Below are 56079 nucleotides of genomic sequence, written 5' to 3'. Positions count from 1 at the left end.
AAGCCCTCCGGCAGGATGGCGAGGCCGCTCATCCCCGGCACCTTGGCGCCGTCGGACAGCGAGACCGCCAGCAGGTTCAGGATCGGCTGGACCGTCACCACCACCATCAGCAGCAGGGTCGAGCAGATGATGGCGTATTCGATGCGCTCGAACGGGGTGCGGCGGATGCGGGAGGCCATCACCACACCCCCTTGCCGGTCAGGCGCTTGGAGACGAGATGGGCGCCCAGGATCATGGCCATGCCGATCACGCCCTTGAACAGCCCGGCGGCGGTGGCATAGGCGTATTCGCCGCCGATGATCCCCATGCGGTAGACATAGGTGTCGAGGATGTCGATGCGGTCGCGGATCGCGTCGTTGGAGAAGTTGAACACCTGGTCGAATCCGGCGCTCATGAAGCCGCCGAGGTTGAGGATGAACACCGTCGCCATGGTCGGCACCAGCGCCGGCAGGGTGACGTGGCGGATCTTCTGCCAGCGCCCGGCGCCGTCGATCGTCGCCGCGTCGTACAGCCCGGGGTCGATGGTCATGATCGCGGCCAGGAACAGCAGCGAATCCCACCCGGCGCTGCGCCACATCTCGGAGACCACCAGGACCCAGAGGATGCTGCCGCTCGAGGTCATGAACGGGATCGGCGCCATGCCGACCAGGCCGAGCAGGTCGTTGACCGTGCCGTCGATCGGCGACAGCACGGCGATGAAGACGCCGGCGATGACGATCCAGGACAGGAAGTGCGGCAGGTAGATCGCCGACTGGACGAAGCGGCGGTAGCGGTGGCCCTGCACCTCGTTCACCAGCAGCGCCACGATCACCGGCACCGGGAACAGCAGCACCAGCTTCATGGCGCTGATCAGCACGGTGTTCCACAGCACCTGGGTGAACACCGGGCTGTCGAACAGCAGGCGGAAATGCTTCAGCCCGACCCAGAGGCTGGGGCCGATGATGCGGTAGTCCTGGAACGCCAGCTTGGTCTGCCAGATCGGCAGGTAGTGGAAGACGACGAAGTACAGGATGCCCGGCAGCAGCATCAGGTAGTAGCCGCGCCAGCGCCAGGCGCGCCGCAGGGCCGACGGCCTGGTCACTTTGGGAACGTTCCCATGGGCGGTAGCCAAGGTCGGGGTGGTGTCGCCGATGCCGGTCATGTCAGGCGCTCTTCTTCCGCGCCGGGCTGACGCTGCGGCGCGGTGCGGCGACCGAGGCGCGCTCGACCACCCGGCAGGGCAGCACGGTGCGCACGATGTCGCCGGCGCCGTCGATCTCGGCCAGCAGCAGGCGGGTCGCCTCCACCCCCATGTCGTAGCGCGGCTTGTCGACCGTCGTCAGGCCGGGATCGGTGAAGCTGCCGGCCTCGACCCCGTCCATGCCCATGATCGAGATGTCGCGCGGGCAGGCCAGGCCGGCGGCCCGGGCGGCCAGGATGGCGCCGACCGCCATCATGTCGTTGGCGGCGAAGACCGCGGTCATGCGGCCGCCCTCGCGCTCGACCAGCCGCGTCATCGCCGCCTGGCCGGATTCGACGGTGTAGTCGCCCTCGTCCATCGGCAGCGCCGAGGCGTCGAAGCCGTGGCGCTGCCAATGGGCCTGTGCCTCGGTGACGAAACGGGTGCGCGCCACCCGCCGGTCGCGGCCGTTGACCAGCCCGATATGGCGGTGCCCGGCGGCGATCAGGTGGTCGAGGGCCAGGCGCACGCCCTGGGCGACGTCGCTGCGCACGCTGCTGTATTCGGGAAAGCGCTCGCCGCTGGAGCCGATGACGACGACCGGCGCCTCGGTCTGGCGCAGCAGCCCGCTGTCGTCGGTGGCGGGGTTGAGGATGATGCCGTCGACCCGGGCCTGGCGCAGCACCTGCAGGTGCCGGCGCTCACGCTCCGCATCCCAGTCGGAGCTGAAGATCAGCAGCGACCGCTTCTCGGCCTCAGCCTTGTCCTGGGCGCCGCGGGCGAGATCGGCCCAGAACGGGTTGGAGATGTCGGGGATGACCAGGCCCAGGGTGCGGCTGCGGCCGGTGCGCAGGCCGAAGGCCAGGTGGTTGCGCTCGTAGCCGGATTGCTGGACCGCCTCTTCCACCCGCCGGCGGGTCTCGGCATGCACCGCGCCGATGCCGGACAACACCCGCGCCACCGTCGTCTTCGACACGCCGGACAGGCGGGCGACGTCGATGATGGTGGGTTGGCGGTCGCGCTTGCCGTTCAAGGAGGTCTCCCATTGGATCGGCTTTTTGTCTGCAGCCGGCCTTTGCCCCATGGAATGGGGTGTGGGAACGTTACCAATCTCTTGCTCCGCCCGTCAAGCGGGCATCGCCTGCGGGGATTATGGGCAGTCCATTCCGGTCCTGGAAGGACTATTTTCCCACATCCGGATTGGCACCGAATTTTCCCATCGGCCGGCGGAACCCGATCTTGCCGTCGCTATTGTCCTGGTGAGGCCATGCGTGCGGGCGCACCGCGCCGTTCGGATGACCTCCCGAGATCCCGAAACTTGGATGGCGCAGCCTCTGGTGCGCCCGCCCCGGGGACGGACCGGCAAAATTCGCGGAGCTTCCGGGCGGCGCGGACTATTTGCCGGACAATATTCGATGTGAGTCCGGATGTAAGTTTGGCACAATTTATCAGCGGACATACGATCTACATTTTACAAAACGTTAACACTTTCCAGCGGGAATAGAGAACACCTAGCAACCATATCATTGGACATCGGTCCAATACTCGGATGGGAGACGCAGATGAGCGACGATCGAGAGAGCCGGATCCGGCAGAAAGCCTACGAAATCTGGGAGCAGCTGGGCCGGCCGGAAGGCCAGGAGCAGGACCACTGGATCCGGGCCGAGGCGGAGATCCAGGTGGACGAGACCGAGAGCACGGCCGGCGTGCCCGAGGGCGCCGAGGACCTTGGCCCGAAGATTGCGTCGAACCGTGGCTGAGGACAGCCCGAAGCTGCCCGGTGCGACCGGGGAGAGCCCGCAGTGACCCCTTCGGCGGCCGCCCAAAGGCCCGACATCGCCGAGGCGGTGGGCTCGACACATGACCTGCCGTTCGGCGCCCAGCTTCGGGCCGACGGCAGCGTGCGCTTCCGCCTGTGGGCACCGGGGGTGGACGGCATCACGCTGGTGCTGGGCGAGGAGCTCCCGGACTTGCCGCTCGACCGCCAGGGTGACGGCTGGTTCGGCCTGACCGTGCCGGCGGTGCCGGCCGGCACGCCCTATCGCTACCGGCTGCCGGATGGAACCGAAGTGCCCGACCCGGCCTCGCGCCACCAGCGGGGCGGGCCGCTGGGCCCGTCGATCGTGTGGGATCCGCAGGGCTATGCCTGGCGCGCACAAGGCTGGCGCGGCCGGCCGTGGCACGAGGCGGTGATCTACGAGCTGCATTGCGGCGCCATCGGCCGGCCCGGCGGCTTCGCCGGCGTCATCCGGCGCCTGGACGACCTCGCCCGGCTGGGCGTCACCGCGATCGAGCTGATGCCGGTCGCCGATTTCGTCGGGTCGCGCGGCTGGGGCTATGACGGGGTGCTGCCCTTCGCCCCGGCGTCGGTCTACGGCACGCCGGACGAGCTGAAGCAGCTGGTCGATGCCGCGCATGAGCGCGGGCTGATGGTGCTGCTCGACGTCGTCTACAACCATTTCGGCCCGGCCGGGAACTTCCTCGGCCACTACGCCGGCGCCTTCTTCGACGGGTCGAGGGTCACGCCCTGGGGGCCGGCGATCGACTTCGCCAGGCCCCAGGTGCGCGCCTTCTTCCGGCACAACGCCCTGTACTGGCTGGAGGAGTTCCGCTTCGACGGGCTGCGCTTCGACGCCGTGCATGCGATCGAGGATGCGGCCCAGCCCGACATCCTGACCGAGATCGCCGCGGCGGCGCGCGCCGCCCTGCCCGACCGGCACATCCACCTGATCCTGGAGAACGACCGCAACGAGGCCCGCCGCCTGATCGGCACGCCCGGCCCGGCGGCGCGGTTCGAGGCGCAGTGGAACGATGACTTCCACCACGCCGCCCATGTCGTGCTGACCGGCGAGACCGACGGTTACTACGCCGACTATGCCCACGACCCGGTGGTGCGGCTGGGTCGGGCGCTGGCCGAAGGCTTCGTCTACCAGGGCGACTGGTCGGAGCGCCGGGGCGAATCCCGGGGCGAGCCGAGCGCGCATCTGCCGCCGGCCGCCTTCGTCGACTTCCTGCAGAACCACGACCAGATCGGCAACCGCGCTTTGGGCGACCGGCTGACCGCCCTGGCAGCGCCGGAGGCGGTCGAGGCCATGACCGCGCTGCTGCTGCTGTCGCCGCACATCCCGCTGCTGTTCATGGGCGAGGAATGGGGCAGCCGCCAGCCCTTCCCGTTCTTCTGCGACTTCGAGGGCGAGCTGGCGGATGTGGTGCGGCAGGGCCGCCGCGAGGAGTTCGCGCAGTTCGCCGGCTTCGACGATGCGGCGGCGCTGCCGGATGCGCTGGACCCCGACACCTTCGACAGCGCGGTGCTGGCCCCGGCCGAGGACGACGCCGCGGCCGCCCTGCGGCTGGAACTGGTCGGCACCCTGCTGGCGCTGCGCCACCGGGTGATCGTGCCGCTGCTGGCGGATCGCCGGATCGGCCCCGGCATCAACCGCAGCCGGGACCGGATGCTGGATGTGGCCTGGATGCTGTCCGGCGGCGGCTGGCTGCGCATCGTCGCGCATCTGGCTCCCGGGCCTGGTCCGGCCTGGGAGAAGCCGGCCGGCGAGATCGTCTATGAAAGCGTGGCCGGCCTCGCCGGGTCCCTGCCAGGCGGGATCGCCGGCTGGGGCCTGGTCGCGGCCCTGGAGCAGCCGGCATGACCGCCCTTCCGCCCGGCCCGCCGCGCGCCACCGCGCGGCTGCAGATCCATGCCGGCTTCACCCTGGACGATGCCCGCGCCGCCCTGCCCTATCTGGCGCGGCTGGGGATCAGCCATGTGTACGCCTCGCCGCTGCTCGCCGCCCGTCCCGGCTCGGCCCATGGCTACGACACCATCGACCCGTCCCGGATCGACCCGGAGCGCGGCGGCGAGGACGGTTTCGAGCGCTTCACGGCGGCGTTGCGCAACCACAGCCTGGGCCTGATCCTCGACATCGTGCCGAACCACATGGCGACCGGGCCGGACAATGCCTGGTGGATGGACGTGCTGGAATGGGGCCGGTCCAGCCCGCATGCCGCAGTGTTCGACATCGATTGGGACGCCCCGGCGCAGCCCGGCCGGGTGCTGCTGCCGATCCTGGGCCAGCCTTATGGCACGGCCTTGAAAGAGGGCGACGTCGCCCTGCGCTTCGATGCCGCCCTCGGCCGGTTCAGCATCGAGGTGCCGGGCCTGTCGCTGCCGCTGGCCGGCGCCAGCACCGCCCTGCCCCTGGCGCAGGCGGCGACCCAGGCCACGGGGCCATCGGCGGACCAGCTGACCGCCCTGGCCGACCTGTTCCAGGCGTTGCCGCCGGACGGCCGGGGCCAGGCCGAGATGCTGCGCGGGGGCCTGGCGGCCCTGGTCGCGCGTGATCCCGGCGCCGCCGCGGCGATCGCGGAGGCCGTCGCGCGACAAACCCCGGATGACCTGCACCGGCTGCTCGAGCGCCAGCATTACCGCTTGGCCCATTGGCGGGTGGCGGCGGCGGAGATCAACTACCGCCGCTTCTTCGACATCGACGACCTGATTGCGGTGCGGATCGAGGATCCCGACGTCTTCGCCGCCACCCACCGGCGAATCCTCGATGCGGTGGCCGCCGGCCAGGTCCAGGGCCTGCGCATCGACCACATCGACGGGCTGGCCGATCCCGCCGGCTACCTCGCGCGGCTGCGCCAGGCGATCGACGCGGCCAAGCCCGACGGCGCCCCGCTGTATCTCGTGGTCGAGAAGATCCTGGCCGACGGCGAGGACCTGCCCGCGGTGTGGCCGGTCGACGGCACCACCGGCTACGAGATCGCCAACGCGATCCATGCGGTGCAGGTCGACGGCAATGCGCGCGGCGCCCTGACCGCCGCCTATGCCCGCTTCACCGGCGACACCGCGACCATGGACGACACCATCCGGCGCTGCCGCCAGGCGGTGATCGCCGGCACCCTCGCCGCGCCGTTCGAGGCGCTGGTCGGCGCCGTCGACCGGCTGGCGCGGGCCGACTGGCCCTGGCGCGACCTGACCCGCGGCGCGATCCGCGAGGCCCTGGCGGCGGTGATCGAGCGGCTGACCGCCTATCGCAGCTATCTCGGCGGCGCCGGCGACGGCACCGCCTTCGGGCTGGAATCCGCGATCGCCGGCGCCCGCGAGGCCCTGCCGCCGGACGCCGCCCGGGCGCTGGGGCTGGTCGCCGAGCTGGTGACCGGGCGCAGCCGGGCAGACGGCGCCAGCGCCATCCTGTGCCGGTTCCAGCAGCTGACCGGCGCCGTCGCCGCCAAGGCGGTCGAGGACACCGCCTTCTACCGCCACTTTCCCCTGGTCTCGCTGAACGAGGTCGGCGGCACGCCCGAGCGCTTCGGCCTGCCGGTCGACGAATTCCATGCCGCCTTCGCCCGGCGCCAGCAGGATTGGCCGGACGCGCTGTCCTCGCTGTCGACCCATGACCACAAGCGCGGCGCCGATGTCCGCGCCCGGCTGGCGGCGCTGAGCGAGCTGGCACCGGACTGGGAGGCCGGGCTGGCGGCCTGGTCGGCGGCGCTGGCGCCGCATCGCGGCGGCGGCAACGACCGGCCGGTGCCGAGCCGGCGGCACGAGCACCTGTTCTACCAGACCGTGATCGGCACCTGGCCGCTGGGCGGCATGGCCGCCGACTATCCCGACCGGATCGTCGCCTACCTCTTGAAGGCCGCGCGCGAAGGCAAGGACGAGACCGGCTGGACCGACCCGGATGCCGCCTATGAGGCCGGGCTGGATCGGTTCGTCCGCGCCGCCCTGGACCCGGCGCGCGGCGGTGCCTTCCTGGCCGCCATCGCCCCCTTCGCCGAACGCGTCGCGCGGGTCGGCGCGGTCAACGGCCTGGCCCAGCTGGCGATGCAGCTGACCCTGCCCGGCGTGCCCGACCTGTACCAGGGCACCGAGGATTGGGACCTGTCGCTGGTGGACCCCGACAACCGCCGCCCGGTCGATTTTATGGGCCTGGCCGAAAGGCTGGAGCAGGTGGCCGAGGCCGACCCGCACGCGCTCGCCGCCGATTGGCCGGACGGCCGGATCAAGCACTGGCTGGCGGCGCGGCTGCTGCGGCACCGCCGCGACGACCCCGCCCTGTTCGCCCGCGGCGCCTATGCGCCGGTGGCGGCGTCGGGCCCGGCCGCGGCACATGTCGTGGCCTGGCGCCGGTCGCTGGGCGACCGCCACATCGTCGTGGCCGTGCCGCGGCTGGTGGCCGGCCGGCTGAATGGCGGGCTGGGCCTGACCGGATTCGCCGGCACCACGCTGCAGCTGCCGCGCGTGGGCAATGAGGGGGATGGCAGAGAGCAAGTCCCGGGGGGTGTGCCGCTCGATCTGGGCCGTCCGTTCGAGCGGTTGCCGATCTTCGTGCGACACCTTGGAGAGAGCCATGGTCAATAGAGTGCTGCGCCTGATCTCGAGCCCCGACACCGCACGCGAGGTCCATCCCGGCGTGCCGCTGGTCCGCACCCCGGCGGCGGCCGAGCCGCAGCGCGAGCATTTCGAGCGGCTGGGGTTGGCCGTCGCCATCGTCGGCGCCGACCGGGTCGAGCTGACCGGATGCTTCGCCGAGCGGGTGGACATCCGGGTGGTCGCCCGCCCGCCCGAGGAGGAGGACGACCCGAACCCGGTGGTTTGGGATGTGCTGGGCCATTGGCGCAGGCGCCGGCGGCTGTGCCTGCAGCCCACCGATGTCGACGAATGGCTGGGGCTGCGCGGCATCGATGCCTTCGCCCTGCTGCGCGGCCTGCGGAACGATGCGCTGGCCGAGGCGTTGGGTGTTGCGGTGGTGACCGATGCCTTCGAGCATCGGGGCCGCCGGGTGATCAACCCGTTCCGCGACCGCTTCGGCAACGAGACCAGCCCGGCGAGCGAATACGGCGTGGATTACCGGATGTGGCGGTCGCGCTGGCGCGACGGGCTATAGGGCCCGCGCTGGCGCGACGGCCTGTGAGACGCCCGCTTCGGGCGACGGAACTCCGGAAGGGTATCGAATGAAGAAGCCTGCGCAGCCTTCGGTCCGCGTGCTGGAGGGGCAACCCTTTCCGCTGGGGGCCACCTGGGATGGGCTGGGGGTGAACTTCGCCCTGTTCTCGGCCAACGCCACCAAGGTCGAGCTGTGCCTGTTCGACGACGAGGGCAAGCGCGAGACCGCGCGGGTCGAGCTGCCGGAATACACCGATGAGGTCTGGCACGGCTATCTGCCCGACGCCCGCCCCGGCACGATCTACGGCTATCGCGTCCACGGCGCCTACGAGCCCGCCGCCGGCCACCGCTTCAACCCGAACAAGCTGCTGCTCGACCCCTATGCCAAGCGGCTGCTGGGCGAGCTGGCCTGGAACGACGCCTTGTTCGGCTACACCATCGGCGACCCGCAGGACGACCTGTCCTTCGACACCCGCGACAGCGCCCCCTTCATGCCGAAGTGCCGGGTGGTCGACCCCGCCTTCACCTGGGGCCGGTCGCGGCCGCCGGCGGTGGCCTGGGACCGCACCGTCGCCTATGAGCTGAACGTCCGCGGCTACACCATGCAGCACCCCAGCGTGCCGAAGCGGCAACGCGGCACCTTCGCCGGGCTCGGCCACCCCGAGGTGATCGGCCACATCCGCAGCCTGGGCGCCACCACGGTCGAGCTGATGCCGGTGCACGCCTTCATCGCCGACCGGCACCTGCTGGACCGCGGGCTGACCAATTTCTGGGGCTACAACAGCATCGGCTTCTTCGCGCCGCATCCGCGCTATTCCGCCACCGGCGAGACCGCCGAGTTCAAGGAGATGGTGGCGCGGCTGCACGACGCCGGGCTCGAGGTCATCCTCGACGTGGTCTACAACCACACCGCCGAGGGCAACGAGCGCGGGCCGACCCTGTCGTTCAAGGGCATCGACAATGCCTCCTACTACCGGCTGATGCCGGAGGAGCGCTACTACATCAACGACACCGGCACCGGGAACACGCTGAACCTCAGCCATCCCCGGGTGCTGCAGATGGTGACCGACAGCCTGCGCTACTGGGTGACCGAGATGGGGGTCGACGGCTTCCGCTTCGACCTCGCCACCATCCTCGGCCGCGAGCCCTATGGCTTCGACGAGGGCGGCGGCTTCCTCGACAGCTGCCGCCAGGACCCAGTGCTGGAGAGCGTCAAGCTGATCGCCGAGCCCTGGGATTTGGGCCCCGGCGGCTATCAGGTCGGCGGCTTCCCGCCGGGCTGGGCCGAGTGGAACGACCGTTTCCGCGACACCACTCGCGGCTTCTGGAAGGGCGATGACGGCCAGGTCGCCGACCTCGCCTCGCGCCTCAGCGCCTCCGGCGACGTGTTCAACCGGCGCGGCCGCAAGGCCTGGGCCAGCGTCAACTTCGTCACCGCCCATGACGGCTTCACCCTGGACGACCTGGTCTCCTACAACGATCGCCACAACGATGCGAATGGCGAGGACAACAAGGACGGCCATTCCGACAACCTGTCCTGGAACCACGGCGCCGAGGGCCCGACCGACGACCCCGCCATCCGCGCCCTGCGCGAACAGCAGAAGCGCAACCTGCTGGCGACGCTGCTGCTGTCGCAGGGCACCCCGATGATCCTGGGCGGCGACGAGTTCGGCCGCAGCCAGCAGGGCAACAACAACGCCTATTGCCAGGACAATGCGGTCAGCTGGGTGGATTGGGGCGCGATCGACGAGGACGGCCGCAAGCTGCTGCAGTTCACCCGCCGGCTGATCGCCCTGCGCCAGCGCTTCCCGGTGCTGCGCCGCAGCCGTTTCCTGACCGGCGTCTACAACGAGGAGCTGGACGTCAAGGACGTCGCCTGGCTGCGCCCCGACGGGCAGGAGATGGAAAACGGCGACTGGACCAACTCGCAGACCCGCTGCCTGGGCATGCTGATCGACGGCCGGGCGCAGCCGACCGGCATCCGCCGCCGCGGGTCGGAGGCGACGCTGCTGATCCTCTTGAACGCGCATCACGAGGAGGTGCCGTTCCTGCTGCCCGAGGTGCCGGACGGCCCCTCCTGGACCGCGCTGGTCGACACCGCCGAGCCGGAAGCGCCGCAGCGCGCCCGCCTGCCGGCCGGCGAGACCTTCGCCCTGCAGGGCCGGACCCTGGCCCTGTTGTCGGCCCAGACCGGGGCATAGCATCATGGACCGATCGGCATTCGGCTGAGCATAGTCGCAGACGATCCCACCGTGAACCGAGCAGGGGAATTCGGCGATGGTTGCATTGCGGCCCATGCGCAGCGCCGAATTCCCGGCCTATCTGGACTATTTCATTCCTGAATACGCTGCGGAGATTTCAGCGAATTACGGCGTTTCCGATACGGCGGCCCTCGCCCAGGCAAGGCGCGAAATCGCGGACGACCTGCCGGACGGCCCGGACACGCACGGCCAGGTCTTGCTTTGCATCACCGCCGATGGCGATGACGATGCCATCGGTTACCTCTGGTACCACCCGGACAAGGATCTGCGCCTGGCCTTCATCAGCGACTTCCACATCCTGGCCGCACACCAAGGCAAGGGCTTCGGCACAAGGGCGCTGAGCGCTCTGGAAGCCGCTCTCTCCGATGCAGGCTTCGAACAGATCCGGCTGCGCGTGGCCGCTGACAATCAGCGGGCGCAGCATATCTACCGGACCGGCGGATTTCGCGTCACGGGCGTGAACATGAGCAAACAGATCGGCAAGGCCTGATTTCCGGCGATCCTGCGATCCCTCGTTGACGAGAATCGGGCCCGGAATGGTGTTTGGGCACAACCGGCCTGCGCCGCCCTTATCCGTGCTATGGCTCCTAGACGAGGAGCCCTCCAGACGAAGGTCCGCCCATGACCGCCCTGCTTCCCGCCGAGCTTGCCTGGTACGTCACCGGCCGCTTCTACCAGGCCGGGAAGGACGGCCCGGTGGCCGATTACGGCTACTTCCTGCACCTGCCCTTCCCCGACCTGCCACTGTTCGACGGCAAGCGCGGCGAGACCACCGCGCACTTCACCTTCGCCGCCCGGCCATTCCAGGCGCAGGGGGTCACCAATGGCGGCCTGTCGCTCGGGGTCGATCCGGTCGGCGAATTCTCGCTGTACCTGCAGCGCCGGCCGGCCGGGACCTTCGACGACCCCGCCTCCTTCGCGCAGGGCGAATGCATCGCCACCTTCCGCCGCACCAGCCTGGTGGTGGGAACGACGGTCGACGCGACCATCGGCGCGAAGACCGAGGCGCTGGTCGGCACCAACGTGTTCTCGGCGCGTCTGGTCGCGAGCACCCCGTTCGAGTTCGGCGGCGGCCGCCACGATCTTGCCGACCAGATCGGCCGGGGCGTCACCCAGTTCGGCACCGCCACCGGCGCTCCGATCCTGCCGCCGCCGAAGGGCTACACGCTGGTGCTGCCGTTCACCGGCTCGGCCATCGCGCTGGGACGGTAGATCAGGCCAGCGCGCTCCAGACCCGCTCGCCGCCGTCCCGGCCGGCGATCTCGACCGCGAAGGGTCTGTTGGTACGGGCGGAAGCAGACCGCAGCCCAACGGCCGCATAGCAGCCCTTCGTTACGAGAACGGAACTATATTTCCCCGCAAGGTGTCTGCATGACGAACCTCATGGAGGCTGCAGTGATGCTCAAGCATCTGACCAGGGTCGCCCTTGTTGCCGCGGCCCTCACCATCGTGCCGGTCCTTACGCTCCCCGCCCAGGCGGGAGGGTGGGAGAGCACCAACCAGCCACGTCTCTACAACCCGCATGATGGCCATCGGCACAGCGACAATCGCTACCGGCGCCACGACGACGATCGGCGCGATCGCCACTGGGATCGCCACGGCCGGCGCTATGACCATGACCGGCATCGCGACCGGGATCGTGATCGGAACGATAGCCCGTCGGATTTCCTGCAGGACCTGTTCAACTGACCGCCGCGAGGATCAGCTCGTCGAACGCCGGGCGGCGGCTCGGCGCTGCCGATCACCTCTTGTAGACGCCGTCGAACGAGGCGCCGTTGCCGCAGGACTCCCGGCAATCGGTCGGCACGACCCGGATCTCGGAGCCGCTCACCGTCAGATCGACCGTGCATTTGCTGTCGGGGATGTCGGGATCCGGCGGGGCGACGTAGTGCACCTTGCCACCGTCCAGCGGCGCCCGGAAGGTGACGGAGCATTGGTCATAGGCCGGTGAGGGCCCGGTCGAGGAGATGCTGACCGACAGGCTACCGTCGGGAAAGAGCACGCCGTCGAGAAACCCGCCGACCCGATCGTTCGAGTATCCGCCCGTCAGGTGATGCTGGTCGTAGGGGGCCGAGAGTTCCACATACCGGGCCCGGTAGCTGTCGAGCAGGCAGTTCATCACCTTCTCGTCGGAGCCGGAGCAGTGGTTCCGCTGCACCAGCCAGGCGCGCTGGCTGGCCTGAAGCGCGGCGGCGTCCGCCCCCGGGGCCTGGTGGACCGCCTGGTACAGGTCGGCCATCGTCTGGTCGATCCACCCCATCCCCGAATTGCCGCCGGAACACAGCACCTTCTCGACATGGGTTCGTGCCTTGGCGCAGTCAAAACTCGGGTCCTCCTGCGCCTGCCCGAGGGACGATGCGGCCGATAAGATCAAAAGCGCATAACCGAAAATGCGACAAATGCTCATCTGATCCATTTCCCCTTCAGCAACGAGTCCGCTTGGGATCACGAGCATAGCAGCTTGCGGCTGCCGGCAAGCAGGCACGGAGCGAGGCATCTCGCCGCCGCTAAGCCTCGCTCGCGGCAACGCGGCGCTCGCTCGTCCTCTCCCGGATGCGGGCGTCCCGCCGGCCTTGGCGCAATTCGCCGCGGGTCGGCCGCCACCAGCCCCGCGCCCGCTCAGCGTCCCCGGCCTCCGCGCGGGCCGGCCAGACCCCGATCAGCTCGTCGAGTGAAGGGCGGCGCCAGGCCGCCCACACATGGTCGATCGGGGCCATCCCCAGATGCGGGTAGAACGGCGCCGCCTCGGCCGGCTCCACGACCTCGCCCGCGATCTCGACGAACACCAGCATTCCGAAGCGTTCGGTCATCACCGGCCGGTCCAGCGGCGGCAGGTCGTCGGCGGCGACGGGATAGCGATGGCGGCGGCGCTCGGCGGCCAGGGCGGCGGCGCGGCGCTGGCGTTCGGGATCCCATTCGGCCTCCCGGCGCCGTCGGCGCTCCTCCGGTTCGTTGCGGCGCGCCGCCTCCTCGATCTCCGGCCAGCGGCGCCACAGCTCGTCATAGGACCGGAACGGCACCCGCCAGGCCCGGGCCTCCGCATCCCACCAGGACCAGGGGATGGCGCGCATCTGGTCGATGACGGTCCTGGAATAGGGCGTCCGGACGCGCAGATCGTCCGCCACCTCGAGATACGGGCTGGCGATGGGATCGAAAGCATAGGCGTCCCGCCCCTTGGCATCCCCATGGTCGCCGCCCGGCGGCATCTCCCGGGCCAGCCAGCGCGTCAGCCGGCGCTCGGCGGTGGTGCCCGGGATGAACCAGGCCGCCTCGGCTTCGCGCCAGCGGGCCCGGGGGAAGGCCTTCATGAAGCGCTCCACCATCGCCCGGTCGTAGGGAAACCTCGCCTGGATGCCGGGCTTGTCCCCGTCGACCGGCCGAAGCTCGATGGCGCGGTCCTGGGCCGCAGGCTGCTGGATGGCGGAGCGCATGGCGATTCAGATGGTGGCGCCCCGCCCGTTCGTCGATGCGGAGGCCTCCCTGCCTCTCAATCGTCGTTGCGAGCGCAGCGAAGCAATCCATATCAGGCGGCGCCATGGATTGCTTCGTCGGCTGCGCCTCCTCGCAATGACGAAGAGGAGCGGGAAACCTGCCTCGTCAGGCCAGGAACACCCGCAGCGTCGCGCCGGCGGCCTGGGCGGGCAGCGCATCGACGGTGACGCCGTCTGCGGCCCGCCAGGTGGCCGGTGCGTCGCCGAGGCGCAGGTCCAGCACCCGGTCCGGCGCCAGCGACGGGAAGCGCAGCCAGACGCCGTCGGGCAGGTCCGGCGGCAGGGTGACGGCGATGTCGCCCGCGTCGAAGCGCAGCTGCGACAGCCGGCCGACGAAATTGGTCTCCAGCAGGGTGCGGTTGCCCTGCTGCAGCGCCAGCACGCCATCGGCGATGCGCAAAGTCACCGCGCCGGCCGGGCTGGCGATCGGCCCCAGCGTGGCATCGGCGCCGTCATTCACCAGCTCCCACCCGCCCCAGGGGTTGATGTCCATCACCCTGGCAACGCCGAGCGCCGGCATCAGCGCGCCCCAGCTGTAGAAGCCCTCGGTGTCCGGCTGGTCCATCGGCTCGCCGGTCTCGGCGTTGTAGTTCTCCGGGCACAGCCGGCGCTCGTCCCACACCTGCCGGAACAGGCGGAGGCTGTCGTCGGCCAGGCGCACGGCCTCGCGGTCGAAGCCGTTGCGGCGCAGCCCGTGCCAGACCAGCCAGTTCAGCGGCGGCCAGATCCGGCCGCGCCAGTAGGAATTGTCCTTGGCCGCCGGGTCGTCCCGCGTCGTGCCGGGGATGACGAATTCGCCGCCGAAGGTGGCGGGGTCGCGCAGATGCTGCAGCAGGCGCTGTGCCTGTTGCGGCGAGGCGGCGCCGCAGACCAGGGGGTAGAAGCTGGTCGGCCCCAGGCTGCGCACGAAGTCGCCGGACCACAGCCGGTTGGCGAAGATGCCGCGGCTGTCGTCCCACAGCTCGGTCCGGATCCGCGACCGGGTGCGGTTGGCGATCTCGGCATGCGACGCGGCCGCCGCGTCGTCGCCCAACTCGGCGGCGATCCAGGACAGCACCTCGGCGTCGAAGGCCAGCAGGCTGTTCAGCCCGACATCTTCCGATCGCAGGGTCCGGGTTTCCGGGTCGTAGGCCGCCTCGTCATGGATCGGCGAGTTGTCCATGCTGGATTCGTTGCGGGCGCCGAAGGAGGTGCCCTTGTACAGCCCCTCCCCCACATCGGAGGTGCCGTAGGACACCAGGAAGCGGCCGCGCGGGTCGCGCTCCCGCCACCACCAGGCGTGGTTGCGGGCCAGCGTCCCGTAGGCCAGCTCCAGGATTGGGCGGGAGCGGGAGCGGAGATAGAGCAGCCACAGCAGGAACGACCCGATCGGCAACTGGGTGCGGTCGACCCAGGCGTCGTTGGCGGTCAGCAGGCAGGCGAGGTTGCCCTGCGGCGTGGCGCTGGCCAGCGACGCGGCCAGGTTCTCGCGCGCCATCTCCTGGTCGAAAAAGCCAGTCAGCAGGGCGTTGTACAGCTGGTCGTTCAGCCAGACGCCGAAGCCGCCGAATTTCGACAGGTTCCAGTTGCGGCTGATCGAGGTGTAAGGCCGGCCGTTGACCTCGTCCCACACGCTGTTCCAGGCCATGACGTCGCGCAGCGCGTCGAGCGACCCGGCCTGCGCTCCGGTCTGGCCGGGCAGCGCGGGCTCGTCGCCCGGCGCGGCCGCCAGCGCCTTGGCCCGCGCGATCGCCAGATCGGCACGGTCGGCCACGGCGACGCCGACGCCGCCATTCTTCATCATCTCCAGGTTGAAGCGCAGCACCAGCACCGGCGCCGCCTCCGACCGCGACCCCAGGTGGAAATAGCCGTTGGTCTCGTAATCCTCGGCCGCGGCCTCGACCGTGGCATGGCCGGTCACCTGCACCGGCGGCTCGGCGCTGGCCAGGGCGACGAAGCGGTGCCCGACCTTGACCACCGCGGCGCCGGCGGGGTCCCAGCGCGCGACCTCTCCGCCCTCGGCCGAAAGGCAGAGATTGATCCAGAAGCGCAGGCCCCACTCGCCGCTCCGCTGCGTCCGCCAAGTGCCGGCGATTTCGAACGGCCCGGGCTTGGTCCAGCGCCAGGCCAGGCTGGTGCCGGCATGGTCGAGGTCGAGCTCGACCAGCGACGCATCCAGGGCATGGCGGCCGTATTTGACGGTGCCGGCCGGGAACAGCGTGGCGGTGCGGGTGCTGCCGGCGAAGGCCAGCGGCGTCACCCGCACGCCGAGCGGCAGGAACACCATCTCGGCCGGGCGGCTGGACCAGGTGTTCCAGGCCCGGGCGAGCGGGACGGTGGTATCGCGCAGCATCAGGCTAGCTCCAGGCCCGCAGGGCCGCTTCGGTCGTGACGATCTCCACCTGCTGGTCGAAGCGCGGCAGGATCAGGTCGAGCGTGGCGCAATGGCCCGGCAGCGACGAGCTGGTGGTCGCATCGGACACGGCGACGATGCGGAAGCCGCGGTCGATGCCGTCGAGGATGGTGCCGAGGACGCAGACATCGGTCTCCACCCCGGTCACCAGCAGTGTGTCGGCCCCCAGCGCCGCCAGCCGGTCGGCGAATTCCGGCACCGCGAAGGCGGAATGGGTCGGCTTGTCGATGATGCTGCCGGGCGGGGCGATCGCCGCCAGCGGCGCCACTAGATCCAGCATCCCCGACGCCAGCATCGGCCGGGTGACGTCGTGCCAGCGGGTGTAGTAGCGGCGCCAGGTGCCGGGCGCGTCGGCCGCCGCCTGCGGCGTGACGAAGCGCGGGAACAGGGTGCGGCCCGGCTGGGCGTTGGTCAGGGCGACGACGTTGGGGACGATGTCCATCAGCGTCGGGGTCGACCACACCGTGTCCTCGGCGAACAGCCGCTGCAGGTCGATGGCGACATGGATGGTGTTCGGCCCGAGCGGCCCGAAGCGCAGCATGGCTCAGTCTTCCATCGGAATGGTGTGGGCGGCCGACCAGCCTAGGGTGACGGACGCGCCCGGCTGGAACCCGGCGCCGTCCTGGGCGCGGTTCTGGGCGAACACCTTCAGTTCGCGGCCATCGGCCCCGGTCAGCAGGTAGGTCGAGACCGCACCGGCATAGATCACCTCGCGCAGCGTCGCCGGCAGGGCGTTCTCGAACGAACTGGCGGTGTTGGGCGCCAGGATCGTCATCTTCTCCGGCCGCACCGCCAGCGTCACCTTGGACCCGGCCGCCGGCAACTTCCCCGCGACCCGGACCAGCGCGCCCGCGACCTCGACGCCGCTTGCCGTGACCGTGCCCTCGAGGAAGTTGGCGTCGCCGAGGAACCCGGCGGCGAAGCGGGTGCGCGGCCGCTCATAGATCTCGCCCGGCACCCCGTCCTGCACGATCCGGCCGCGGTCGAGGATGGCGATGCGGTCGGACAGGGTCAGCGCCTCCTCCTGGTCATGGGTGACGAAGATGGTGGTCAGGCCGCTCTCGCGCTGGATGCGCTTCAGCTCGACCTGCATCTCCTGCCGCAGCCGGCGGTCGAGCGCCGACAGCGGCTCGTCCAGCAGCAGCACCTCGGGCTTGGTGACGATGGCGCGGGCCAGGGCGACGCGCTGCTGCTGCCCGCCGGACAGCTGCTTCGGGCTGCGCGCCTCGAAGCCGGTCAGCCGCACCATCTCCAGCGCCTCGCGTGCTTCCTTGGCGGCGGAGGGGCCGCGCACGCCGCGCCGGTTCAGCCCGAACATCACGTTCTCCAGCACCGTCATGTGCGGGAACAGGGCGTAGGACTGGAACACCATGCCGATGCGCCGCTTCCACACCGGCACCCGCGTCACCTCGGCCGCGCCGATGCGCAGCTCGCCCTCATCCGGGATGACGAAGCCGGCGACGATGCGCAGGAGCGTGGTCTTGCCCGAGCCGGAGGGGCCGAGCAGGCTGGTGAACCGCCCGGCCTCGAAGCTGGCGGTGATCCGGTCGAGGACCGTGGCGGCGCCGTAGCGTTTGCTGACGGCGGTGACTTCAACGCCGCTCACGGGCGCCTCCCATATTCGACAAGAGGGCGAAGGCCAGGACCAGGATCATCGAGGCGCCCAGCAGGATGGTGGAGATGGCGTTGATCTCCGGCGTGAAGCCCTTGCGGATGGCGGAGTAGATCTCCACCGGCAGGGTGGTGACGCCGGGGGTGGCCAGGAAGTAGGAGACCACGAACTGGTCCAGCGACACGGCGAAGGCGAACAGCGCCGCGGCGATGATGCTGGGCAGCAGCAACGGCAGGGTGACGCGGAAGAAGGCGTGCAGCGGCGTCGACCCCAGGCTCATCGCCGCCTCCTCCAGATCGGCGCGCTGCGACTGCAGCCCGGTGCCGATCACCAGCACGACATAGGGGATGGCCAGCGCGACATGGCCGACGGTCATGGCGAACAGGCCGCGGCCGATGCCGGTGGAGAAGAAGAACACCAGCATGGCGGTGCCGGTGATCAGCCAGGGAATGGCGATCGGCGGCAGGAGGAGCAGCTGCAGCAGGGTGCGGCCGCGGAACTTGCGGCGCGACAGGGCCAGCGAGGCCGGCACGCCGATCCCGGTCGCCAGCACCGCCGTGGTCACCGCCAGCATCAGGCTGTTGCCGCTGGCGGTCAGCAGCCGGTCGTTGTCCGGCAGCCTGGCGAACCAGTCGAGCGAGAAGCTGAACGGCAGCTCGTACAGCGGCGAGGCGTTGAACGCCATCACCACCATCACCGTGATCGGCAGGTACAGGAAGGCGATGACCAGCAGGAGATGGACCAGGCCCAGGCGCTTCATCAGACGGCCCCTCCCCCGCTCTGCCGCTTCAGCACCGGCGAGGCCAGGGCGAAGATGGCGAGCACGATCAGCAGCATGATGAAGGACAAAGCGGCGCCCAGCGGCCAGTTGAAGGCCTGGGTGAACTGGTCCTCGATCACCGTGCCCATGGTGACGCCGACCCGGCCGCCCAGGATCCGCGGCTCCATGAAGCTGCCGATCACCGGCACGAAGATCAGGACCGAGCCGGAGATCAGCCCCGGCGTCGCCAGCGGCAGGATCACCTTCCAGAACACCACCGGGGCGCGGGCGCCCAGGCTGCGCGCCGCCTCCAGGATCTGGTCGTCGATGGCGACGACGCTGAGATAGCAGGTCAGGATCATGTAGGGCAGGTAGGCGTGCACCAGCCCGACCACGATGGCGGGATAGGTGTAGAGCAGGCCGAGCGGTGCTGCGTCCGGCACGATCCAATGGTAGAGGCCGTCGATGATGCCGCCGTCGCGCAGCACCATGGTCCAGGAGAAGACGCGGACCAGCCCGTTGGTCCAGAACGGCAGGATGATCAGCAGGAACAGCACCTGCCGGGTGCGGCCGAAGGTGGCGCGGGCGAGCGCCATCGCCGCCGGCAGGCCGATCAGCGCCGACAGGCCGGTGGTCCAGAACCCGATCGACAGCGAGGTCCAGGCGACGTCGAGCAGATAGGGCCGGCGGAAGAAGGCAAGGTAGTTGTCGAAGGTGCCGACGATCGCCCGCCCGCCGAACGGCGCGACCTTGAGGAAGCTGAAGCCGAGCATCATCAGGAGCGGCAGGAAGATCGCCAGCGTCAGCCAGCCATAGGCAGGCAGCAGCAGCGCCGCCGTGCCCAGCCAGCCGCGGCGTTCCGCCCCCATCGCCGCGGCCGGCGCGGTGATGGCGGATGCGGTGGTGGGGACCGCCGTCTCGGTCATCGCCTCATCCCTTGCGCCGTCATTGCGGACAATTCCAACACGCCGCCTGTCTCCCAACACTCTAGGCGTCATCCCCGCGAAAGCGGGGATCTCTCAACGGTCGCAACGGAAAGAGATTCCCGCTTTCGCGGGAATGACGATGCCGAAAAAGCGGAAACGCCCTAGCCCGCGTAGAACGCCTTGGTCTCCTGCCACAGATCCGAGAACGCGGTCCGCTGCTCGTCGCTGAGCGGCGACATGAACTGCAGCTTGGACAGGTACTCGGCCTTGTGGATCTGCTTGTTCAGGTCGTCGGCGGGCAGCTTGTCCATGGCCACGGCGTTGGCCGAGGCCGGGGCGCCGACATTGGTGGCCCAGTAGTCGTAGAAGCCGGGGTCGATCATGTAGTTGATGAAGGCCAGGCCGGCCTCCTTCTTGGTGCTGGTGGCCGGCACCGACAGCCCGTCGATCCAGCCGATGCCGCCTTCCTTGGGCACCACGAAATCGACCGCCAGCTTGAAGTTGCGCTGCGACCGCACCGCCGCGCCCGACCAGTAGATCGAGACGTCGAACTCGCCGGCGGCGAAAGCCTTGTTCCACTGGTCCTCGCTGGACCACAAGAGCTTCACGCCGGGCTTCAGCTCCTTCAGCTTGGCGCCGACCGCGGCCATGTCCTTGGGCGCGTTGATGTCCTGCCCGGTCATCAGCGCGCCGATGCCGATCGCGGTGACGGCGTCGTCGAACAGGGCGACGCGGCCGGCATAGGCGGGGTCGGCCAGCACCGCAAGGGTGTCGGACTTGACCTTGTCGCGGCGCAGGCCCAGCGCGTTGATGCCCCACAGCCAGGAGACGCCGTAGGCCTTGCCGTCCTTGTGGAAATTGGCGTGGTCGCGCAGCTGCGGCGCCAGGTCCTTGGCGTTGGGCACCTTGGACAGGTCGATCGGCTCCAGCAGGTCCTCGGCCTGGGCCTGCAGGGTGCGGGCGCTGTTGATCAGCACCACGTCATAGGTGCCGGGGTTGGTGCGCAGCTTGGTCAGCATCTCCTCTTCGGAGTTGAAGTAGTCGTGCTTGACCTCGATGCCGGTCTTTTCGGTGAAGGCCTTCAGCGCCCAGGCCTCGTCGGTGCCGTAGCCCTGCCAGTTGAGGACGTAGATGGTGTCGGCCGCCCGCGCCCGGCGCAGCGGCAGCCCGACGGTTCCGGCCACCACGCCGGCCCCCAGCAATGCGCCGAACCGGCGCCGATCCAGTGTGAAGGACATGAAACGCTCCCCGGCGGTTATTGTTTGTACACAAACGATGCTAGCGCGGGGCGGCGGGGGTTGTCAAATTGCGTTGGGGGGTGGCTCCGAGGCAGCGATCCCCGGCCGGCGCCGGCCGGGGATCGCTGCGCCAGGGTCGTTGATGGTGTTGTCCTGGGAGCGCCGGAAAGGGGGCTCCGGCATCCGGTCCCCGTGTTGGCCGGCCATGGTCCGGTACGGGTCCGGGGTGTGAAAAATCCGGTCGAAGCATGCTGCAGCAGGCAATAGCTCGGATCTGATCGCGCGCGGCTATCGCTGTCTTGGGCGTTTCCTGCTGGATCACACTCCGTCGAAATCGACGGCTGCCCTCGCGAGCGGCCGGTTCATGAAGATCCGGTCCTCAGCAGGGCACGGGCCAGCACACTTCGTGGCCGGTGTTGCTGTCCCTCGCGCATTTGTAGCAGGTGACGATGCCGGCGCCGCCAGCCTCTTCGGTCTCCCGAATTCGCATCTGGTAGCTCGAGATCGCGCCCGAATTCTGGGCCGGCGACGGCACCACGTCGACCAGCACGCCATCCTTCCACTTGAGCACGACCTCCTGCCCGCTCTCCGTGAACGGCACGGTGATGTCGCCGGTGCCGCCGCTGGGGCGGGGCGGGTTGTGGTTCAGGCTGAGGTTGGTCGCGGTCCTGTTGGCCATGCTCTCTCTCCGTGATCGGGGGTTGGTGAGACCCATCGGCCCCACCCCTCGGAGGTTGGCAGACCCGCAGCGCCCGCGCGTCATCCATTTGGATGATGCCGGGTGGGTGCGACGGCCGCGGAGAAACCGGCCAGCCTACCACCCCGCCCCGGCCGCGGCATCCGCCGAACGGCGGATGCGGGGCATCGCCGAAATCCCTAGGCTCCCTCACGGAAACCCCGCCAGGAAGGCTGCGCCATGGTCGACATTCCGAACACCACCGCCACCACCGCCGTGATCGAGGGCGACGCCACCGGCGGCAGCTTCTCGGGCGAGATCGAGACCATCGGCGACAGGGACTGGATCCGGGTCACGCTGGCGGCGGGCACCACCTACCGGTTCTATGCCCATGGTGTCGGCCCCACCGACGACAGCACGATCGCCCTGCTGCAGGCGAACGGAACCGTTCTGGCGCAGGATGACGACAGCGGCGCCAATCTGAACTCGTACCTGCAGTACACGGCGACCGCCGGCGGCGTCTACTACATCGAGGCGCGCCTGTACCAGGGCGAGCCCGGCCAGTACAGCGTGTTCGTGACCACCCTGGCCGACCCCAACACTGAGCTGAGCGCCAACCCGGACACCTATACCGGCGTGGCCGGCGAGACCATCCTCGGCGGGCTGGGCGCCGATCTCATCACGCTCGGTGCCGCCAGGACGGCCCAGGGCGACCAGGGCGACGACCAGATCACCGGCAGTGCCGCGGACGACCTGATCTCCGGCGGCCTGGGCAACGACCAGCTCTACGGCGGCGGCGGGGCCGACCGCGTCTTCGGCGATGCCGGGGTGGACAAGCTCGACGGCGGCGACGGCAACGACCAGCTCTTTGGCGGGGCCGACGCGGACCGCCTGTCCGGACGCGACGGCGACGACCGGCTCGACGGCGGCGACGGCGGCGACTACCTCTACGGGGAGCTCGGCAACGACGTGCTGCGGGGTGGCGCCGGGACCGACCGGCTCGACGGCGTCGACGGCGTCGACACCGCGCTCTACAGCGAGAACGCCGTCGGGGTGGTGGTCAAACTGGACACCGGCGACGGCAGCGGCAGGGGCAGCGGCGTCGGCGGCACCGCCCAGGGCGACGTGCTGATCTCGATCGAGAACGTCTATGGCGGCTCCGGCGGCGACGCGCTGCAGGGCTCGGGCGTCGCCAACGGGCTGGTCGGCAACGCCGGCAACGACGTGCTGATCGGGATGGGCGGCGCCGACACGCTGGTCGGCGGCGCCGGGGCCGACCGCTTCGTCTACGGCAGCGTCGGCCACAGCCTGCCCGGCGCGGGCGCCGACCGGATCACCGATTTCAGCCACGCCCAGGGCGACCGCATCGACCTGGTGTCGATCGACGCCAGCACCACCCTGGCCGGCAACCAGGCCTTCAGCTTCATCGGCGCCGCCGCCTTCACCGGCGTGGCCGGGCAGCTGCGGGCCGTGGTCTCCGGCGCCACCACAGTGGTCCAAGGCGACGTGAACGGCGACCATGTCGCTGATTTTCAGATCAACCTGACCGGGGTGGTGGGCTTGGTGGCGGGGGATTTCGTGCTGTAGGGGTTGGGGGCTGGGCCAATCGGGGACGGCGCCCGCCCATGCTACGCCCTCGCGCGATGTGCGGCTGTTATTCAACAGCCTTGTTTCGGGTCAGAACAGAAGCTACGCTTCTTTCCTCTCGAAATTTCTCATCCGCCATCAGAACGTGAGAATCGCAGAGATCAACAGTAATAACTATTCCTTTTCAATTGCAAGCATCGAGTATTTAACCCGATAGGTAAACAACATGAGGCCCGACAAACTCTCGATCCATGATCTTTTTCAAAGAGAACGTCGTTACACAGTTCCACTATATCAACGCGCTTATGTTTGGAATGAAGGGGAACAATGGGAACCACTGTGGGACGATATTCAGCGCCAGGCGGAAGAATGCCTCGCGACGGACGCAGGGGTACCTCGACGTACGCATTTTCTCGGGGCCGTCGTGCTCAATGTGCAGAAGATCGTTGGCGGTTCCGTCGCCCGCTCGGAAGTGATCGATGGACAGCAACGGTTGACTACTTTGCAGCTCTTCATTGGCGCGCTTCGTGATTTTTTAGCCACTATACAATCAACATACACAAACAAAGTTAGGCGCCTGACTATAAATCAAGACGAACCTTTCGGCTCTGAAAGCAGCTTCAAAGTCTGGCCTACGAACGCCGACCGTGACCTCTTCCGATCAGTTATGATGTCTGGAAGTCCAGATTCACTACTAAAGCAGCATGGCCTTATCCAGAAGAGCGAACTGCCACGATTGATTGGCGCATATTGTTATTTTTACCATCAGATTGATGCTTTCGTTGCGAAATCTGGTGCAGATCAAGCCGCACAGGATCGCCAGATTCTCGGATTATTCCAAGCGTTGAGATCGGGCCTCCAACTCGTTGTAATCGAGCTTGAGGACAACGACGATCCACAAATTATCTTTGAGACCCTCAACGCTCGTGGACAGCCTCTTCTACCCTCAGATCTGATTCGCAATACGATATTCCACCAAGCGTCAGTTGACCCAACGCACGCTTCCGACGAGAAATATGCTGATGGGCTATACGATCGCTTTTGGCATCCATTCGACAACGACCGCTTAGACACTCCGATCAACGGCGAAGATCGCTATTGGCACGTACAGGAACGGCAAGGTCGCCTGAGCCGCCCACGGATTGACCTTTTTATATTTCACTTCCTTGTTATGCAAACCGGTCGCGAACTCGCCATAGGCCACATTTTCCAAGAGTTTCGCGATTGGCGCGATATATCTGCACAACCACTTGAGTCCCTTCTCCATGAATTAAGACGTTATTCTGCGATTTTTCGGCAACTGATGTCACCAACCAGCGATGATCGCCCATCGATGTTTGCGCGACGACTCAGGGCTCTTGATACAAGTACCGTATATCCATTTTTACTTTATATACTTGGACTTCCTGTCGATCTCTTAACAAAATCTGACCGTGATCAAATTATTTGTGATTTGGAGAGTTGGTTTATCAGGCGTCTTGTTTGTCAACTTACTAACAAGAATTATAATAGATTTTTTGTTTCTCTGCTATCGAAAGTGAAACAGACAACACTCTCCGCACCTGTTGCATTGGACGATTCAGAAACAAATAACAATCTAAAAACTTGCACCAGCCAGGTAATAGTTAACACTGTGCGAGATGAATTGCTGCGCTCGACGGAAGCGACAGCACGTTGGCCCAAAGACGACGAGTTTGAGGCAAGTTGGTTGGAGAAAGACATCTACGCAAAATCTCGGCCTGACCGCGCCGTCATGCTACTACGCGCCATCAATGCAAAGATGATGGACAATAAGAATGAGACAGTAATTTTACCAGACAATCTCAGCGTAGAACACATATTACCTCAGCAGGGCGCTTTATTGGACTATCCCTATCCAGATGAATCGATCTCAATAGGCGCCGATGCGCCAGAAATCCGTCGGGCCCGCATCATTCACACCATCGGCAACCTGACACTTCTTACCGTCGCACTCAACTCCGCAATCAGCAATGGCCCATTTATCGACAAGCGTCCAAAAATAGCAAGCAATAGCGCCTTAAGGCTTAATACTATATTTCAGGATCAAGATAGGAATAAGTGGTCCGAGATAGATATTTTTGATAGAGGCCGAGATCTATTCACGTACGCGAAAATTATTTGGCCGCATCGTGGACCTTAACTGAAGAAATTATAATTTACCTTGATGGAAGGAAAAATCATGCGTAAAGTGTATGTCTTCTGGGATAATTCAAATATCTATATCAGTGCGCAAAATGCTCTACAGACTCTGGGGCGACGAAACAGTGGAATTCGTATAGATTTCGAGAATCTACTTAAACTTGCGATCGCGGGTCGCCCTTTCGCACGGGGGTATTGTGTGGGATCTGTCCCTCCTGAGTTATGGGCAGTTTGGAATGAACTAGCTCGCAAGACAGGTATAAAGCCAGAATTATTTGAGAGAGGAGCAGAGAGTGGAAAAGAGCAAGCAGTTGATCAAGCTCTGCAAGTGCAAATGCTCCGTGCACTTGCTGATGAGCTAAATCCACAGATAGCCGTTCTCTTAACTGGAGACGGGAAAGGCTATCATGATGGCATTGGCTTTCACGCAGATCTGAAGCGGCTTCATGACAAGGGCTGGAGCATAGAAGTTCTTTCGTGGGACAAATCTTGCGCCTCGGCGTTAAAAACGTGGTCGAGTGAAGTAGGAGTTTTTATCCGACTCGATGACTATATTAATAGCGTCGTATATGAACAGGGAACAACCAATGTGAAATCTTTGAATCTGAAAAACAGGCCTCGCGCCAAGAGCAACGATTGAATTAGTTTTGCAACTGAAATTTAATTTATAGAGACAGCTATCTTCGATACGGCGGCAACGGGTCTGATTTTCTAGCGCAGTACGACAAGCTTACGCATCATCCGTCCATGGCTCGGTTCTCCCACCGCTCTATTCCCCTTACGCACCCGGCAACCTGGTAGTGCACGGCCCCGCCCCCAGGGCGAAGCCTCCTCCCTCACTTCCCCTCCCCGCCCCAATCCGCCGTCTCCGCGCTGCCGTCCAGGAAGGGCAGCACCGTCTGGGTCAGGCGCGGCGACAGGAAGATGTCGTAATGGGTCAGGCCCGGCAGGATGGCGAGGCGGTTCTGCGCCATGTGCTCGCGCTGCCAGCCGGCGTCGCGCAGGCCGCCGCCCAGCAGCTGGTAGAATTTCACGATGTGCTCGGGCCGATACATGTCGCTGTCGCCGAACACCAGCATCACCGGCCCGGCCAGCTTCGGCACATCCGCCGACCAGTCGAAAGGCTGGCGCATCATCGCGCCCATGGCGTCCAACAGGCGCGGGAAGTCGCCCGGGTTCGGCGCCACCGCGACATAGGACCGGTACATCGGCGTGTCCTTCAGCATGTCGGCGATGCCGGCGCCGACCGCGGCCTGCTGCGGCAGCATCTCGGCATAGAAGCCGTCCTGGGCGTAGCCGGCCGAGACCATGGCCAGGCGGCGCACCCGGTCGGGGTGCTGCAGCGCCAGCTGGAAGGCGACGCCGCCGCCCATCGAATAGCCCAGCACGTCGGCCTGCTGCACGCCCAGCGCGTCCAGCACCGCCGCCATGTCGTCGCCCATCGCCGGCAGGCTGAGCGGCCGGTCGCCCAGCGGGGTGCGGCCATGGCCCTGCAGGTCGACGCCGATCACCTGGCGGTGCGCCGCCAGCACCGGCAGCGCCGGCTGGAACATGTCGGTGGAGCCCAGGCCGCCATGCAGCAGCAGCAGCGGTTCGCCCTGCCCGTAGACCGCGTAGTGGTAGTCGATGCCGCCGGCCCTGATATGCCCGGTCTTCTCCGCCTTCAGCGCAGCCGGGGGCTGGGCCGCAGCCGGGGGCTGAGCCACGGCCGCGGGCTGGGCGGGGGTGGCCGGAGCGGTCTGGGCGGAGGTCGTCTGGGCCGAGGCTGGGGCGGGCGCGGCCAGCAGGGCCGTGGCGGCGACCAGGATGAGCGTCGATTTCAGCATGTCGATCTCCCTTGGGGCGAAGCCGATGGCGTCGATGCCCCAAGGACGACGGAGCCCAGCCGGGCCCGACAGGGGGCGTGAAAAAAGTTGGTGCGGGGGATGGGGCGGATGGGCCGGAGCCGCCCCCTGCCCCTTCTTCGTCATTGCGAGGAGGCGAAGCCGACGAAGCAATCCATGGCGTCGGTATGCGCGGCCCGATGATGGATTCGCTGCGCTCGCAATGACGATGGGGGCGGCGCCTATCCGTAAACACAATGTACATTGCGCAAGCGGTTTAACATGTTCATGATCTGTTCCATGGACAACGCACCCATCGACGCCGCCCCTGATGAGACCCAGCCGGTCGATCCCGACCGGGAGTGGACGGTGTGGGCGCTGGGCAAGCTGCGCGAGCTGGTCGATATCGGCATGCGCACCGCCCGCCGGATCGAGACCCAGCAGATGGCGACGCCGATCGTGCCGCCGCCGCCCGATTTCGCGCTGATGCAGGCCCGGGTCGCCCGCGCCGTGCGCCTGTCCATCGCCATGACCGAGCGCATCCGCGAGGCCTACCGCGCCCGCAAGGCCGAGGCGGAGACCGCCGCCGCGGCGGTGCAGGAGCGCCGGCAGAGGCGTCGGGCGCAGGTGGCCCGCGCCGTGGCCGAGGCGCTGGGGCCCGAGCGGCCGGCCGGGGCCGCCGGGGCCAAAGATGCCGGCAGCCCGGCCGCGCCGCGGGAGAGCCTGACCGAGACCGAGGTGCCGGATGTCGAGCTCGACACCCTGCCGATCGATGAGATCGTGCGGCGGATCTGTCGCCGGCTCGGCCGCGCGCCGGACCGCCTGCCGCAGGGCTGGGAGGACGCCGTCGCCGAGGACGGGGCGGCCGGGCCTCTGGATGAGCCCCTGCCCGAAGCACTGACCGACCCGCCCCCCGAAGCGCCCGAGCCCGCCGCCGGCCGGGGCGGCACCGGCCGCCCGGCCCGGAAGCCGCCGGACAGCAGCTGAGTTGGCGGTGTGCTCGCGCTCATTCCAACCGTTCGCCGTCCATCCGCTCGACCGGCAGCCCCCTCCTTGTCCCCCCTCCCCTTGCGGGAGGGGGTTAGGGGGAGGGGTCTGCGCGCGTCCGCGCGCCGATGGCGGAGTCGGTCCCTGGGGAGTGCCGGCCCTGGCTGCGCCAACCCCCTCCCGCGGGGGGAGGGGGGACTCACATTGGAGACCGTCCGGGAATGCGCTGGTGTGAGTCGGCTGGTGGTGGTGTCGAGACCCGGCGCGCAGCGGACGTTAAAGTCCGTGAGCACCGGAAGCGCAGGCACCGCCATCAGACGGCCGCACCAGTAGCATTCCAGGGCGGTCTCAGCGTCTTCCGCCGACCTCGTCGATATGCAGCAGCATGTCCGCCGGGTCCTCGAACACCCGGTAGGCGCCGCTGCGCTCCAGCTCGTCCTGGCCGTAGCCGCCGGAGAGGAAGCCGATGCCGAGCGCCCGCGCCCGCTGCGCCGCCAGCATGTCCCACACGCTGTCGCCGACGACATGGGCGCGCTCGATCGGCACCTCCAGCTTCTCGGCCGCGGCCAGGAACAGGTCGGGGTCGGGCTTGGCGTATTTCACCAGGTCGCGGGTGATCACCGGCACCTTGTCGAAATCGACGCCGAGATTCTCCAAGACCGGCCGCGCCGTCTCCATCCGGCCGCTGGTGGCGATCGCCCAGGGGATGCCGGATTCGGTCAGCCAGGCCAGCAGCTCGCGCGCGCCGGGCAGCGGCACGCTCTTCTCGGCATGCTTCAGGTAGGCCGCGGCGTGCAGCCGGCGCAGCCGCTCCACCCGCTCCTCGCTGATGTCGAGGCCGGTCTCGCGCAGCAGCATGTTGGTGAACAGCCCGCCGCTCATCCCGATCTTGCGGTGGATGCGCCACACCGACAGGTCGATGCCCTCGGCGTCCAGCGCCTCGCGCCAGGCCAGCACATGGTAGTAGACGCTGTCGACCAGCGTGCCGTCGAGGTCGAACAGGAACGAGGTCTGCTGGCGCATGCGGGCTCTCCTGGGTTCAGCGGACGGGATCGGGGTGGTGCGGCACGAACAGCCGGAAGCGCTCGGTCCACAGCACCACCAGCAGGGCGCAGGCGCCGAGCCCGAAATAGCCGAAGCCGAGCGGCACCACCGTGCCGTCGAAGGCCTGGCCGACCAGGGCGCCCAGCGCGGCGCTGGCGATGGTGGTGTAGCTGCCGATCACCGATGACGCGGTGCCGGCGATGGCGCCCAAGGGCTCCATTGCCATGGCGTTGAAGTTCGGCACGGTCAGGCTGAACAGGAACATGTTGGCGGCCAGCACCACGCCGAACAGGAATAGCGGCGGCCGGCCGTCGAAGGCGAAGGCGAGCGCCAGCTGGACCGCGCCGACCGCGACGAAGCCGCAGATCCCGGTGTGCGACATCCGCCGCATGCCCAGCCGGCGCACCAGCCGGGAGTTGAGGAAGGAGGCGAAGCCCATCACCATCGCGATCAGCCCGAAGGCCATCGGGAACATCGGGCCGAGGGCGTAGACGTCGACCTCGAAGATCGCCTGGGACGAGCCGAGATAGCCCATCAGCGACCCCATCATCAGGCCCATGGCGGTGGCGTAGCCGATCGAGACGCGGGTGGTGACGCAGGTGCGCACGCCGTCGCGAATGCGGGCCACCGAGAAGGGCCGGCGGTATTCCGGGTGCAGCGTCTCCGGCATCCGGCGGTTGAACCAGACGATCTGCACCAGCGCGAGGCCGAGCATGCTGACGAAGATCATGTGCCAGCTGCCCACGAACAGGAACAGCTGGCCGATCGCCGGGGCGAAGATCGGGACGATGATGAAGACCATCATGGTCAGCGACATCACCCGCGCCATCTCGCGGCCGGAGAAGCGGTCGCGGACGATGGTGACGGTCAGGACGCGGGCGGCGGCGGCGCCCATGCCCTGCACCGCGCGGGCGACCAGCAGCCATTCGAAGCCGTGGGCGGCGATCGCCAGCACGCTGCCGACGCAATAGACCGACAGGCCGATCATCAGCGTCGGCCGCCGGCCGATGACGTCGGAGACCGGGCCGTAGACCAGCTGCATCACGCCGAAGCCGGCCATGTAGGCGGTCAGCACATATTGCAGCGCGTTGGGGTCGGCGATGCCGAGATCGGCCTGGATGGCGCCGAAGGCCGGCAGCAGGTTGTCGATCGACAGCGAGATCAGCGCCATCATGAAGGCGATCAGGCCGACGAACTCGACGAAGCCCGGCTCCGGCGTCGCCCGGCGGGCCGGCCTGGCCGCCGTGGTGCCGGTCGCGGTGTCCGCGTTCGTCGTCTTGATGAAGGACATTCGGTCCGGTCTCGTGCCACGCGGCATGGCCCGGCCCGCACCACCGCCCTGGGGCGACGATGCCGGTCGAGTGCTGCCCGCCCCTGCGGGGATCATGAGAAACAGGATGAGCTTCGGCCACAACCGGCCCGTCGGGCAAGCGGTTGGCGTGCAACGCTGGTTCCCGCCGGCAGCTCAGCCCGGCATGGCCGACCGCATGTCCCGGGCCTCGTCGCGCACCATGGCCATGAACACCTGGCCCGCGGCGGTGGCCGGCACCTCGGCCCGCATGGTCAGGCCGACCGGGCCGGTGGAATCGCCGTCGTCGATCGGCAACTCGGCCAGCACGCCCTCCTCCACATCCTGGACGATGGCGCCGCGCGATATGATCCAGACCGCATCAGTGAGGCGGGTGTAGGACCGGCCGAAGGTCGGCGAGACGCTCTCGATCCGGTCGGGCAGCGCCCCGACCCCGGCGGCGATCAAGAGCTTGTCGACCGTCGGCCCGATCACCGAGCCGGGCGGCGGCGCGATCACCGGGAAGGCGCCGATGTCGCGGATGGCGAGAGACGGGCGGCTCAGCAGCGGATGGCCGGGGCGGACGGCGAAGGCGATGCGTTCGGAATAGAGATGCTCGAAGGACAGGCCGGTCATCTGCTCCGGCTCCGCCAGCCGGCCGAGCACGAGGTCGAGCTCGCCGACGCGCAGCTGGCCCAGCAGCATCTGGTTCGGGCCGTCGACCACCCGCACCACCACGCCAGGGCAGGCTTCGCGGAAGCGCTGCAGCGCCGCCGGCATCATCTGCGCCGCCACGGTCGGCAGCACCCCGACGCGCAGCAGCTCCTCCCCCGCCGCGCGGGCCCGCACCACGCTTTCGATGCCCTGGCGCAGGGCGGTGACGCTGGTGCCGGCATGATGCAGGAAGGTCTTGCCGAAGGCGGTCAGCACCACGCCCTTGCGGCTGCGGTCGAACAGCGGCGCGCCCAGCGCCTCCTCCAGCTCGCGCAGGGTCTTGGACACCGCGGGCTGGCTGATCGACAGCGCATCGGCCGCCGCGACCACGCTGCGCAGCCGCGCCGCCTCCAGGAAGCACTGCAGGTGCCGGAACTTGATCCGCCGCTCGATCCCCGCCGCGCTGTCGCCGCGTTCCGCCATACTCGTCCGGTTATGTTTCTCGGCCAATTCGTCATTTTACATAACCGTTGCCGCCGAGCACAGTCGCATCAGGACACCCAGGCAGGACCAGGGATCGGGGATGGACGCGGTCAAGGCAAACGGCATCGTGCTGCACATCGAGGACAGGGGTCCGCGCGACGCGCCCGCCCTGGTCTTCGTCAATTCGGTCGGCACCGATTTCCGCATCTGGGATGCGGTGGTGCCGCAGTTCCCCGACCATCGGACCCTGCGCTACGACAAGCGCGGCCACGGCCTGTCCGCCAGCGAAGGCGGCGACAGCATCGACGCCCACGCCGCCGATCTCGCGGCGCTGCTGGACGCCAGGGGCATCGGCCGCGCCACCATCGTCGGCCTGTCGATCGGCGGCATGATCGCGCTGGCCTTGAGCCACCTGCGGCCGGACCTGGTCGACCGCCTGATCCTGTGCGACACCGCCCACCGCATCGGCACCACCGAGAGCTGGCAGGCCCGCATCGATGCGATCCGCACCGCCGGCGTCGCCAGCATCGCCGAGGCGACGATGGAGCGCTGGTTCTCCGCCGCCTTCCGGGCGGAGCAGCCGGAGCGGGTGGCGATCGCCCGAAATATGCTCAGCCGCACCCCGGCCGACGGCTATCTCAGCGCCTGCGCCGCGTTGCGCGACGGCGACTTGACCGCGGTGGCGCAGGCGGTGGCGGTGCCGGCCTTGTGCCTGTGCGGCACCGCGGACACCGCGACGACGCCGGAGCTGGTGCGGTCGCTGGCGGCGCTGATCCCCGGCGCGCGCTACGCGGACATCCCGGGCGCCGGCCATATCCCCTGCGTCGAGGCGCCGGACACCCTGGCCCGGCTGATCCGCGGATTCATCGAGGAGGCGCCCCGTGGCTGAGACATCGTACGACGCGGGCATGAAGGTCCGCCGCCAGGTGCTGGGCGACGCCCATGTCGACCGCGCCCAGGCCCGGACCACGGCCTTCGACGCGCCGTTCCAGGAGTTCATCACCAACGGCGCCTGGGGCGGGGTGTGGACCCGGCCGCAGCTGACCCATCGCGAGCGGTCGATGCTGACCATCGCGCTCTTGGCCGCGCTGGGCCATCACGACGAGCTGGCGATGCACATCCGCGCCACCGCGAACACCGGCGCCACGGCGGAGGACATCCGCGAGGCGCTGCTGCATGTCGCGGTCTATGCCGGGGTGCCGGCCGCCAACGCCGCCTTCGCCATCGCCAAGCAGGTCTTCGCCGAACGCGACGGCGTGGACCGGGAGGAGAACAAGTGAGCTTCCAGCCACGCGACTGGCGGATCCATCCGCCCCATCTGTTCGAAGGCTACCGCTCGACCGTGCTGCGGGCGCCGTCGCAGAAGCTGATCCCACTGACCGGTTCCCTGTCGGAACACCAGGGCCCGGCCTTCACCGCGGCGGCCGCCCCGCCCGGCGAGTCCGACCTGACCCGCAACGGCCGCGTCAACGGCGAGCCGCTGGGCGAGCGCATCATCGTCACCGGCCAGGTGCTGGACGAGGATGCCAGGCCGGTCGCCGGCACGCTGGTCGAACTGTGGCAGGCCAATGCCGCCGGCCGCTACATCCACAAGGTCGACCAGCACGATGCGCCGCTGGACCCGAACTTCCTGGGCGCCGGCCGCTGCGTCACCGACGCCGAGGGCCGCTACCGCTTCCTGACGATCAAGCCCGGCGCCTACCCCTGGCGCAACCACGCCAATGCCTGGCGGCCGCAGCACATCCACTTCTCGGTGTTCGGCCCGGCCTTCGCCACCCGGCTGGTGACCCAGATGTACTTCCCGGGCGACCCGCTGCACACGCTGGACCCGATGTTCAACAGCATCGCCGACCCCGCGGCGCAGCAGCGCCTGGTATCGCGCTTCGACATCGACATCACCGAGCCGGAATTCGCGCTGGGCTATCAGTTCGACATCGTCCTGCGCGGACGCCTGGCGACGCCGATGGAAGAGGGCCACCGATGAGCAAGCTTCCCCAGACCGGGTCGCAGACCGTCGGCCCCTTCTTCGCCTATGGGCTGGTGCCGCGCCAATACGGCTACGACTTCCCGCAGATCGCCGACGGCACCATCGCCGGCGACGCCGTGCCGGGCGACCGCATCCGCGTCGCCGGACTGGTGCTGGACGGCCAGGGCCAGCCGATCGAGGACGCGCTGGTCGAGATCTGGCAGGCGGATTCCAAGGGCGTCTTCGCCGGGCCGCAGCGCACCGCCAATGACGGCTTCGCCGGCTTCGGCCGCTGCGGCACCGGCACCGACCCGGAGCGGCGCTTCGTGTTCGACACGATCAAGCCGGGCATCGCCGCGCCCGGCGAGGCGCCGCATCTCAGCGTCATCGTCTTCATGCGCGGCATGCTGGTCCACGTCTACACCCGGATCTACTTCCCGGACGAGGCGGCGGCCAATGCAAGCGACCCGGTGCTGAATGCCGTGCCCGAGGTGCGACGTAACACCCTGGTCGCCCGGCCGGACGGGCCCGGCCGCTACCGCTTCGACATCCGCATGCAGGGTGCCGACGAAACCGTGTTCTTCGACATCTGACCGAGAGAGTTCATGGCCAAATTCCAGACCCTGGCCGAGGCGGTGGCCGAGAACCTAAGGGACGGCGACACCGCCGCCTTCGAAGGGTTCACCCATCTGATCCCGCACGCCGCCGCGCATGAGGCGATCCGCCAGGGACGGCGTGACCTGACCCTGGTGCGGATGACGCCCGACCTGGTCTACGACCAGATGGTCGGCATGGGCATGGCCCGGAAGCTGATCTTCTCCTATGCCGGCAACCCCGGCGTCGGCCTGCTGCGCCGCGTGCGCGACGCGATCGAGAAGGGCTGGCCCAACCCGGTCGAGATCGAGGAGCACTCCCACGCTGCCATGGCCAATGCCTATGAGGCCGGGGCGGCCGGCCTGCCCTGCGCCGTGTTCCGCGGCTATCGCGGCGCCGGCCTGGCCGAGGTCAACCCGAACATCAGGTCGATCACCTGCCCCTTCACCGGCGAGACGCTGGCGGCGGTGCCGGCGATCCGCCCCGACGTCGCCTTCATCCACGCCCAGAAGGCGAACCGCCGCGGCGACGTGCTGATCGAAGGCATCGTCGGGGTGCAGAAGGAAACGGTGCTGGCGGCCAGGCGGTCGGTGGTGACGGTGGAGGAGATCGTCGCGGATTTCGACGACGTTCACCCGAACGCCTGCGTGCTGCCGCACTGGACCGTGACCTCGATCGTCGAGATCCCGGGCGGCGCCCACCCGTCCTACGCCCATGGCTATTATCCCCGCGACAACGCCTTCTATTTGGCCTGGGACAAGATCGCGACCGACCGCGACGGCTTCCTGGCCTGGATGAAGACCAATGTGCTCGAAAGCGGTCCCGGCGCCTTCGCCGGCCGGGTCGCGGCGCTGAACGGGAGGGGCTGACCATGCCTGACTTCACCCCTGATGAGATGATGACGATCGCGGCGGCCCGAGCCTTGCGCAACGAGGATGTCTGCTTCGTCGGCATCGGCGCGCCCTCGGCCGCCTGTAACGTGGCGAGGCTGACCCACGCCCCCGACATCACCCTGATCTATGAATCCGGCACCATCGGCACCGCGCCGGAGGTGCTGCCGCTGTCGATCGGCGACGGCGAGCTGTGCGACACCGCCGTCACCACCGTGTCGGTGCCGGAGATGTTCCGCTACTGGCTGCAGGGCGGTCGGGTCACGGTCGGCTTCCTCGGCGCCGCCCAACTCGACCGCTTCGGCAACATCAACACCACCGTGATCGGCGACTACCACAAGCCGACGGTGCGGCTGCCCGGCGGCGGCGGCGCGCCGGAGATCGCGACCTCCTGCGGCGAGATCTTCATCACCATGAAGCAGGGCAAGCGCGGCATGGTCGACAAGATCGACTTCTTCACCTCGCTCGGCCATGGCAGCGGCGGTGACGACCGCGCCCGCCACGGCGTCACCACCAAGGGCCCGACCCTGCTGGTCACCGACCTCGCCGTCTGGCGCCTCGACCCTGCGACGAAGGAATTCACCGTGGTCTCGCTGCACCCCGGCGTGACCCGCGAGCAGGTGCAGGAGAGCTGCGGCTGGACCGTCCGCTTCGCCGACACGCTGGAACAGACCCCGCCGCCCTCGGCGCTGGAATTGAAGACGCTGCGCGACCTGCAGGAACGCACGCGCATCGCCCATGGAGAAGCCGCATGAGCCGCGACGCCTTTCTCTGCGCCTATCTGCGCACCCCGATCGGCCGCTATGCCGGTGCCCTGTCCGCCGTCCGCCCCGACGACCTCGCCGCGATCCCGCTGAAGGCGCTGATGGAGCGCCACAGCAAGGTCGACTGGGAGGCGGTGGACGACGTCGTGCTGGGCTGCGCCAACCAGGCCGGCGAGGACAACCGCAACATCGCCCGCATGGCGCTGCTGCTGGCCGGGCTGCCGGCGGCGATCCCGGGGTCGACCGTGAACCGCCTGTGCGGCTCCGGCCTCGACGCTTTGACCATCGCCGCCCGCGCCATCAAGGCCGGCGAGGCCGAGCTGATGCTGGCCGGCGGCGCCGAGAGCATGTCGCGCGCTCCGTTTGTCATGCCGAAGGCCGAGAGCGCCTTCTCCCGCAGCAATGCCGTCTACGACACCACCATCGGCTGGCGCTTCGTCAACCCGCGGATGGAGGAGATGTACGGCACGGATTCGATGCCGGAGACCGGCGAGAACGTGGCCGAGGAGTTCCGCGTGTCCCGCGCCGACCAGGACGGCTTCGCCCTGCGCAGCCAGGAGAAGGCGCTGGCCGCCCAGGCCAGCGGCCGGCTGGCGCGCGAGATCGTCCCGGTCACCATCCCACAGCGCAAGGGCGAGGCCATGGTGGTCGATCGCGACGAACATCCGCGCCAGACCTCGCTGGACAAGCTGGCCGCCCTGCCGACGCCGTTCCGCAAGGGCGGCACCGTGACCGCCGGCAATTCCTCCGGCGTCAATGACGGCGCCGCGGCGCTGATCGTGGCGTCGGAGGCGGCGGCGGCTCGGCACGGGCTGACCCCGATCGCCCGCATCCTGGGCGGGGCCGCCGCCGGCGTGGCGCCGCGGATCATGGGCTTCGGCCCTTCCCCCGCCAGCCGCAAGCTGATGGCCCGGCTGGGCCTGACGATCGGCGATTTCGACGTGATCGAGCTGAACGAGGCCTTCGCCAGCCAAGCGCTGGCGGTGACCCGCGACCTCGGCCTGCCCGACGATGCGGCGCATGTGAACCCGAATGGCGGCGCCATCGCGCTCGGCCACCCGCTCGGCATGTCCGGCGCCCGCATCGCCGGTACCGCGGCGCTGCAGCTGAAGCTGACCGGCGGCAAGCGCGCTTTGGCCACCATGTGCATCGGCGTCGGCCAGGGCATCGCCCTGGCGCTCGAGGCAGTTTAGGGGGAACTCCCATCCGGCTCGGGCGGTTCGCCAGGGTATGCAGCCGCCGGCTCCGGAAGGCGGCTGCACCCACCGCCAAGGAGGTTCCCCCATGCAGAAGCCCTTGCAGCTCTCGTTCAAGAACATCGACGGGTCCGACGCGATGAAGGCGGTCGTGCGTGAGCGCGTGGACCGGCTGGACCGGATGTATCCCAGCCTGATCGGCTGCCGCGTGGTGATCGAGGCGCCGCACCGCAGCGCCCAGGGCAGCCGGCCGCCGCTGGGCATCTCGATCGAGGCCGAGATCCCGGGCAAGCCGATGATCGTGGCCAGGGACGCGGAGGAGCACAGGAGCGCGGCGGACCAGGGCACCATCGTCAACCGCACTTTCGACGTGGTCGAACGCCAGCTGGACGACGCCACCAGGATCGCGCATGGCGAGGTGAAGACGCATGAGGCGGCCGGGGAGAGCGGCAGCGTCACCCGGGTGTTTCCGGAGCAGGGCTATGGCTTCGTCGAGGCCAAGGCGGCCGGCAACCTGTACTTCACCCGCAACGCCGTGGTCGATGGCCGCTTCGACGAGCTGACGGTCGGCACCATCGTGCATCTCACCCTGGCCACCGGCGAAGGCCCGATGGGGCCGCAGGCGAGCTCGATCCGGCTGCTGGGCGCCGACCGCCGCAGCGAATAGCGGCGGGGCCTCCTTGACTTTCAGCTGGGCCGGCGGCGTCATCGGCCGTCGGACCCGGCCCTTGGGCCGAAGGCGAAAGCGATCCGCGGTCCGCCGCAGACTCTGAGGCTCCCCGATGACCGTCTCGCCATTCGATTCCGCCCTGACCGGCCCGCTGCTATCGGATGCCGAGACCGCCGCCCTGTTCACCGACCGGACGGTGCTGCGGACGATGCTGAAGGTCGAGGCGGCGCTGGCCGAGGCGCAGGCGCGCTGCGGCGTGATCGGCGCCGGGGCCGCCAGCGCCATCGCCGCGGCGGCCGGCGCGCTCGACCCCGACCCGGCGGCGCTGGCCGCGCGCACGGCGGAGGACGGCGTGCCGCTGCCGGCCCTGGTCGCCACGCTGCGCCAGGCCGTGGCGGCGTCGGCGGGAGACGAGGCGGCCCAGGCGGTGCATTGGGGTGCCACCAGCCAGGACATCATCGACACCGGCCTGGTGCTGCGGCTGCGCCGGGCGATCGGCATCCTCGACGGCCGGATCGCGGCGCTGGTGACGGCGCTGGCCGGCTTGGCCGACGCCCATCGCGGCACGGTGATGCCGGGCCGCACCCGGTCGCAGCAGGCGACGCCGATTTCCTTCGGCCTCAAGGTCGCCGGCTGGCTGGCGCCGCTGCTGCGCGACCGCGACCGGCTGCGTGAGTTGAAGCCCCGCCTGCTGCTGCTGTCCTTCGGCGGCGCCAGCGGGACGCTGGGTGCGCTGGGCGGGGACGGCATCGCGGTCGAGGCGGCGCTGGCCGAGGTCCTGGACCTCGCCGTGTCGCCGATGCCGTGGCACGCCCAGCGCGACGGCATTGCCGAATTCGCCGGCTGGCTGGCGCTGGTGACCGGAACCTTGGGCAAGATCGGCCGCGACCTGATCCTGCTGGCCCAGAACGAGGTGGCGGAGGTGCGGCCGGGCGCCGGCGGCGGGTCGTCGACCATGCCGCAGAAGTCGAACCCGGTCGGGCCAGAGGCGCTGGTCGCCCTGGCCCGCTTCAACGCCGGCATGGTCGGGCAGTTGCACCACGCGATGCTGCACGAGCATGAGCGCGACGGCGCCGCCTGGCAGATCGAATGGCTGGCCCTGCCGCAGATGCTGGTCGCCACCGGCGCGGCGCTGAACCATGCCGTCGCCCTGTCCGGCAGCTTGAAGGTTGACGCGGTGCGGATGGCGGCGCAGCTGGAAGCGTCGCACGGCCTGCTGCTGGCCGAGGCCGCCAGCTTCGCCCTGTCCGCCCACATGCCGCGGCCGGAGGCGCAGCGGCTGGTGAAGGCGGCGGCGACCCGGGCCACCGCCACCGGCCGCCACCTGTTCGACCTGCTGGCCGAGACCTCCGACGTCCCGGTCGACTGGCCCGCCCTGCGCGACCCCGCCCGCCACCTGGGCGCGGCCGATGCCTTCATCGACCGGGTGCTGGCGGCGGCGGCAGGTTAGGCCGCCTCCTCCCGCCGCTCCGTCACATGGTCGATGATGCCCCAGGCTTTCGCCTCTTCCGCGGTCATGAAGCGGTCGCGGTCCAGGGTGCGCTCGACCTCGTCATAGGTGCGGCCGCAATGCTTGGCGTAGAGCAGGTTCAACTGGCGCTTGAGCTTCACGATGTCCTCGGCATGGCGCTCGATGTCCGAGGCCTGGCCCTGGAAGCCGCCGGAGGGCTGGTGCAGCACCACCCGGGCGTTGGGCAGGGCGATGCGCCGGCCGGGCGCGCCGGCCATCAGCAGGAAGGACCCCATCGATCCCGCCGAGCCCATGCACACGGTCGACACCGGGCTCTTGATATATTGCATCGTGTCGTAGATCGCGAGCCCGCTGCTGACCACCCCGCCGGGCGAGTTGATGTACATCGCGATCTCGCGCCGCGGATCCTCCGATTCCAGGAACAGCAGCTGGGCGCAGACCAGAGCGGAGACGGTGTCGTCGATCGGGCCGTTCAGGAACACGATCCGGTCGCGCAGCATGCGCGAGAAGATGTCGAAGGCGCGCTCGCCGCGGCCCGACTGCTCCACCACCATCGGCACCAGGGACATGGTCATGCCGCCCATCGCAGGCCTCCACCGACCGCGGAGGCCGTGATCCGAGGCCGCATCGGGAGGCGTCGGCCGCCGGAGCACCGCGGCGCCGGCGTGCCCGTCCACAGCGCCGTCGCGCGGGCGCCGATGCGGAAGCCGCTGTGCACCACCCGCAGCCGCGTGCCGCCGGTCGCGGTGTCGGTCAGGGTGAAGGTCACCACCGTGTCCAGCGGCTTGCCGCCGGCATCGCGGTCGCGGCCGCGCCAGCTGTAGCGCAGCAGCCGGTGCGGTTCGGCCGCCAGCACCTCGCAGTCGATCGGCTGCCTCGCACCCGGCCCGTCGCGCAGCGTGAAGCGCTGCCCCGCCTCGGCCCGGATGTCGTTCGGCAGCAGCCAGACGCCGAGCAGCTTCGGCTCGGTCAGCGCCCGCCACACCTTCTCCGGCGGGTGGTCCAGATCACAGTCGACGACGATGTCGTCGGCCCGGTCCTTCAGGTCGGTCATGGGTCCATGTCCTCGAGCAGGGTCTTGAGGCGCGCCACCCGCTCCGGCCAGAAGGCGCGGTAGCGGTCGATCCAGTCGCCGAGCGGGGCCAGGCCTTCCGGCGCCGCCCGGTAATAGGCGAAGCGGCCCTCGCGCCGTTCCGCCACCAGTCCGGCGCGGCGCAGGGCGGCGAGATGCTGCGAGATCGCCGGCTGCGACACGGCGAAGCCGGACTTCAGCTCCGACACACTCATCTCGCCATCGGACAGCCGCTCGAACACGGCACGGCGGGTCGGGTCGGCCAGGGCCTGGAGGATCGCGGTCGCGGTCATGGGAATCATATAAGCCGATACTTATGCGATTCGCAACAATGACCCTCCCATGGTGATGGGAGGGTCGGACGGCGGTGTCAGGCTGGGTGGCGTTGAGGCGTCAGACCGAATGGATCCGCGCATACTCCGTCTTCGCCAGGGCGGCGCGCAGCGTCTGCCGCTCGGCCTCGGTCAGGGCGCGCAGCGGCGGATGCAGCCGGCGCCAGGCGGCGTCGCCATGGATCTCGGCCAGCGTGTCCTTGACCGCGGCGACCAAGGTGACGCTGCTGAGCGCCGCCCGCAGCGCGCCGGCGGCGGCCACCGCGGCCTCCGCCTCCGGGCTGCCGGCCTGGTGGAACGCGATCCGGGCCAGCGGGCCGGTGACATTGGTGGTGGCACTGATGCAGCCGGCGAAGCCGCGCGCCTTCGCCAGGCCCAGCGTGGCCTCGGAGCTGGGGAACACGGCGATGCCGGGAACCCGCTTGGCCAGGTCGGTGGAATAGGCGATGTCGCCGGAGGAATCCTTCAGCCCGGCCAGGGTGCCGGGGTGGCGCTCGGCCAGCCGGGACACCACCTCGATCGGCCACGGCACGCCGGTGTTCTGGGGGATGTGGTAGAGGTAGAGGCCCAGGCCATCGGCGCCGACCTTGCCGATCACCGTGTCGACATAGGCGCCCAGGCTCTCGTCATCGATGCCCTTGTAGTAGAAGGGTGGCAGCAACAGCGCGCCGGCGAAGCCCAGCGCCTTGGCCGTGCCGGTCAGCCGCACCGCATCCTCCAGCGCCGAGGCCCCGGTGCCGACCATGAAGCGGTGCAGCGGCAGGCCGGCCTCGGCCACCGCCTTCATCGCCGCCAGCCGCTGCTCGACCGAGAAGGACGTGGCCTCGCCGGTGGTGCCGAGCAGGTTGACGGCGTCGCAGCCGCCCTCGACGAGCAGCCAGTGGCAATGCGCGATCAGCCGGTCGAGGTCGATGGTGAGATCGTCGCGCAGCGGCGTGGCGGCGGCGGCGATGACGCCGGTCAGTCTCGGCATGGCAGATGTCCTCTCGGGCAAATCGGGGCGCGGCTCATCGCGCGCCCCGGTCGGGAACCAGGAAATCGAAGTCGCAGCCTTCATCGGCCTGGAGCACGCTGTCGTGGAACAGCTTGGCATAGCCGCGCGACGGGGCCGGTTGCGGGGGCGGTGCCGCGGCGGCACGGCGGGCCAGCTCGGCGTCGTCGACCAGCAGGTCGAGGCGCCGGCCGGCGGTGTCCAGGCGAATCAGGTCGCCGGTGCGGACCAGGGCCAGCGGCCCGCCGACCGCTGATTCCGGGGTGATGTGCAGCACGATGGTGCCGAAGGCGGTGCCGCTCATCCGCGCATCGGACAGGCGAACCATGTCCTTGACGCCCTGCTGCGCCAGCTTGCGCGGGATCGGCAGGTAGCCGGCCTCCGGCATGCCCGGCGCGCCCTTCGGCCCGGCGCTGCGCAGCACCAGCACGTCGTCGGCCGTGACGTCGAGATCGGGGTCGTCGACCCGTTCCGTCATGTCCTCGACCGATTCGAACACCACCGCCCGGCCGGTGTGCTGCAGCAGGGCCGGCGTCGCCGCCGACTGCTTGATCACCGCGCCGCGCGGGCACAGATTGCCCTGCAGCACCGCCATGGCGCCTTGGGCCTTCAGCGGGTTGCTGCGCGGCCGGATCACCTCCGCGTCGTGCCATTCGCCCGGCGCCGGCAGGGTGTCGCCCAGGGTGCCGCCGCCGACATTCGGCACGGTCAGGTCCAGCAGGTCGCGGATCTCGGCCAGCAGATGCGGCACGCCGCCGGCATGGTGGAAATGCTCCATGTAGTGCGCGCCGGAGGGCTTGAGGTCGATCAGCACCGGGGTGTCGCGGCCGATCCGGTCGAATTCGGCATAGTCCAGCGGCTGGCCGGCCCGGCCGGCGATGGCGGCGAGATGGACCAGCCCGTTGGTCGACCCGCCGATCGCCTGCAGCGCCACCATGGCGTTGCGGAAGGCGCCCGGCACCAGGATCTCGGACGGGCGCGGGCCACCGGTCACCGCCATCTGCGCCGCTGCCTTGCCGGTGGCCTCGGCGCAGCGGATGCGGTCGGCATGGGTGGCCGGGATCGCCGCACTTCCCGGAAGTGAAAGGCCCATGGCCTCGGTCATGATCGCCATGGTGCTGGCCGTGCCCATCACCATGCAGGTGCCGACCGACGGGGCCAGCCGGCCGTTCACCGTCTCGATCTCCACCTCGTCGATCTCGCCGGCGCGATGACGGCCCCACAGCCGCCGGCAATCGGTGCAGGCGCCCAGCACCTCGCCCTTGTGGTGGCCCACCACCATCGGCCCGACCGGCAGCACGATCGCCGGCAGGTCGGCGCTGGCCGCCGCCATGATCTGGGCCGGCAAGGTCTTGTCGCAGCCGCCGATCAGGACCACCGAATCCATCGGCTGGGCCTTGATCATCTCCTCCGTGTCCATCGCCATCAGGTTCCGCAGGAACATGCTGGTGGGATAGGCGAAGGATTCGGCGATCGAGATGGTGGGGAACACCATCGGCATGCCGCCGGCCAGCATCACCCCGCGCTTCACCGCCTCGATCAGCGCCGGCACGTTGCCGTGGCACGGGTTGAAGTCGCTGTAGGTGTCGGTGATGCCGATGATCGGCCGGTCCAGCGCATCGTCGGAATAGCCCATGGCCTTGATGAAGGCCTTGCGCAGGAATAAGGAGAAGCCGGGATCGCCGTAGCTGGTCAGGCCCTTCCGCAGGCCACGCTGTACCATGGGGCATCCTTCCGACTGGATATCGGCCCAAGGCCGATGGCCGGCGGACGATCCGCGCGGCCGCCCTACCCTAGCCCGCGGCGAAGGATTGTCAATAATCGTACAAAGCTACCTTGGGTTCCGCTCGGGCTCGCCGGAATCCCGCCGTGATTATTGACAATCATCGAGAGGCCGGGTTCTCATCCGGCCAACATCGCAAGCGGGGTTTCCGAATGACTGCCCAGCGCCTCAGGATCGGCCTCGTCGGCGCCGGCTGGGTCAGCCGCCATCACCTGCTGGGCTGGCAGGCGCAGGCGCGGCGGGCCCAGGTGGTGGCGATCGCCGACCCGTCGCGGGAAAGCCGGGTCGCCCGGGTCGAGGCCTTCGGCATCGAGCGCAACTTCCCCGATCTGCGGACCATGCTGGACACCGTTCCGCTCGACGCCCTCGACATCTGCGCCCCGCGCGAGACCCATGTCGAGCTGGTGACGCTGGCGGCGGAGCGCGGCCTGCCGGTCCTGTGCCAGAAGCCGCTGGCCCCGGTGCTGGCCGAGGCCGAGGCGCTGGTCCGGGCGGTCGACGGCCGCGTCAAGCTGATGGTGCATGAGAACTGGCGGTTCCGGCCCTATTACCGCCAGGCCCGGCGCTGGATCGAGGAAGGCCGCATCGGCAAAGTGCGGCAGGCGCGGATGGACCTGCTGAGCAGCGGCATGATCGCCGACGCCGACGGGGCGCGGCCCGCCCTGGTGCGCCAGCCCTTCTTCGCCGGGCTCGACCGGCTGCTGGTGATGGAGATCCTGATTCACCACATCGACACGCTGCGCTATCTGCTGGGCCCCCTGACGCTGGCGGCCTCGGCGATCGGGCGCAGCACGGCGGAGCTGCGCGGCGAGGACAGCGCCTTGCTGATGCTGCGCAGCGCGGACGGCACCGCGATTCTGGCCGGCAACCTGGCGGCTTACGGCCACGGGCCGGTGCTGACCGACCGGGCGGAGTTCCTGGGCGATGCCGGCGCGATCACGCTGCGCGACGGGGTGCTGGCCCTGGCCGGAGCGCAGCCGGAGAGCATCGCCTACGACCTGGTCGAGGCCTACCAGACCGCCTATGACGACGCGATCGGGCATTTCCTGGACGGGCTGGAGACCGGCGCGCCGTTCGAGACCGGCCCGGCCGACAACCTCGAGACGCTGCGTCTGGTCGAGGCCGTCTATGCGGCCGCCCGGCCCTAGCCCACGATGACCGAGACCATGGCCTATGGCGGCAAGGAGGCCGCGATCGTCCGGGCGCTGGAGGAGGACATCATCTTCGGCCGGCTGCCGCCCGGGACGCGGCTGGTCGAGGACGTGCTGCTGGCCCGCTTCCCGGTCACCCGCCACTTCATCCGCCAGGCGCTGTACCAGCTGGAGCGGCTGGGCGTGGTCACCCGCGAGCGCAACAAGGGTGCCATGGTGCGGTCGCTGACGCCGGACGAGGTGCGCCAGATCTACGCGGTGCGCGAGCTGCTGCAGCGCCAGGCGGCGCTGGCCATCCCCCTGCCCGCCCCGGCCGAGCTGATCGCCCGGCTGCTCGACATCCAGACGGAATATGAAGGCCATGTCGCGCGCGGCTTCCTGCGCGGCGTGCACGAGTGCAACGACCGCTTCCACCTGACCCTGTTCGGCGCCTGCGGCAACGACTACCTCGTCGCCTCGATCGAGCACTACATGCGGCTGAGCCTGCCGGTCCGGGCCAAGACCCTGGCCGACGGGACGATGTTGGAGGTGTCGCGCGGCCACCACCGGATGATGATCGAGATGCTGAAGGGCCGGGACAACTGGGCGCTGGCGCAGCTGTGCGTCGACCACCTCCAGCCCAGCAAGCTCGACTACCTCTCTCTGGCCGGGCAGCGCCCGGACAAGGAGCCGCCGCCGGACGACGCCGCCTGACGCTCAGCCGGCCGCCTCGTCGCGATACAGCGCCGCCACCCGGCGGGCGCGGTCGGCCAGGGCCTGGCGCAGGGCCGGCGGATCCAGCACCTCGATCCCGTCGGCGAAGCCGAGCAGCAGGCCGGCGGCGTGGTCGATGCCCTCGATCGGCACCGTCGCCTGGCGCCATCCCGCCGCGTCCGGCGGCGCCTGCCGCACCGCCTCCGCCGCATCGGCGCCGAGGCGGTCGAGCCCCGGCAGCGCCGCCGGCGACACACGCAGCACCGCCTCGGCCCGCCGCAGCTCGCGCTCGAAGCGCTGCAGCGTGCCGCGCCAATGCGCCGCCAGGTCGAAGCCGGCGGGGTGATCGAAGCCCTCCTCCAGCATGTCGAGGTCCAGCACCTTGGCGACCTTGTAGGTGCGGATGTCGCGATCGATCCGGGCCATCAGGTACCAGGTGGCGGCCTTGAGCACGAGGCCGAGCGGATCGACCGTCCGCCGCACCGTGGCCGACCAGCTTTCGTAGCGGATGACCAGGCGCCGCTGCCGCCACACCGCCTGCGCGATCGCCTGCAGATGCGGCGGCGGCGGCGCGGTGCGGCGATACCAGTCGACCGGGTCGAGATGGAAGCGGTCGCCGACCCGCGTCGCCCCCTCGCCCGCCGCCGCCGGCACCGCCGCGAGTAGCTTGAGCCGCGCCATCGCCAGCGGCTCGGCCAGGCCCAGCTCGGCCGCCGGCCCCGGCAGGCCCGCCAGCAGCAGGGTCTCGGCCTCGCCCGACGTCATCCCGGTCAGCTTGGTGCGGTAGCCGTCGAGCAGCTGGAAGCCGCCTCCCGGACCCCGATCGGCATAGACCGGGACGCCGGCGGCGCTGAGTTCGTCGATGTCGCGATAGACCGTCCGCACCGACACCTCGAACTCCTCCGCCAGCGCCTGCGCGGTCAGGCGGCCACGCGATTGCAGCAGGAGCAGGATCGACAGCAGGCGGTTGGCGCGCATGAACCCAATATAGCCGAAAAAATCCTGACACGAGATGTCAGGATGTGGGCCTCATGCTCCTCCCGTTCACATCCAACGGGAGACGGTCATGTCCGCCTTGTTCACCAAGCCCGCCATCACCACCGACCAGGCTTCGACCACCGCGCCGCGCGACGGCCGCGACGATTTCGACTGGCTCGCCGGGCGCTGGGCGGTGTCGCACCGCAAGCTGCGCAAGCGCCTGGCCGGCGACACCCATTGGGACGAGTTCGCCGGCCAATGCGAGATGCGGCAGATCGTCGGCGGCCTGGCCAATGTCGACGACAACCTCCTGGAGCAGCCGTCCGGCACCTATCGCGGCGGGGCGCTGCGGCTGTTCGACCCGGTGGAGAAGCTGTGGTCGATCTGGTGGATCGACAGCCGGATCCCCGGCCTGGACACGCCGGTGCGGGGCCGGTTCGAGAACGGCGTCGGCACCTTCGTCGCCGAAGATACCTGGGAGGGCCGGCCGATCGTGGTCCGCTTCATCTGGTCGGAGATCGCGGAGCGCTCGGCGCGCTGGGAGCAGGCGTTCTCGACCGATGCCGGCGCGACCTGGGAAACCAACTGGATCATGCGCTTCGACCGCGTCGGTTGATCCCGGATCGCAACCCACAGGAGACGACGATGCCGGCATTGTTCGCCAGATCCGACACCGCCGCGGCGGAGATCCCGCACGACGGCCGCCATGATTTCGACTGGCTCGACGGCCGTTGGTCGGTGTCGCACCGCAAGCTGCGCAAGCGCCTGGTCGGCGACACCGACTGGGCCGAATTCGACGGCTGGAGCGAGGTGCGGCCGATCGTCGGCGGCCTGGCCCATGCCGACGACAACCTGCTGGAGACCCCGGCCGGGCCCTATCGCGGCGGCGGGCTGAAGCTGTTCGACCCCGCGACCCGGCTGTGGTCGATCTGGTGGATCGACAGCCGCTTCCCCACCCTGGAGCCGCCAGTGCAGGGCCGGTTCGAGGCCGGGATCGGCACCTTCCTGGGCGACGACAACTGGGAGGGCACGCCGATCATCGTCCGCTACATCTGGTCGGAGATCACGGAACGGTCGGCACGCTGGCAGCAGGCATTCTCGACCGATGCCGGCGCGAGCTGGGAGACCAACTGGGACATGCGGTTCACCCGGATCGCCGCCTGACCGGCGCCGCCCGGGCATGGCAGCCCGGCGGAATATTCTGTGCAACGGTCGCGTGATGGTCCAGAACCCGGGAAACGAGCCCGGCGGACGGAGACGAGACCGGAATGGACGAGACGACGATCGACCGCGCGGCGATGGGGCGCTTGGCCAAGGCCGTGGCCTTCATCTGCGGCCCGGAGCATGCGACCACCGTGGCCCTCAAGGCCGCGGCGGACAGCGGCACCGAGCGCGACATCAAGAAGGCCCGGGCACTGTTCCTGAAGCTGAAGCCGAGCGACCGCCGCGCCGCCCTGGCGATGCTCGCCGACTGAGTCCGCGGCCGGCGCGGCGCGCGACCCCTGAGGTCGCCCGCCACGCCGGCCGCGGTTCGGGTCAGGCCACCAGCGTGGCGTCCAGGGTGATCTGGGCGTTGAGCACCTTCGACACCGGGCAGCCGGCCTTGGCCTTGGCGGTCAGCGCTTCGAAGGTCGCCTGGTCGGCGCCGGGGATCTTGGCCGTCAGCGTCAGGTGCACGGCGGTGATGGCGAAGCCGTCATCGACCTTCTCCAGCGTGACCACCGCCTTGGTGTCCAGCCGGTCGGCCTTCAGATTGGCCTCGCCCAGGATCAGCGACAGCGCCATCGAGAAGCAGCCGGCATGGGCGGCGCCGATCAGCTCCTCCGGGTTGGTGCCCGGCTGACCGTCGAACCGGCTGGCGAAGCCGTAGGGGTATTCCTTCAGCGCGCCGCTCTCGGTGGAAATGGCGCCCTTGCCGTCCTTGAGGCCACCCTGCCAGATGGCGGATCCGGATTTCTTCATGGTCGCTCTCCTCGATCGATCGTCAGAAGGCGTTGGGGAAAATTGCGGTGCGGGGCCTTCGGCATCCCGCCCCTGCTGAACACCCCCAAGCACCCCGATGTGCCATATCGGGTCAAGATGAATTATCGACGCGGAAGAGACCCCGCCCACGCGCCGCCGGTGCCCGGGCGGGCATGCGCCGAACAGCTGATCAGCCCCGCGCCGTCGGGGCCGATCGGGCCAGGCCGCCGAAGGCGTCGAGCAGCCGGTCGCGCCAGGCCGAGACCGGATCGTCGGGCTCCAGCAGTTCGACATCGCTGATGCAGCGGGCCCACATCAGCATGCCGAACACGCAGTAATCGGCATAGGCGGGCGCCGGCCCGGCGATGAAGGCATCCCCGGCCAGGGCCCGCCGCAGCGGCTGCAGCGCCCGGCGGAACGCCGCGAGATTGGCCGGCCGGTCGGCGACGACATCCTCCAGCGCCTGGCCGAACCGCTGCTCCCGCGAGGTGCGGAAATAGTCGCGGTCGGCCGCGTGCACGCGGCCATGGACATCGGCCACGATGATCCGCGCGATCGCCGGGGACAGCACGGTGTCGGCCCAGCCATTGACGAAGCGCGCCAGCGGCATCGCCCCGTTACCCCCGAACAGCGACGGCCGGTCCGGGAAGCGCTGCTCCAGATGCAGCGCGATCGCCCAGGAATCCGTGACCGTCTCGCCGTCATGCACCAGCACCGGGACCATGCCCTGGCCGGAGAAGGCGATGGCCGCCTTCTCGGTGAAGCGCCAGGGCACGCGCTCGGCCTCCAGCCCCTTGTGCGCCAGGGCCATGCGGGTCTTCCAGCAGTGCGGGCTGAAGCGTAGCGCGGCGTCGGCCGCGGCGAGCTCGTAGAGGGTCAGCGCGGCGGTCGCCATGGTCAGGCGCGGCCCGACACTGTCGTGGCCGACTGGCCAAACAGCACCGACTTCGATTCAGCCGTGACGGTCGGCACGGTGTTGATCTCCGCGGCGATCTCATAGGCGCGGACCACTGCCGGCCGGGCCGCCATGGCGGCGAACCAGCGGGCGACATTCGGGAAATCCTCGAGCCGCTGCTGCTGCCGCTGATAGGGCACGATCCAGGGATAGATCGCGATATCCGCCACCGAGTATTCGCCGGCGACGAACTCCCGATCGGCCAGCCGGCGGTCGAGCACGCCGTAGAGCCGCCCGGTCTCCTTGACGTAGCGCTCGGTGGCATAGGGGATGCGCTCCGGCGCATAGGCCGAGAAATGGTGGTTCTGCCCGGCCATCGGGCCGAGGCCGCCCATCTGCCAGTACAGCCACTGCAGTACTTCGAACCGCGCGCGCGGCGCCTTGGGCAGCAGGCGGCCGGCCTTGTCGGCGAGGTATTCCAGGATGGCGCCGGATTCGAAGATCGAGATCGGCGCGCCGCCTTCCGCCGGGTCGTGATCGACGATGGCGGGGATGCGGTTGTTCGGGGCGATCGCCAGGAAGTCGGGCTTGAACTGGTCGCCGGTCGAGATGTTCACCGGCACGATGCGGTAGGGCAGCCCCAGCTCCTCCAGCGCGATCGTCACCTTGTGGCCGTTGGGCGTGGTCCAGTAGTGCAGGTCGATCATCGCCATGTCCTTGCAGGCGGGGTAGCCGTCGGGGAGTCGATCGGCTATGTTTGACATCAACGTCAAATTTGACACCATTGTCAAGAATGATCCGAGGCGACCATGGCCGGTGTCCGGCAGTTCGATGAAGGCGAGATGCTTGCGGGTGCGTTGGAGGTGTTCTGGCGCAAGGGCATGCGGGCGACCACGATGGCCGACCTGGCGGAGGCCACCGGCGTGCAGCGCGGGTCGCTGTACAACGCCTATGGCGGCAAGGAGGACATCTTCCTGCTGGCCTTCGACGGCTATGTCGCCCGGTTCCTGGCCTCGGCCGCGGAGGCCCTGGCCGCGCCGGACCCGCGGGATGGGCTGAAGGCGCTGTTCGCCTTCACCATCGCCAGCATGACCAACGGAACGCCCGCCCGCGGCTGCCTGAGCACCAAGACAGCGACGGAGGCCGCCCTGGACGACCCGCGGGTGCGGGACCGGCTACGGGGCATGCTGGACGCGCTGCACCGCATCATCGCCGCGGCGCTATCGGCCGCGCCGGACCGGCTGGCGGTGACGCCGGGCGATCACCCGTGCCGGGTGACGCCGGATCAAGCCGCCGACCTGGTCGTCACCTTCACCCGCGGCCTCGCGGTGATGGAGCGGGTCTACCAGGACTCGGCCCATCTGCAGCGGATCGCCGACGCGCTGGTGGGGACGCTGTTCCGGGCCCCCTGACCTGGGCCGGGCGCAGGCTCGCGACGGGCTGGCCGAGGGTGCGGCAAAAAGGTAAGCCTTGGCCATCGTCCGAGCCTGAAAGCCAAGACCGATGTCCCAGCCCCCGAAAGCCCCGCAGATCCGCGTCGCCGTCATCGGCGCCGGCAACCGCGGCATCGAAGCCTATGGCGACTACATCCGCCGCCGGCCGGACATGGCGCGGATCGTCGCCATCGCCGACCCCCGGGCCGACCGGCTGCAGGACGCCGCCGCCCGCCACGGGCTTGGCCCCGAGCACCTCTACGCCGACTGGCGCGACCTGCTGGAGCGCGAGACCGGGCTGGACGCGGTGCTGATCACCACGCCGGACACGCTGCATCTGGAGCCGGCCCTGGCCGCCATCCGCCGCGGGCTGGGCATCCTGCTGGAGAAGCCGATCTCGCCGACCGAGGAGGAGACGCGGATCCTGGCGGAGGCCGCGCGGGAAAGCGGCGCCGACATCACCGTCGCCCATGTGCTGCGCTACACGGCGTTCTTCTCGCGGATCAAGGAGATCCTGGAGCGCGGCACCATCGGCCGGCTGGTGACGCTGCGCCAGACCGAGCACATCGGCTACTGGCACTTCGCCCACAGCTTCGTGCGCGGCAACTGGCGGCGCGAGGCGGAGTCGAGCCCGCTGATCCTGGCCAAGACCTGCCACGACCTGGACATCGTCCGCTGGCTGGTCGGGGCGCCCTGCACCGAGCTGTCCTCGGTCGGGTCGCTGGCCCATTTCCGGCGCGAGAACGCGCCCGACGGGTCGACCGACCGCTGCGACGACGGCTGCAAAGTCGAGCGCAGCTGCCCCTACTCCGCCCAGCGCATCTATCTCGAGAAGTTCAAGCCGGGCAATGGCTGGCCGCACACGGTGCTGAGCCTCGACACCTCGTCCGACGGCATCCTGGCGGCGCTGCAGGACGGCCCCTATGGCCGCTGCGTCTATCGCTGCGACAACGACGTGGTCGACAACCAGGTGGTGGCGATGCGCTTCGCCAACGGGGTCAGCGCCACGCTGAATGTCAGCGCCTTCACCGCCGACAACACCCGGACCTTGCACCTGATGGGCACCCATGGCGAGATCGCCGGGAACCTGGAGAAGAACGAGATCGTGGTGACCGACTTCCGCACCGACGATGTCACCACCATCCGGCTGGGCATGACCATGGTGGGCCGCCATGCCGGCGGCGACGACCGGCTGATGGCGGAGTTCCTGGGCCGGCAGGTCCAGCGCCGCGGCCGTAGCCAGGTCAATGTCGCCCTGGCCTCGCTGGAGGAATCGCTCGACAGCCACTTCATGGCCTTCGCCGCCGAACGCTCGCGCCGCACCGGCACCGTGGTCCGGCTGTGACGGGACGGGCGTGAGCGACGGCACGGTGGGCGGGGCGGAGACGCGGCCGGACCATGGCCGGCTGCGCGCCGTGGCCGCCCTGTCGGCGCATTATGGGGTCAGCGGCATCCTGACGCCGTATCTGCCGGTGTGGCTGGCGGCGAGCGGGCTGGCGGCCGATGCGGTCGGCTGGACCATGGCCTCAAGCTTCGCCCTGCGCGCGCTATGCATCCTCGCCTTCGGCACGGTGGCGACGCTGCTGCTGCCCGCCGGCACCCTGGCGGCCGGCGCCGCCTTCACCGCGGCGCTGGTGCTGCTGGGCGCGGCGCTGATCGCCGACCCCGCCACCATCGGCCTGCTCTCGATCGTCGTCGTCGGGCTGATCTACGGGTCGATCCCGCTGATCGAGAGCTTCGCCAACACCGTGGCGCTGCGCAGCGGCCATGGCTATGGCCGGATGCGGTCCTGGGGGTCCTTCGCCTTCATGCTGGGCAATCTCGGCATGGGCGCGCTGCTGCTGCTGCCGAACGGCATCGCCCTGCTGCCCTTCGTCGCCGCCGGCCTGCTGGCCTGCCTCGGCCTGTCGGTGCTGGGCCCGTCCTGGCAGCCGCCGGCGCAGCGCATCGACCCGCGCGCCGCGGCTTCGGCCCTGGCCGTGGCCGCGCCGATGCTGATGCCGTCGCTGCTGCTGCAGGCCTCGCACGCCTTCTACTATTCCTTCGGCACCATCTGGTGGATCGACCATGGCGTCGCCCAGGGCAGCACCGGCCTGATCTGGGGCGCCGCCGTCGCCGCCGAGATCGTGGTCTACCGCTATGCCGCCCGGCGGCTGGAGCGGATCCCGCCGGCCACGCTGCTGGCGATCTGCTGCCTGGTGGCGATGGGCCGTTGGCTGCTGCTGGCCTTCGATCCGCCCTTCGTCCTGATCGTGGTCAGCCAGGTCGGCCACGCCATGACCTTCGGCGGCGCCTATCTCGTGGCCCAGACCGTGATCCGCACCCGGATCCGGCCCGAGTTGCACTACATGGCCCAGGCCGGCTACGCCTTCCTGATGGCCTTCGTCGGCTTGGCCGGCACCACCGCCCTGATCCCCTGGGCGCTGCGCGTCACCGGCGCCGAACCCTGGCTGCTGATGGCCGGCATCGCCGCCGCGGCGCTGGCCTGGCTGGGCGTCGCCCGCCTCGTCGCCCCGGCGCCCACGCCCGCGCCTTAAAACGGCCCGAGTCACCGGGCAGCTTTCTCGCATCGGCGAAGCAGGATACAACAGCGCCCGCCTGCCCTTCCCACCATCGCAAAGCGGACCGCGTGCCTGCCTCCGATCTGTCCCCGACCCGAGCCCTTGTCCGCCTCGGCGCCTTCTGTCAGCGCCATGCGCTGTGGGTGATCGGCGCGGCGCTGGTTCTGTCGGTCTGCGCCGTGCTGGTGGTGATGCGGCATCTGTCGATCAACACCGACACCGGCACGCTGATCGACCCCAACCTGCCCTGGCAGCAGGACAACGCGGCCCTGGACGCGGCCTTCCCGCAGAATCGCGGCCTGCTGGCCATCGTGATCGACGGCCAGACGCCGGAGCTGGCCGATTCGGCGGCGTCCCAGCTGACCGCCGCCCTGATCGCCGAGCCGTCGCTGTTCACCACCGCCCGGCGGCCGGATGGCGGGCCGTTCTTCGACCAGAACGGCATCCTGTTCCTGTCGACCAAGGAGGTCCAGCAGACCGCGGACGACGTCATCGCCGCCCAGCCGCTGCTCGGCGGCCTAGCCGCGGACCCGACGCTGCGCGGGCTGCTCGGCGTCATCGACCTGGTGCTGCAGGGCATCCAGAACGGCCAGGCCCAGCGGTCGCAGTCGCAGGAGGCCTTCGGCCGCATGGCGGCGACGATCGACGCCAACCTGGCCTCGGCCCATGTGGTCCAGCCGCTATCCTGGCAGTCGCTGCTGTCCTCGGGGCCGCCGTCGCCGCGGGCGCTGCGGCGCTTCGTCCTGGCCCAGCCGGTGCAGGATTACGGCGCGCTGCAGCCCGGCAAGAAGGCCACCGACTTCGTCCGCGCCACGGCGGAGAAGCTGCATCTGACCCCGGATTACGGCGTCACCGTGCGGCAGACCGGCAACATCGCGATCAATGACGACCAGTTCGCCTCGGTCAGCGAGGGCATCGGCGTGTCGACCACCCTGGCGGTGGTGCTGGTGCTGGGGCTGCTGCTGCTGGCCCTGCGCTCGGTGACCATGACCGCCGCGATCATGATCACGCTGTTCGTCGGCCTGCTGATGACCGCGGCCTTCGCCGCCCTGACCGTCGGTGCGCTGAACCTGATCTCGGTCGCCTTCGCCGTGCTGTTCGTCGGCATCGCCGTCGATTTCGGCGTCCAGCTCTGCGTCGCCTTCCGGGCCGAGCGCAGCCACGCCCCGGACGCCCGGGCCGCCACCAGCGCCGCCATCCGCCGGATCGGCGGCGCCCTGGTGCTGGCCTCGCTGGCCGCGGCCAGCGGCTTCTTCGCCTTCCTGCCGACCGCCTATCGCGGCGTCTCCGAACTCGGGCTGATCGCCGGCTTCGGCATGCTGATCGCCGTGGCGCTGAACCTGACCCTGCTGCCGGCCCTGCTGGCACTGCTGCCGGTGCGGGCCGAGCGCCGGGAGGTCGGCTGGACGACGCTGGCGCCGGTCGACCGCTTCCTGCTGGCGCATCGTCGCCTGGTGATGGCCGGCGGCGTGGTGGTGGCACTGGGCGCGCTGGCGCTGCTGCCGCGGCTGAGCTTCGACTTCAACCCGCTCAACCTGGTGGATCCGCGCACCGAATCGGCATCGACGATGCTGGAGCTGATGCATGATCCGCTGACCACGCCGAACACCATCGACGTCCTGACCCCGTCGGTCGAGGCCGCGGCGGCGCTGACGCCCCAGCTGGAGAAGCTGCCGGAGGTGGCGAACGTGCTGTCGCTGAACAGCTTCGTCCCCGCCGACCAGCCGGAGAAGCTGGCGATCCTGTCGGACCTCGCTTTGCTGATCGGCCCGACCCTGGACACGCCCGCCGCCACGACCCCACCCACCGACGACGCACTGCGCGCGGCGGCCGCCAAGACCGCGGCGACGCTGCGGCAGATCGCCCCGGAGCCGGACAGCCCGGAACGGCGGCTGGCCGACGGGCTGGACCGCCTGTCCAAGGCGGATGCCGCGACCCTGGCGCGGGTCGGCGAGGCGCTGCTGGTCCACCTGCCGCTGACGCTGGACCGGCTGCGGCTGATCCTGTCGGTGCAGCCGGTCGCGCTGGCCGACCTGCCGAAGGACCTGAAGGAGAGCTGGGTCGCCCCCGACGGCCAGGCCCGGCTGTCGGTCTTCCCCAAGGGCAATGCCGCGGACAATGCCGTGATGGAGCGCTTCGTCGACGCGGTGCTCGCGGTCGCGCCGCATGCCACCGGGACGGCGGTGACGATCCAGCAGTCCAGCCGCACCATCGTCGGCGCCTTCATCACAGCCGGCATCCTGGCGACCGCGATGATCGCGCTGCTGCTGGCGGTCACGCTGCGCCGGCTGCGCGACGTGCTGCTGGCGCTGGTGCCGCTGATGCTGGCCGGGCTGCTGACCCTGGCCACCACCGTCGTCATCGGCCTGCCGATCAACTTCGCCAACATCATCGCCCTGCCGCTGCTGCTGGGCATCGGCGTCGCCTTCGACATCTACTTCGTGATGAACTGGCGCGCCGGGCGCGGCAATCCGCTGCAGTCCAGCACCACCCGCGCGGTCGTGTTCAGCGCCCTGACCACGGCCTCGGCCTTCGGCAGCCTGTGGCTTTCACCCCACCCTGGAACTGCCGGGATGGGAGAGCTGTTGTCGATCGAGCTGGGCTATACGCTGCTGGCCGTGCTGGTGTTCATGCCGGCGCTGCTGGGCCCGGTGGCCACGACCCGGGGGAGTCGCGAATCATGAAGCCCATCTTCACACGCCGTGCCGATCATGGCCGCTGACCGGAACGGCGCGACGCGCCTAGCCTCGGCACCACCCGGAGCGAGGCGTTTCGCTCTAAGGTTGTTGCCCGACAATTGGCGGGATACTATTCACAATGTGTTAATCTTTCCGTTGCGATCCCGGCCTCGCGCCAGATTGCGGCAGAGCACGTGCGAAACCGTCGATCCCAATGGCGGTCCGTTACGTATAGATCATCGACTTTTTGATTGTGCTTACGGGATCGAACCGGACATGCCGACGCGCTCACGTGGATCCTCTCGCCCCTTCGCCTTCGGCGTCGCCGCCCTCCTCGCCGCGACGGCGTTGAGCGGCTGCGCCACGCCGCCGACAGACCCGGTCCAGCGGGCCGAGTTCGACCGGATCAACGATCCGCTCGAGCCGATGAACCGCACCATCTTCGACATCAACCAGGCGATCGACAAGAATGCGATCCGCCCGGTGGCGATCGCCTATCGCGACGTGGTGCCCGAATTCGCCCGTGACGGCCTGCACAACGCGATGCGGAATTTCGGCGAGCCGGTGGTGTT

56 protein-coding genes (2 of these 56 running past the window's edge) are annotated in these 56079 nt (G+C 69.2%); 31 read left to right on the top strand and 25 right to left on the bottom strand.

What is annotated here, in order from left to right; genetic code table 11:
* The 3 genes in view from E9232_RS29325 to E9232_RS29315 are tightly spaced (at most 1 nt apart) and all read right to left on the bottom strand, a layout consistent with a single transcriptional unit that may run on beyond the window.
* Positions 1-179, bottom strand: the beginning of a protein-coding gene (locus E9232_RS29325; RefSeq protein WP_309800271.1) for a carbohydrate ABC transporter permease. 721 nt of this gene lie to the left of the window's left edge; the window shows 179 of its 900 coding nt (coding positions 1-179); it begins with the start codon at positions 177-179; the stop codon falls past the left edge of the window.
* Positions 179-1141, bottom strand: coding sequence for an ABC transporter permease (locus E9232_RS29320; RefSeq protein WP_309800269.1), 963 nt, complete (start codon positions 1139-1141; stop codon positions 179-181). The genes E9232_RS29325 and E9232_RS29320 overlap by 1 nt, the downstream gene beginning before the upstream one ends.
* Before the next feature lies 1 nt (position 1142).
* A complete protein-coding gene (locus tag E9232_RS29315) occupies positions 1143-2192 on the bottom strand; it encodes a LacI family DNA-binding transcriptional regulator (protein ID WP_309800267.1) in 1050 nt (349 codons plus the stop codon).
* A gap of 529 nt (positions 2193-2721) precedes the next feature.
* Between E9232_RS29315 and E9232_RS29310 the strand changes: the two genes are divergently transcribed.
* From E9232_RS29310 to E9232_RS29275, 8 genes are all read left to right on the top strand, one after another.
* Positions 2722-2919 carry a DUF2934 domain-containing protein gene (locus E9232_RS29310; protein ID WP_309800265.1) on the top strand — a complete coding sequence of 66 codons (198 nt, stop codon included), beginning with the start codon at positions 2722-2724 and terminating at the stop codon, positions 2917-2919.
* A gap of 42 nt (positions 2920-2961) precedes the next feature.
* The gene (gene treZ, locus E9232_RS29305) at positions 2962-4806 is read left to right on the top strand and encodes a malto-oligosyltrehalose trehalohydrolase (RefSeq protein ID WP_309800263.1); all 1845 of its coding nucleotides are present in this window, start codon (positions 2962-2964) and stop codon (positions 4804-4806) included.
* Positions 4803-7520 (top strand): malto-oligosyltrehalose synthase, encoded by a 2718-nt coding sequence (treY, locus tag E9232_RS29300; RefSeq protein WP_309800260.1) that lies wholly within the window; start codon positions 4803-4805, stop codon positions 7518-7520. Before treZ ends, treY begins: the two co-directional genes overlap by 4 nt.
* Positions 7510-8046, top strand: coding sequence for a hypothetical protein (locus E9232_RS29295; protein WP_309800257.1), 537 nt, complete (start codon positions 7510-7512; stop codon positions 8044-8046). The genes treY and E9232_RS29295 overlap by 11 nt, the downstream gene beginning before the upstream one ends.
* Positions 8047-8113: 67 nt before the next feature.
* Positions 8114-10246 carry a glycogen debranching protein GlgX gene (gene glgX, locus E9232_RS29290; RefSeq protein ID WP_309800255.1) on the top strand — a complete coding sequence of 711 codons (2133 nt, stop codon included), beginning with the start codon at positions 8114-8116 and terminating at the stop codon, positions 10244-10246.
* A gap of 94 nt (positions 10247-10340) precedes the next feature.
* Positions 10341-10796, top strand: coding sequence for a GNAT family N-acetyltransferase (locus tag E9232_RS29285; protein ID WP_309800254.1), 456 nt, complete (start codon positions 10341-10343; stop codon positions 10794-10796).
* Positions 10797-10927: 131 nt separating this feature from the next.
* Positions 10928-11518: a hypothetical protein gene (locus E9232_RS29280; RefSeq protein WP_309800252.1), complete on the top strand. Its 591-nt coding sequence runs from the start codon at positions 10928-10930 to the stop codon at positions 11516-11518.
* A gap of 186 nt (positions 11519-11704) precedes the next feature.
* Positions 11705-11995 carry a hypothetical protein gene (locus tag E9232_RS29275; protein ID WP_309800250.1) on the top strand — a complete coding sequence of 97 codons (291 nt, stop codon included), beginning with the start codon at positions 11705-11707 and terminating at the stop codon, positions 11993-11995.
* A gap of 52 nt (positions 11996-12047) precedes the next feature.
* On the opposite strand, the gene E9232_RS29270 is transcribed toward E9232_RS29275, so the two are convergent.
* From E9232_RS29270 to E9232_RS29230, 9 genes are all read right to left on the bottom strand, one after another.
* Positions 12048-12722 carry a lysozyme inhibitor LprI family protein gene (locus E9232_RS29270; protein ID WP_309800248.1) on the bottom strand — a complete coding sequence of 225 codons (675 nt, stop codon included), beginning with the start codon at positions 12720-12722 and terminating at the stop codon, positions 12048-12050.
* A gap of 91 nt (positions 12723-12813) precedes the next feature.
* The gene (locus E9232_RS29265) at positions 12814-13737 is read right to left on the bottom strand and encodes a hypothetical protein (RefSeq protein WP_309800247.1); all 924 of its coding nucleotides are present in this window, start codon (positions 13735-13737) and stop codon (positions 12814-12816) included.
* A gap of 166 nt (positions 13738-13903) precedes the next feature.
* On the bottom strand, positions 13904-16129 hold the full coding sequence (locus tag E9232_RS29260) for an MGH1-like glycoside hydrolase domain-containing protein (protein ID WP_309800246.1): 2226 nt from the start codon (positions 16127-16129) through the stop codon (positions 13904-13906).
* A 4-nt stretch (positions 16130-16133) separates the two neighbouring features.
* Positions 16134-16730: a cysteine hydrolase family protein gene (locus E9232_RS29255; protein WP_309800245.1), complete on the bottom strand. Its 597-nt coding sequence runs from the start codon at positions 16728-16730 to the stop codon at positions 16134-16136.
* Between the two features lie 3 nt (positions 16731-16733).
* Positions 16734-17795 carry an ABC transporter ATP-binding protein gene (locus E9232_RS29250; protein WP_309800244.1) on the bottom strand — a complete coding sequence of 354 codons (1062 nt, stop codon included), beginning with the start codon at positions 17793-17795 and terminating at the stop codon, positions 16734-16736.
* Complete coding sequence (locus E9232_RS29245) at positions 17782-18561, bottom strand: ABC transporter permease (RefSeq protein WP_309800243.1); 780 nt, start codon at positions 18559-18561, stop codon at positions 17782-17784. The genes E9232_RS29250 and E9232_RS29245 overlap by 14 nt, the downstream gene beginning before the upstream one ends.
* Positions 18561-19487 (bottom strand): ABC transporter permease, encoded by a 927-nt coding sequence (locus E9232_RS29240; RefSeq protein ID WP_309800241.1) that lies wholly within the window; start codon positions 19485-19487, stop codon positions 18561-18563. The genes E9232_RS29245 and E9232_RS29240 overlap by 1 nt, the downstream gene beginning before the upstream one ends.
* Positions 19488-19648: 161 nt before the next feature.
* Positions 19649-20725 (bottom strand): ABC transporter substrate-binding protein, encoded by a 1077-nt coding sequence (locus tag E9232_RS29235; RefSeq protein WP_309800240.1) that lies wholly within the window; start codon positions 20723-20725, stop codon positions 19649-19651.
* 379 nt (positions 20726-21104) lie between these two features.
* A complete protein-coding gene (locus tag E9232_RS29230) occupies positions 21105-21404 on the bottom strand; it encodes a hypothetical protein (RefSeq protein WP_309800239.1) in 300 nt (99 codons plus the stop codon).
* 237 nt (positions 21405-21641) lie between these two features.
* On the opposite strand from E9232_RS29230, the gene E9232_RS29225 reads away from it, so the two are divergent.
* From E9232_RS29225 to E9232_RS29215, 3 genes are all read left to right on the top strand, one after another.
* The gene (locus E9232_RS29225) at positions 21642-22988 is read left to right on the top strand and encodes a calcium-binding protein (protein ID WP_309800238.1); all 1347 of its coding nucleotides are present in this window, start codon (positions 21642-21644) and stop codon (positions 22986-22988) included.
* Positions 22989-23214: 226 nt separating this feature from the next.
* Positions 23215-25149, top strand: a complete 1935-nt coding sequence (locus tag E9232_RS29220; protein WP_309800237.1) for a DUF262 domain-containing protein — start codon at positions 23215-23217, stop codon at positions 25147-25149.
* A 39-nt stretch (positions 25150-25188) separates the two neighbouring features.
* Positions 25189-25788, top strand: a complete 600-nt coding sequence (locus tag E9232_RS29215) for an NYN domain-containing protein (RefSeq protein WP_309800236.1) — start codon at positions 25189-25191, stop codon at positions 25786-25788.
* Between the two features lie 196 nt (positions 25789-25984).
* Here E9232_RS29215 and E9232_RS29210 read toward each other — a convergent pair whose 3' ends face one another.
* The gene (locus E9232_RS29210; protein ID WP_309800235.1) at positions 25985-26974 is read right to left on the bottom strand and encodes an alpha/beta fold hydrolase; all 990 of its coding nucleotides are present in this window, start codon (positions 26972-26974) and stop codon (positions 25985-25987) included.
* Between the two features lie 297 nt (positions 26975-27271).
* Here E9232_RS29210 and E9232_RS29205 point away from each other — a divergent pair, with 297 nt between their 5' ends.
* On the top strand, positions 27272-27958 hold the full coding sequence (locus E9232_RS29205) for a hypothetical protein (RefSeq protein WP_309800233.1): 687 nt from the start codon (positions 27272-27274) through the stop codon (positions 27956-27958).
* A gap of 348 nt (positions 27959-28306) precedes the next feature.
* Here the strand turns inward: E9232_RS29205 and E9232_RS29200 are convergent, their stop codons facing one another.
* The 3 genes from E9232_RS29200 to pcaQ form a co-directional block, all read right to left on the bottom strand.
* Positions 28307-28981, bottom strand: coding sequence for an HAD family hydrolase (locus tag E9232_RS29200; RefSeq protein WP_309800231.1), 675 nt, complete (start codon positions 28979-28981; stop codon positions 28307-28309).
* A gap of 16 nt (positions 28982-28997) precedes the next feature.
* Positions 28998-30293 carry a multidrug effflux MFS transporter gene (locus E9232_RS29195; RefSeq protein WP_309800230.1) on the bottom strand — a complete coding sequence of 432 codons (1296 nt, stop codon included), beginning with the start codon at positions 30291-30293 and terminating at the stop codon, positions 28998-29000.
* Positions 30294-30467: 174 nt separating this feature from the next.
* Positions 30468-31427 (bottom strand): pca operon transcription factor PcaQ, encoded by a 960-nt coding sequence (gene pcaQ / locus E9232_RS29190; RefSeq protein ID WP_309800228.1) that lies wholly within the window; start codon positions 31425-31427, stop codon positions 30468-30470.
* 100 nt (positions 31428-31527) lie between these two features.
* On the opposite strand from pcaQ, the gene pcaD reads away from it, so the two are divergent.
* The 9 genes from pcaD (at position 31528) to E9232_RS29145 (ending at position 38957) form a co-directional block, all read left to right on the top strand.
* The gene (pcaD, locus tag E9232_RS29185) at positions 31528-32316 is read left to right on the top strand and encodes a 3-oxoadipate enol-lactonase (RefSeq protein ID WP_309800226.1); all 789 of its coding nucleotides are present in this window, start codon (positions 31528-31530) and stop codon (positions 32314-32316) included.
* On the top strand, positions 32309-32707 hold the full coding sequence (gene pcaC / locus E9232_RS29180; RefSeq protein WP_309800224.1) for a 4-carboxymuconolactone decarboxylase: 399 nt from the start codon (positions 32309-32311) through the stop codon (positions 32705-32707). The genes pcaD and pcaC overlap by 8 nt, the downstream gene beginning before the upstream one ends.
* Entirely contained in the window at positions 32704-33411 is a 708-nt protein-coding gene (gene pcaH / locus E9232_RS29175; protein ID WP_309800222.1) for a protocatechuate 3,4-dioxygenase subunit beta, read from the top strand. Before pcaC ends, pcaH begins: the two co-directional genes overlap by 4 nt.
* The gene (gene pcaG, locus E9232_RS29170) at positions 33408-33986 is read left to right on the top strand and encodes a protocatechuate 3,4-dioxygenase subunit alpha (RefSeq protein ID WP_309800219.1); all 579 of its coding nucleotides are present in this window, start codon (positions 33408-33410) and stop codon (positions 33984-33986) included. Before pcaH ends, pcaG begins: the two co-directional genes overlap by 4 nt.
* Positions 33987-33998: 12 nt before the next feature.
* Positions 33999-34856 (top strand): CoA transferase subunit A, encoded by an 858-nt coding sequence (locus tag E9232_RS29165; protein ID WP_309800217.1) that lies wholly within the window; start codon positions 33999-34001, stop codon positions 34854-34856.
* Between the two features lie 2 nt (positions 34857-34858).
* Positions 34859-35632: a CoA-transferase subunit beta gene (locus E9232_RS29160; protein ID WP_309800215.1), complete on the top strand. Its 774-nt coding sequence runs from the start codon at positions 34859-34861 to the stop codon at positions 35630-35632.
* A complete protein-coding gene (gene pcaF / locus E9232_RS29155) occupies positions 35629-36834 on the top strand; it encodes a 3-oxoadipyl-CoA thiolase (RefSeq protein WP_309800213.1) in 1206 nt (401 codons plus the stop codon). Before E9232_RS29160 ends, pcaF begins: the two co-directional genes overlap by 4 nt.
* A gap of 91 nt (positions 36835-36925) precedes the next feature.
* A complete protein-coding gene (locus tag E9232_RS29150; RefSeq protein WP_309800211.1) occupies positions 36926-37504 on the top strand; it encodes an HPF/RaiA family ribosome-associated protein in 579 nt (192 codons plus the stop codon).
* Positions 37505-37619: 115 nt separating this feature from the next.
* The gene (locus E9232_RS29145) at positions 37620-38957 is read left to right on the top strand and encodes a 3-carboxy-cis,cis-muconate cycloisomerase (RefSeq protein ID WP_309800210.1); all 1338 of its coding nucleotides are present in this window, start codon (positions 37620-37622) and stop codon (positions 38955-38957) included.
* On the opposite strand, the gene E9232_RS29140 is transcribed toward E9232_RS29145, so the two are convergent.
* From E9232_RS29140 to E9232_RS29120, 5 genes are all read right to left on the bottom strand, one after another.
* Positions 38954-39562, bottom strand: a complete 609-nt coding sequence (locus E9232_RS29140) for an ATP-dependent Clp protease proteolytic subunit (protein ID WP_309800209.1) — start codon at positions 39560-39562, stop codon at positions 38954-38956. The two genes, E9232_RS29145 and E9232_RS29140, sit on opposite strands and share 4 nt — an antisense overlap.
* Positions 39550-40032: an SRPBCC family protein gene (locus E9232_RS29135; RefSeq protein WP_309800207.1), complete on the bottom strand. Its 483-nt coding sequence runs from the start codon at positions 40030-40032 to the stop codon at positions 39550-39552. The genes E9232_RS29140 and E9232_RS29135 overlap by 13 nt, the downstream gene beginning before the upstream one ends.
* On the bottom strand, positions 40029-40343 hold the full coding sequence (locus E9232_RS29130) for an ArsR/SmtB family transcription factor (RefSeq protein WP_309800205.1): 315 nt from the start codon (positions 40341-40343) through the stop codon (positions 40029-40031). Before E9232_RS29130 ends, E9232_RS29135 begins: the two co-directional genes overlap by 4 nt.
* 100 nt (positions 40344-40443) lie before the next feature.
* A complete protein-coding gene (locus E9232_RS29125; RefSeq protein ID WP_309800202.1) occupies positions 40444-41355 on the bottom strand; it encodes a dihydrodipicolinate synthase family protein in 912 nt (303 codons plus the stop codon).
* A gap of 34 nt (positions 41356-41389) precedes the next feature.
* Positions 41390-43096 (bottom strand): IlvD/Edd family dehydratase, encoded by a 1707-nt coding sequence (locus E9232_RS29120; protein ID WP_309800199.1) that lies wholly within the window; start codon positions 43094-43096, stop codon positions 41390-41392.
* Between the two features lie 212 nt (positions 43097-43308).
* Here E9232_RS29120 and E9232_RS29115 point away from each other — a divergent pair, with 212 nt between their 5' ends.
* Together E9232_RS29115 and E9232_RS29110 are read left to right on the top strand one after the other, a co-directional pair.
* A complete protein-coding gene (locus tag E9232_RS29115) occupies positions 43309-44304 on the top strand; it encodes a Gfo/Idh/MocA family protein (RefSeq protein ID WP_309800197.1) in 996 nt (331 codons plus the stop codon).
* Between the two features lie 6 nt (positions 44305-44310).
* Entirely contained in the window at positions 44311-45000 is a 690-nt protein-coding gene (locus tag E9232_RS29110) for a GntR family transcriptional regulator (RefSeq protein ID WP_309800196.1), read from the top strand.
* A gap of 3 nt (positions 45001-45003) precedes the next feature.
* Here the strand turns inward: E9232_RS29110 and E9232_RS29105 are convergent, their stop codons facing one another.
* Positions 45004-45978, bottom strand: a complete 975-nt coding sequence (locus tag E9232_RS29105) for a helix-turn-helix transcriptional regulator (RefSeq protein ID WP_309800194.1) — start codon at positions 45976-45978, stop codon at positions 45004-45006.
* Between the two features lie 88 nt (positions 45979-46066).
* Between E9232_RS29105 and E9232_RS29100 the strand changes: the two genes are divergently transcribed.
* From E9232_RS29100 to E9232_RS29090, 3 genes are all read left to right on the top strand, one after another.
* Positions 46067-46594, top strand: coding sequence for a DUF1579 domain-containing protein (locus tag E9232_RS29100; protein ID WP_309800193.1), 528 nt, complete (start codon positions 46067-46069; stop codon positions 46592-46594).
* A gap of 29 nt (positions 46595-46623) precedes the next feature.
* Positions 46624-47142 carry a DUF1579 domain-containing protein gene (locus E9232_RS29095; protein WP_309800192.1) on the top strand — a complete coding sequence of 173 codons (519 nt, stop codon included), beginning with the start codon at positions 46624-46626 and terminating at the stop codon, positions 47140-47142.
* A gap of 104 nt (positions 47143-47246) precedes the next feature.
* Complete coding sequence (locus tag E9232_RS29090) at positions 47247-47453, top strand: hypothetical protein (RefSeq protein ID WP_309800191.1); 207 nt, start codon at positions 47247-47249, stop codon at positions 47451-47453.
* A 61-nt stretch (positions 47454-47514) separates the two neighbouring features.
* On the opposite strand, the gene E9232_RS29085 is transcribed toward E9232_RS29090, so the two are convergent.
* The 3 genes from E9232_RS29085 to E9232_RS29075 form a co-directional block, all read right to left on the bottom strand.
* Positions 47515-47940 (bottom strand): OsmC family protein, encoded by a 426-nt coding sequence (locus E9232_RS29085; RefSeq protein ID WP_309800189.1) that lies wholly within the window; start codon positions 47938-47940, stop codon positions 47515-47517.
* A gap of 190 nt (positions 47941-48130) precedes the next feature.
* The gene (locus tag E9232_RS29080; protein ID WP_309800186.1) at positions 48131-48835 is read right to left on the bottom strand and encodes a glutathione S-transferase family protein; all 705 of its coding nucleotides are present in this window, start codon (positions 48833-48835) and stop codon (positions 48131-48133) included.
* Positions 48836-48837: 2 nt separating this feature from the next.
* Positions 48838-49542, bottom strand: coding sequence for a glutathione S-transferase N-terminal domain-containing protein (locus tag E9232_RS29075; protein ID WP_309800184.1), 705 nt, complete (start codon positions 49540-49542; stop codon positions 48838-48840).
* A gap of 102 nt (positions 49543-49644) precedes the next feature.
* Here E9232_RS29075 and E9232_RS29070 point away from each other — a divergent pair, with 102 nt between their 5' ends.
* The 5 genes from E9232_RS29070 to E9232_RS29050 all read left to right on the top strand — a co-directional run.
* Positions 49645-50247 carry a TetR/AcrR family transcriptional regulator gene (locus E9232_RS29070; RefSeq protein WP_309800183.1) on the top strand — a complete coding sequence of 201 codons (603 nt, stop codon included), beginning with the start codon at positions 49645-49647 and terminating at the stop codon, positions 50245-50247.
* A 91-nt stretch (positions 50248-50338) separates the two neighbouring features.
* Positions 50339-51613 carry a Gfo/Idh/MocA family oxidoreductase gene (locus E9232_RS29065; protein WP_309800181.1) on the top strand — a complete coding sequence of 425 codons (1275 nt, stop codon included), beginning with the start codon at positions 50339-50341 and terminating at the stop codon, positions 51611-51613.
* A 10-nt stretch (positions 51614-51623) separates the two neighbouring features.
* The gene (locus E9232_RS29060) at positions 51624-52805 is read left to right on the top strand and encodes an MFS transporter (RefSeq protein WP_309800180.1); all 1182 of its coding nucleotides are present in this window, start codon (positions 51624-51626) and stop codon (positions 52803-52805) included.
* Between the two features lie 92 nt (positions 52806-52897).
* Positions 52898-55513: an MMPL family transporter gene (locus tag E9232_RS29055; protein WP_309800178.1), complete on the top strand. Its 2616-nt coding sequence runs from the start codon at positions 52898-52900 to the stop codon at positions 55511-55513.
* Between the two features lie 270 nt (positions 55514-55783).
* A protein-coding gene (locus tag E9232_RS29050; protein ID WP_309800176.1) for an MlaA family lipoprotein crosses the window boundary here: on the top strand, positions 55784-56079 show its 5' end (the start). 532 nt of this gene lie beyond the right edge of the window; the window shows 296 of its 828 coding nt (coding positions 1-296); its start codon is at positions 55784-55786; the stop codon falls past the right edge of the window.

It is taken from the genome of Inquilinus ginsengisoli (assembly GCF_031453975.1).
Taxonomy (GTDB): Bacteria; Pseudomonadota; Alphaproteobacteria; order DSM-16000; family Inquilinaceae; genus Inquilinus; species Inquilinus ginsengisoli_A.
This window is presented reverse-complemented; position numbering and strand designations above follow the sequence as displayed.

Bases quoted from the DNA above. Each gene is read 5' to 3' on its own strand.
- E9232_RS29140 (WP_309800209.1), bottom strand. From the start codon at position 39,562: ATGGGCGGCATGACCATGTCCCTGGTGCCGATGGTGGTGGAGCAGTCG.
- E9232_RS29275 (WP_309800250.1), top strand. From the start codon at position 11,705: ATGCTCAAGCATCTGACCAGGGTCGCCCTTGTTGCCGCGGCCCTCACC.
- E9232_RS29115 (WP_309800197.1), top strand. From the start codon at position 43,309: ATGACTGCCCAGCGCCTCAGGATCGGCCTCGTCGGCGCCGGCTGGGTC.
- E9232_RS29100 (WP_309800193.1), top strand. From the start codon at position 46,067: ATGTCCGCCTTGTTCACCAAGCCCGCCATCACCACCGACCAGGCTTCG.
- E9232_RS29295 (WP_309800257.1), top strand. From the start codon at position 7,510: ATGGTCAATAGAGTGCTGCGCCTGATCTCGAGCCCCGACACCGCACGC.
- pcaQ (WP_309800228.1), bottom strand. From the start codon at position 31,427: ATGGCGGAACGCGGCGACAGCGCGGCGGGGATCGAGCGGCGGATCAAG.
- E9232_RS29310 (WP_309800265.1), top strand. From the start codon at position 2,722: ATGAGCGACGATCGAGAGAGCCGGATCCGGCAGAAAGCCTACGAAATC.
- E9232_RS29215 (WP_309800236.1), top strand. From the start codon at position 25,189: ATGCGTAAAGTGTATGTCTTCTGGGATAATTCAAATATCTATATCAGT.
- E9232_RS29135 (WP_309800207.1), bottom strand. From the start codon at position 40,032: ATGACCGACCTGAAGGACCGGGCCGACGACATCGTCGTCGACTGTGAT.
- pcaG (WP_309800219.1), top strand. From the start codon at position 33,408: ATGAGCAAGCTTCCCCAGACCGGGTCGCAGACCGTCGGCCCCTTCTTC.
- glgX (WP_309800255.1), top strand. From the start codon at position 8,114: ATGAAGAAGCCTGCGCAGCCTTCGGTCCGCGTGCTGGAGGGGCAACCC.
- E9232_RS29225 (WP_309800238.1), top strand. From the start codon at position 21,642: ATGGTCGACATTCCGAACACCACCGCCACCACCGCCGTGATCGAGGGC.
- E9232_RS29240 (WP_309800241.1), bottom strand. From the start codon at position 19,487: ATGACCGAGACGGCGGTCCCCACCACCGCATCCGCCATCACCGCGCCG.
- E9232_RS29085 (WP_309800189.1), bottom strand. From the start codon at position 47,940: ATGAAGAAATCCGGATCCGCCATCTGGCAGGGTGGCCTCAAGGACGGC.
- E9232_RS29080 (WP_309800186.1), bottom strand. From the start codon at position 48,835: ATGGCGACCGCCGCGCTGACCCTCTACGAGCTCGCCGCGGCCGACGCC.
- E9232_RS29160 (WP_309800215.1), top strand. From the start codon at position 34,859: ATGCCTGACTTCACCCCTGATGAGATGATGACGATCGCGGCGGCCCGA.
- E9232_RS29220 (WP_309800237.1), top strand. From the start codon at position 23,215: ATGAGGCCCGACAAACTCTCGATCCATGATCTTTTTCAAAGAGAACGT.
- E9232_RS29280 (WP_309800252.1), top strand. From the start codon at position 10,928: ATGACCGCCCTGCTTCCCGCCGAGCTTGCCTGGTACGTCACCGGCCGC.
- treY (WP_309800260.1), top strand. From the start codon at position 4,803: ATGACCGCCCTTCCGCCCGGCCCGCCGCGCGCCACCGCGCGGCTGCAG.
- pcaD (WP_309800226.1), top strand. From the start codon at position 31,528: ATGGACGCGGTCAAGGCAAACGGCATCGTGCTGCACATCGAGGACAGG.
- E9232_RS29230 (WP_309800239.1), bottom strand. From the start codon at position 21,404: ATGGCCAACAGGACCGCGACCAACCTCAGCCTGAACCACAACCCGCCC.
- E9232_RS29145 (WP_309800210.1), top strand. From the start codon at position 37,620: ATGACCGTCTCGCCATTCGATTCCGCCCTGACCGGCCCGCTGCTATCG.
- E9232_RS29260 (WP_309800246.1), bottom strand. From the start codon at position 16,129: ATGCTGCGCGATACCACCGTCCCGCTCGCCCGGGCCTGGAACACCTGG.
- E9232_RS29090 (WP_309800191.1), top strand. From the start codon at position 47,247: ATGGACGAGACGACGATCGACCGCGCGGCGATGGGGCGCTTGGCCAAG.
- pcaF (WP_309800213.1), top strand. From the start codon at position 35,629: ATGAGCCGCGACGCCTTTCTCTGCGCCTATCTGCGCACCCCGATCGGC.
- E9232_RS29265 (WP_309800247.1), bottom strand. From the start codon at position 13,737: ATGCGCTCCGCCATCCAGCAGCCTGCGGCCCAGGACCGCGCCATCGAG.
- E9232_RS29320 (WP_309800269.1), bottom strand. From the start codon at position 1,141: ATGACCGGCATCGGCGACACCACCCCGACCTTGGCTACCGCCCATGGG.
- E9232_RS29065 (WP_309800181.1), top strand. From the start codon at position 50,339: ATGTCCCAGCCCCCGAAAGCCCCGCAGATCCGCGTCGCCGTCATCGGC.
- E9232_RS29245 (WP_309800243.1), bottom strand. From the start codon at position 18,561: ATGAAGCGCCTGGGCCTGGTCCATCTCCTGCTGGTCATCGCCTTCCTG.
- E9232_RS29210 (WP_309800235.1), bottom strand. From the start codon at position 26,974: ATGCTGAAATCGACGCTCATCCTGGTCGCCGCCACGGCCCTGCTGGCC.
- E9232_RS29095 (WP_309800192.1), top strand. From the start codon at position 46,624: ATGCCGGCATTGTTCGCCAGATCCGACACCGCCGCGGCGGAGATCCCG.
- E9232_RS29110 (WP_309800196.1), top strand. From the start codon at position 44,311: ATGACCGAGACCATGGCCTATGGCGGCAAGGAGGCCGCGATCGTCCGG.
- E9232_RS29285 (WP_309800254.1), top strand. From the start codon at position 10,341: ATGCGCAGCGCCGAATTCCCGGCCTATCTGGACTATTTCATTCCTGAA.
- E9232_RS29075 (WP_309800184.1), bottom strand. From the start codon at position 49,542: ATGATCGACCTGCACTACTGGACCACGCCCAACGGCCACAAGGTGACG.
- E9232_RS29195 (WP_309800230.1), bottom strand. From the start codon at position 30,293: ATGTCCTTCATCAAGACGACGAACGCGGACACCGCGACCGGCACCACG.
- E9232_RS29150 (WP_309800211.1), top strand. From the start codon at position 36,926: ATGCAGAAGCCCTTGCAGCTCTCGTTCAAGAACATCGACGGGTCCGAC.
- E9232_RS29270 (WP_309800248.1), bottom strand. From the start codon at position 12,722: ATGGATCAGATGAGCATTTGTCGCATTTTCGGTTATGCGCTTTTGATC.
- E9232_RS29200 (WP_309800231.1), bottom strand. From the start codon at position 28,981: ATGCGCCAGCAGACCTCGTTCCTGTTCGACCTCGACGGCACGCTGGTC.
- E9232_RS29255 (WP_309800245.1), bottom strand. From the start codon at position 16,730: ATGCTGCGCTTCGGGCCGCTCGGGCCGAACACCATCCATGTCGCCATC.
- E9232_RS29070 (WP_309800183.1), top strand. From the start codon at position 49,645: ATGGCCGGTGTCCGGCAGTTCGATGAAGGCGAGATGCTTGCGGGTGCG.
- E9232_RS29165 (WP_309800217.1), top strand. From the start codon at position 33,999: ATGGCCAAATTCCAGACCCTGGCCGAGGCGGTGGCCGAGAACCTAAGG.
- E9232_RS29125 (WP_309800202.1), bottom strand. From the start codon at position 41,355: ATGCCGAGACTGACCGGCGTCATCGCCGCCGCCGCCACGCCGCTGCGC.
- E9232_RS29105 (WP_309800194.1), bottom strand. From the start codon at position 45,978: ATGCGCGCCAACCGCCTGCTGTCGATCCTGCTCCTGCTGCAATCGCGT.
- E9232_RS29130 (WP_309800205.1), bottom strand. From the start codon at position 40,343: ATGACCGCGACCGCGATCCTCCAGGCCCTGGCCGACCCGACCCGCCGT.
- E9232_RS29205 (WP_309800233.1), top strand. From the start codon at position 27,272: ATGGACAACGCACCCATCGACGCCGCCCCTGATGAGACCCAGCCGGTC.
- E9232_RS29235 (WP_309800240.1), bottom strand. From the start codon at position 20,725: ATGTCCTTCACACTGGATCGGCGCCGGTTCGGCGCATTGCTGGGGGCC.
- E9232_RS29120 (WP_309800199.1), bottom strand. From the start codon at position 43,096: ATGGTACAGCGTGGCCTGCGGAAGGGCCTGACCAGCTACGGCGATCCC.